The sequence below is a fragment of the Streptomyces sp. NPDC056734 genome, from assembly GCF_042790455.1.
Lineage (GTDB): Bacteria > Actinomycetota > Actinomycetes > Streptomycetales > Streptomycetaceae > Streptomyces.
In genome coordinates this window covers 47527-97751 of the sequence record NZ_JBHTZD010000027.1, presented here as the reverse complement: position 1 = coordinate 97751, position 50225 = coordinate 47527, and the positions used below count along the sequence as shown (strand labels likewise).

34 protein-coding genes are annotated in these 50225 nt (G+C 72.7%); 15 read left to right on the top strand and 19 right to left on the bottom strand.

From position 1 onward, the window contains the following. Positions 1–417: 417 nt before the first annotated feature. Together ACFRFC_RS32375 and ptsP are read left to right on the top strand one after the other, a co-directional pair. Positions 418–867, top strand: coding sequence for a PTS glucose transporter subunit IIA (locus ACFRFC_RS32375; protein WP_382693018.1), 450 nt, complete (start codon positions 418–420; stop codon positions 865–867). Between the two features lie 79 nt (positions 868–946). Continuing rightward, positions 947–2617 (top strand): phosphoenolpyruvate--protein phosphotransferase, encoded by a 1671-nt coding sequence (gene ptsP / locus ACFRFC_RS32370; RefSeq protein ID WP_382693020.1) that lies wholly within the window; start codon positions 947–949, stop codon positions 2615–2617. A 75-nt stretch (positions 2618–2692) separates the two neighbouring features. On the opposite strand, the gene ACFRFC_RS32365 is transcribed toward ptsP, so the two are convergent. Further along, positions 2693–3592, bottom strand: a complete 900-nt coding sequence (locus ACFRFC_RS32365; RefSeq protein ID WP_382693022.1) for a hypothetical protein — start codon at positions 3590–3592, stop codon at positions 2693–2695. A 177-nt stretch (positions 3593–3769) separates the two neighbouring features. Beyond that, positions 3770–5737, bottom strand: a complete 1968-nt coding sequence (locus tag ACFRFC_RS32360) for an acetoacetate--CoA ligase (RefSeq protein ID WP_382693024.1) — start codon at positions 5735–5737, stop codon at positions 3770–3772. A 212-nt stretch (positions 5738–5949) separates the two neighbouring features. On the opposite strand from ACFRFC_RS32360, the gene ACFRFC_RS32355 reads away from it, so the two are divergent. Beyond that, a complete protein-coding gene (locus ACFRFC_RS32355) occupies positions 5950–8328 on the top strand; it encodes a TIM-barrel domain-containing protein (protein WP_382693026.1) in 2379 nt (792 codons plus the stop codon). Here ACFRFC_RS32355 and ACFRFC_RS32350 read toward each other — a convergent pair. After that, positions 8319–8849: an NUDIX domain-containing protein gene (locus tag ACFRFC_RS32350; RefSeq protein ID WP_382693028.1), complete on the bottom strand. Its 531-nt coding sequence runs from the start codon at positions 8847–8849 to the stop codon at positions 8319–8321. The two genes, ACFRFC_RS32355 and ACFRFC_RS32350, sit on opposite strands and share 10 nt — an antisense overlap. A gap of 329 nt (positions 8850–9178) precedes the next feature. Here ACFRFC_RS32350 and ACFRFC_RS32345 point away from each other — a divergent pair, with 329 nt between their 5' ends. Then, positions 9179–10831, top strand: a complete 1653-nt coding sequence (locus ACFRFC_RS32345) for a GGDEF domain-containing protein (protein ID WP_382693029.1) — start codon at positions 9179–9181, stop codon at positions 10829–10831. A gap of 436 nt (positions 10832–11267) precedes the next feature. On the opposite strand, the gene ACFRFC_RS32340 is transcribed toward ACFRFC_RS32345, so the two are convergent. The 5 genes from ACFRFC_RS32340 to ACFRFC_RS32320 form a co-directional block, all read right to left on the bottom strand. Continuing rightward, the gene (locus tag ACFRFC_RS32340; RefSeq protein WP_382693031.1) at positions 11268–11870 is read right to left on the bottom strand and encodes an ATP/GTP-binding protein; all 603 of its coding nucleotides are present in this window, start codon (positions 11868–11870) and stop codon (positions 11268–11270) included. Next, positions 11851–15507 (bottom strand): hydantoinase B/oxoprolinase family protein, encoded by a 3657-nt coding sequence (locus tag ACFRFC_RS32335; RefSeq protein WP_382693032.1) that lies wholly within the window; start codon positions 15505–15507, stop codon positions 11851–11853. Before ACFRFC_RS32335 ends, ACFRFC_RS32340 begins: the two co-directional genes overlap by 20 nt. Positions 15508–15921: 414 nt before the next feature. Continuing rightward, entirely contained in the window at positions 15922–16317 is a 396-nt protein-coding gene (locus ACFRFC_RS32330) for a DUF742 domain-containing protein (protein ID WP_382693033.1), read from the bottom strand. A 9-nt stretch (positions 16318–16326) separates the two neighbouring features. Continuing rightward, the gene (locus ACFRFC_RS32325) at positions 16327–16764 is read right to left on the bottom strand and encodes a roadblock/LC7 domain-containing protein (protein ID WP_382693035.1); all 438 of its coding nucleotides are present in this window, start codon (positions 16762–16764) and stop codon (positions 16327–16329) included. After that, positions 16761–19751: a nitrate- and nitrite sensing domain-containing protein gene (locus ACFRFC_RS32320; RefSeq protein ID WP_382693037.1), complete on the bottom strand. Its 2991-nt coding sequence runs from the start codon at positions 19749–19751 to the stop codon at positions 16761–16763. The genes ACFRFC_RS32325 and ACFRFC_RS32320 overlap by 4 nt, the downstream gene beginning before the upstream one ends. 616 nt (positions 19752–20367) lie before the next feature. On the opposite strand from ACFRFC_RS32320, the gene ACFRFC_RS32315 reads away from it, so the two are divergent. Continuing rightward, positions 20368–20865 (top strand): hypothetical protein, encoded by a 498-nt coding sequence (locus ACFRFC_RS32315; protein ID WP_382693039.1) that lies wholly within the window; start codon positions 20368–20370, stop codon positions 20863–20865. Positions 20866–22429: 1564 nt separating this feature from the next. Next, positions 22430–23542 carry an N-methyl-L-tryptophan oxidase gene (gene solA / locus ACFRFC_RS32310; RefSeq protein WP_382693063.1) on the top strand — a complete coding sequence of 371 codons (1113 nt, stop codon included), beginning with the start codon at positions 22430–22432 and terminating at the stop codon, positions 23540–23542. 159 nt (positions 23543–23701) lie between these two features. On the opposite strand, the gene ACFRFC_RS32305 is transcribed toward solA, so the two are convergent. The 4 genes from ACFRFC_RS32305 to ACFRFC_RS32290 form a co-directional block, all read right to left on the bottom strand. Further along, entirely contained in the window at positions 23702–28537 is a 4836-nt protein-coding gene (locus ACFRFC_RS32305; RefSeq protein WP_382693040.1) for a hypothetical protein, read from the bottom strand. Positions 28538–28677: 140 nt separating this feature from the next. Next, complete coding sequence (locus tag ACFRFC_RS32300; RefSeq protein ID WP_382693041.1) at positions 28678–29559, bottom strand: hypothetical protein; 882 nt, start codon at positions 29557–29559, stop codon at positions 28678–28680. A 112-nt stretch (positions 29560–29671) separates the two neighbouring features. Beyond that, positions 29672–31198, bottom strand: a complete 1527-nt coding sequence (locus ACFRFC_RS32295) for a hypothetical protein (RefSeq protein WP_382693043.1) — start codon at positions 31196–31198, stop codon at positions 29672–29674. 519 nt (positions 31199–31717) lie between these two features. Beyond that, complete coding sequence (locus tag ACFRFC_RS32290; RefSeq protein ID WP_382693044.1) at positions 31718–32413, bottom strand: GntR family transcriptional regulator; 696 nt, start codon at positions 32411–32413, stop codon at positions 31718–31720. A 241-nt stretch (positions 32414–32654) separates the two neighbouring features. Here ACFRFC_RS32290 and ACFRFC_RS32285 point away from each other — a divergent pair, with 241 nt between their 5' ends. Genes ACFRFC_RS32285 through ACFRFC_RS32275 form a run of 3 tightly spaced genes read left to right on the top strand, consistent with a single transcriptional unit; the run spans position 32655 to position 34899 of the window. Continuing rightward, entirely contained in the window at positions 32655–33413 is a 759-nt protein-coding gene (locus ACFRFC_RS32285) for a LamB/YcsF family protein (RefSeq protein WP_382693065.1), read from the top strand. Next, positions 33410–34027, top strand: coding sequence for an allophanate hydrolase subunit 1 (locus tag ACFRFC_RS32280; RefSeq protein ID WP_382693046.1), 618 nt, complete (start codon positions 33410–33412; stop codon positions 34025–34027). Before ACFRFC_RS32285 ends, ACFRFC_RS32280 begins: the two co-directional genes overlap by 4 nt. Then, on the top strand, positions 34024–34899 hold the full coding sequence (locus ACFRFC_RS32275; RefSeq protein WP_382693047.1) for a biotin-dependent carboxyltransferase family protein: 876 nt from the start codon (positions 34024–34026) through the stop codon (positions 34897–34899). The genes ACFRFC_RS32280 and ACFRFC_RS32275 overlap by 4 nt, the downstream gene beginning before the upstream one ends. A gap of 132 nt (positions 34900–35031) precedes the next feature. On the opposite strand, the gene ACFRFC_RS32270 is transcribed toward ACFRFC_RS32275, so the two are convergent. The 5 genes from ACFRFC_RS32270 to ACFRFC_RS32250 all read right to left on the bottom strand — a co-directional run bounded on the left by ACFRFC_RS32270 (position 35032) and on the right by ACFRFC_RS32250 (position 41463). Next, positions 35032–36081, bottom strand: a complete 1050-nt coding sequence (locus tag ACFRFC_RS32270) for an SGNH/GDSL hydrolase family protein (RefSeq protein ID WP_382693048.1) — start codon at positions 36079–36081, stop codon at positions 35032–35034. Further along, positions 36078–37271 carry a glycosyltransferase gene (locus ACFRFC_RS32265; RefSeq protein ID WP_382693049.1) on the bottom strand — a complete coding sequence of 398 codons (1194 nt, stop codon included), beginning with the start codon at positions 37269–37271 and terminating at the stop codon, positions 36078–36080. Before ACFRFC_RS32265 ends, ACFRFC_RS32270 begins: the two co-directional genes overlap by 4 nt. A gap of 200 nt (positions 37272–37471) precedes the next feature. Next, positions 37472–38599, bottom strand: a complete 1128-nt coding sequence (locus ACFRFC_RS32260; RefSeq protein WP_382693051.1) for a glycosyltransferase family 4 protein — start codon at positions 38597–38599, stop codon at positions 37472–37474. A gap of 734 nt (positions 38600–39333) precedes the next feature. Then, on the bottom strand, positions 39334–40749 hold the full coding sequence (locus ACFRFC_RS32255) for a HEAT repeat domain-containing protein (protein ID WP_382693052.1): 1416 nt from the start codon (positions 40747–40749) through the stop codon (positions 39334–39336). Positions 40750–41070: 321 nt separating this feature from the next. Next, positions 41071–41463, bottom strand: a complete 393-nt coding sequence (locus tag ACFRFC_RS32250; RefSeq protein WP_382693053.1) for an ankyrin repeat domain-containing protein — start codon at positions 41461–41463, stop codon at positions 41071–41073. A gap of 383 nt (positions 41464–41846) precedes the next feature. Between ACFRFC_RS32250 and ACFRFC_RS32245 the strand changes: the two genes are divergently transcribed. Both ACFRFC_RS32245 and ACFRFC_RS32240 read left to right on the top strand, forming a co-directional pair. Beyond that, positions 41847–42041 carry a hypothetical protein gene (locus ACFRFC_RS32245; protein ID WP_382693055.1) on the top strand — a complete coding sequence of 65 codons (195 nt, stop codon included), beginning with the start codon at positions 41847–41849 and terminating at the stop codon, positions 42039–42041. 116 nt (positions 42042–42157) lie between these two features. Beyond that, positions 42158–43732 (top strand): hypothetical protein, encoded by a 1575-nt coding sequence (locus tag ACFRFC_RS32240; protein ID WP_382693057.1) that lies wholly within the window; start codon positions 42158–42160, stop codon positions 43730–43732. Positions 43733–44155: 423 nt separating this feature from the next. Here the strand turns inward: ACFRFC_RS32240 and ACFRFC_RS32235 are convergent, their stop codons facing one another. Further along, positions 44156–45655 (bottom strand): PLP-dependent aminotransferase family protein, encoded by a 1500-nt coding sequence (locus ACFRFC_RS32235; protein WP_382693058.1) that lies wholly within the window; start codon positions 45653–45655, stop codon positions 44156–44158. Positions 45656–45918: 263 nt separating this feature from the next. Here ACFRFC_RS32235 and ACFRFC_RS32230 point away from each other — a divergent pair, with 263 nt between their 5' ends. The 4 genes from ACFRFC_RS32230 (at position 45919) to ACFRFC_RS32215 (ending at position 49337) form a co-directional block, all read left to right on the top strand. Then, the gene (locus ACFRFC_RS32230; protein ID WP_382693067.1) at positions 45919–46515 is read left to right on the top strand and encodes a YitT family protein; all 597 of its coding nucleotides are present in this window, start codon (positions 45919–45921) and stop codon (positions 46513–46515) included. Then, positions 46512–47279, top strand: a complete 768-nt coding sequence (locus ACFRFC_RS32225) for a glycerophosphodiester phosphodiesterase (protein WP_382693060.1) — start codon at positions 46512–46514, stop codon at positions 47277–47279. Before ACFRFC_RS32230 ends, ACFRFC_RS32225 begins: the two co-directional genes overlap by 4 nt. Positions 47280–47333: 54 nt before the next feature. Next, positions 47334–48683, top strand: coding sequence for an MFS transporter (locus tag ACFRFC_RS32220; protein ID WP_382693061.1), 1350 nt, complete (start codon positions 47334–47336; stop codon positions 48681–48683). A 279-nt stretch (positions 48684–48962) separates the two neighbouring features. Next, on the top strand, positions 48963–49337 hold the full coding sequence (locus ACFRFC_RS32215; protein WP_046709182.1) for an RNA polymerase-binding protein RbpA: 375 nt from the start codon (positions 48963–48965) through the stop codon (positions 49335–49337). Positions 49338–49552: 215 nt separating this feature from the next. Here the strand turns inward: ACFRFC_RS32215 and fxsA are convergent, their stop codons facing one another. Next, the gene (gene fxsA / locus ACFRFC_RS32210) at positions 49553–50116 is read right to left on the bottom strand and encodes an FxsA family membrane protein (protein WP_382693136.1); all 564 of its coding nucleotides are present in this window, start codon (positions 50114–50116) and stop codon (positions 49553–49555) included. Positions 50117–50225: the final 109 nt, after the last annotated feature.

Genomic DNA, 50225 nt, shown 5'->3' with positions numbered 1-50225 from the left:
ATCTGGCGTTGATTTTTGGCACGCTGTTGAGTTCTCAAGGAACGGACGCTTCCTTCGTACTCACCCTCTCGGGCTTTCCTCCGGGCTTCCCTTCGGTGTTCCCAAACTCTATCAGTGTTTTTCCGTCCCCCTGACCACCGTCCTGCGGGCATGCAGAAGGCGACCCCGGGATAGGATCTGACAAGTTGGGTGCTGCTAGGCAGAGTCGCCTGGTGCGTTGCTCAGCCTGAAGCAGGAGTACGACTGTACAGGTGGCTCCGGAGCGGGCGCAAACCGATTGGTGCCCGCCCCTAGGGTCGCGTACCCGTCCCTCGAGTAGGGAACCGGCACTTCATATGACATACCCTGCTGAAACAGTGCGCCGTCCGGGACAGGCAGTGACGGCCCATATGAATCTCCACCCCTGGGAGGCTTCCCATGACCACCGTGTCGTCCCCGATCGCAGGACGCGCCATCGGACTGGCCGCAGTGCCGGATCCGGTTTTCTCCGGGGCCATGGTCGGCCCGGGTACCGCCATCGATCCCTTGCGTGAAGCCGGTGAGGCGGTTTCGCCTGTCGACGGCGTCATCGTCTCGCTTCACCCGCACGCGTTTGTCGTCGTGGACAGTGAAGGACACGGCGTGCTCACCCACCTCGGCATCGACACGGTGCAGCTCAACGGTGAGGGTTTCGAACTGCTGGTGAACAAGGGGGACACCGTCACGCGCGGCCAGGCCGTCGTGCGATGGAACCCGGCCGCGGTCGAGGCCGCCGGCAAGTCGCCCGTGTGCCCGATCGTGGCGCTGGAGGCGACCGCCGAGGCGCTCTCCGAGTTGCGTGAGGACGGCGACATCAAGGCGGGCGACAGTCTCTTCGTCTGGCAGTGACGTCGGCACCGTCCTCATGACGGCCAGTAGGGCAACCATCGCGGCGGCGGGACCCGCCGCACTATCGGAGACGGGTGAGATGGAGACAACGCTGCGAGGCGTCGGCGTGAGCCACGGTGTGGCGATCGGCGAGGTTCGGCACATGGGAACGGCGGTACTCGAACCGCCCGCCAAGCAGATCCCTGCGGAGGAGGCGGAGCGTGAACAGGGGCGCGCTCGCCAGGCCGTGGAGGCTGTGGCTGCGGACCTGATCGCGCGCGGCAATCTGGCGGGGGGCGAAGCCCAGGCGGTGCTTGAGGCGCAGGCCCTGATGGCGCAGGACCCCGAATTGATGGCCGACGTGGACCGGCGGGTGACGGCCGGCAGCACGGCCGAGCGTGCCGTGTACGACGCGTTCGCCGCGTACCGCGAGTTGCTGGCGGCTGCCGGTGAGTACCTCGCCGGGCGGGTCGCGGACCTCGATGATGTGCGGAACCGTATCGTCGCTCGGCTGCTCGGTGTGCCGATGCCCGGTGTGCCGGACAGCGACGAGCCCTATGTACTGGTCGCCCGTGATCTGGCGCCGGCCGATACGGCTCTGCTGGACCCGACTCTGGTGCTGGGCTTTGTCACCGAGGAGGGCGGGCCGACCAGCCACAGCGCGATCCTGGCGCGGGCGCTCGGAGTTCCGGCCGTGGTGGCGCTGCCCGGTGCGGGTGAGCTGGCCGAGGGCACAATGATCGCCGTGGACGGCTCGTCCGGCGAGATCTTCGTGAACCCCACCGAGGAGAAGAAAGGTCAGCTGGAGGCCGCGGCCGCCGAGCGCAGGGCGGCGCTGACCTCGGCGACGGGTCCTGGTGCCACGGCCGATGGTCACAAGGTGCCCTTGCTGGCCAATGTCGGCGGTCCGGCCGATGTGGCCGCTGCTGTCGAGGCGGGTGCCGAGGGTGTCGGTCTGTTCCGTACCGAGTTCCTGTTCCTGGACGACAGTAAGAACGCTCCGTCCGAGGAGAAGCAGGTCGAGGCGTACCGGAAGGTGCTGGAGGCGTTCCCCGAGAGCCGTGTGGTGGTGCGGGTGCTCGACGCGGGCGCCGACAAACCGCTGGATTTCCTGACGCCTGCCGACGAGCCCAATCCGGCGCTCGGAGTGCGGGGGCTGCGCTCGCTGCTCGATCATCCCGATGTGCTGCGCACGCAGCTGACCGCGCTGGCCAAGGCCGCGGAGGGGCTGCCGGTCTACCTTGAGGTCATGGCCCCGATGGTGGCCGACCGGTCGGACGCCAAGGCGTTCGCCGACGCGTGCCGGGCGGCCGGGCTTCAGGCGAAGTTCGGTGCCATGGTGGAGATTCCGTCGGCCGCTCTGCGGGCGCGGTCGGTGCTCCAGGAGGTGGAGTTCCTTTCGCTGGGGACCAATGATCTCGCGCAGTACACTTTCGCCGCCGACCGTCAGGTCGGTGCCGTCTCGCGGTTGCAGGATCCGTGGCAGCCCGCGCTGCTCGATCTGGTCGCGCTGTCCGCGGAGGCGGCGAAGGCCGAGGGCAAGAGCTGTGGGGTCTGCGGTGAGGCGGCGTCGGATCCGCTGCTGGCGTGTGTGCTGACCGGTCTGGGGGTCACCTCCCTCTCCATGGGTGCCGCGTCCATTCCTTATGTGCGGGCCACGCTCGCGAAGTTCACCCTGGCCCAGTGCGAGCGGGCCGCCGCTGCCGCGCGGGCTTCGGACAGTGCCGATGATGCGCGTGCGGCGGCGCAGGCGGTGCTGTCCGGCGAGTAGCCGCAAGGCAGCGGTTCCCGTGGCTGTTCCGTTTCGAGGGGCTCCTCACCGTGCGGTGGGGAGCCCCTCGCGCTGTCAGTGATGGTGCCCGGTCGTCTTGTCCTCACCATCGATTCCGAGGTCGGGCGGCACGGAGTAGTCGACGCCGGATTCCGGTGAGATGAGGTCGCCTGATTCGACGTCGGTGCAGTAGGCGTCGAAGACCTCGCCCGCGGTGAGGGGTGCGAGTCCTTCGCCGCGCAGCCGCCATCCGTAGATCCGGTCGGTGGTGTCCGGGGCGCTGGTGCGCATCACGAGTCCGCCGGGGCTGTGGGTCGCGATGCCGAGCGCGAGGACCGTGGTGAACTCCAGGGCTTCGGTCTCGTCGACTTGGGTGGTGCCGGTGTTGTCCTGGTCGGCGTGGAGTACGACGGCGAGCATCTCCGGTGTGCCGGAGACGGTGCAGACGAGGTGCCGGTCGCCGGGTGGTGCCGTGTCGAGGACGCGCATCAGGAGGGCGGACGCGCGGGCGAAGGCGGCACGGCCGATGTCCTCGCCGCAGGTGGCGCAGGCGCCCAGTCGGGCCAGGCACGCGGAGGCGTACTCCCAGGTCGCTTGGCGGACGGCTTCGTCGACGAGATCTGGGACGAGGTCGTCGAGCGGTTGGCCCTTGTAGGGGACGGCCGGTCCGGTGGCGGCGAGTTCCGCGGTGTAGCGGGTGCGGCTGGAGGGGGTGTCGGGGTCCAGGCCGGTGGCGGTGCAGAACTTGGCGTACTCCTCTGGGTCGAAGAGCGCGACCGTTGTGTGGCTGCCTTGGGAGGCGCGTGTCCTGAGCAGGGCTTCGATCTGCCGGAGATAGGTCTTGTGGTCGTCGAAGACGAAGCTGCGGTAGCGGCGCATGCTCCGGAAGTCGTGCTCGTCGGTGAGCAGGCCGATGGTGCCGGCGATTTCGCGGCGCAGGACGCGTCGCATGGTCTGGTGGTCGGTGTGTGCCATGGCTTCCCCCTGTGTGCAGTCGATCAATGCTCACTCACAGTAACTGGCGGCACTGACAATGGCTTCGGGGGAGCGTCCGAGCCGACCTGCCGGTGAGTTGTTTCGGCAGGTCAGGGTGGGTTTTTCCGCGGCGGCTCCGGGGCTGGGACGAGGCCGCCGACGGTGACTTCGTGGGGCTCAGGCGCGTTTGCGGGCCAGGTCCTCGTAGAAGGGGAGGAGGCCGAGGTTGTCGATGGAGCCGGGGTTGACCGCTTTTTCCAGTGGGGTGCCCTGGAGGAGGCGCTTGACCGGGACCTCGATGCGTTTGCCGGTGAGGGTGTGGGGGATGCCGGGGACCTCGATGACCTCGTCGGGGACGTGGCGGGGGGAGAGTTGCTCGCGGATGGTCTGTTTGATGCGGGTCAGAAGGGCCTCGTCTAGTTGTGCTCCGGGGGCCAGGTGGACGAAGAGGGGCATCCAGTAGCCGCCGTCGGGCTGTTCGATGCCGATGACGAGGGATTCCTTGATCTCGGGGAGGCGCTCGACGGCTTCGTAGATGTCCGCCGAGCCCATGCGTACGCCCTGGCGGTTGAGGGTGGAGTCGGAGCGGCCGTGGATGATCACGGAGCCGTGTGAGGTGACCGTGATCCAGTCGCCGTGGCGCCAGACGCCCGGGTAGGTGTCGAAGTAGCTGTCGTGGTAGCGGCTGCCGTCGGGGTCGTTCCAGAAGCGGATCGGCATCGAGGGCATGGGGTTGGTGACCACGAGTTCGCCGACCTCGTCGATCAGGGGGTTGCCGTTGGGGTCCCAGGACTGGAGGTCGGTGCCGAGGCAGGCGGCCTGGAGTTCGCCGATGTGGACGGGGAGGGTGGGGACGGCGCCGGCGAAACAGGAGCAGACGTCGGTGCCGCCGCTGACGGAGGCGATCCACAGGTTGTCGCCGACCTCGTCGTGGAGCCAGCGGAAGCCATCGGGCGGCAGGGGGGAGCCGGTGGTGGCCACGCAGCGCACCGAGGACAGGTCGTGGTCGCGCGCGGGGTGCGCCTCGGCCTTGCGGCAGGCCATGACGTACGCGGCGGAGGTGCCGTAGAGGGTGGCCCGGGTGCGTTCGGCGACGCGCCATTGGGCGGCGAGGTCGGGATAGCCGGGGCTGCCGTCGTGGAGGACGATCGTGGTGCCGGTGAGCAGGCCGGAGACGAGGAAGTTCCACATCATCCAGCCGGTGGACGTGTACCAGTAGAAGCGGTCCTCGGGGCCGAGATCGCAGTGCAGACCGAGTTGCTTGAGGTGTTCTACGAGGATGCCGCCCTGGGAGTGGACGATGGCCTTGGGCAGGCCGGTGGTGCCGGAGGAGTAGAGCACCCACAGGGGGTGGTCGAAGGGGACCTGTTCGTAGTCGGGGTCCACGTCCGCGGCGGTCAGGGACGACCAGTCGAGGGCGCCCTCTGGGGCCTCGGTGCCGAGCAGCGGGATGTGGACGACCGCGCGGAGGGTGGGCAGGTCGCGGCGGAGTTCAGCGACGGTGTCACGCCGGTCGTGTTCCTTGCCGCCGTAGCGGTAGCCGTCGACGGTGAACATGACGACGGGTTCGACCTGCTGGAAGCGGTCGAGGACGCTGCGGGCGCCGAAGTCGGGGGCGCAGGAGGTCCAGACGCCGCCCACGGCGGCGGTGGCGAGGAGGGCGGCCACGGCCTCGGGGATGTTCGGCAGATAGCCGCAGACGCGGTCTCCCGGGCGTACGCCGAGCGCGCGCAGCTCGGCGGCCAGGGAGCCGACCTGGCGGCGCAGTTCTCCCCACGTCACCGGCCGCGGTTCATGGGTTTCGTCGACGCACAGGAGGGCTGTTTCGTCCGCGCGGTCGTCGGCCGCGCGCAGGGCGTGTTCGGCGTAGTTGAGGGTCGCGCCGGGGAACCATTGGGCGCCGGGCATGGCGCGGTCGCCCAGCACGCGCGCGTAGGGGGTGGAGAAGCGTACGTCGAACCATTCCGTGACGGCCTTCCAGAAGGCTTCCAGGTCGGTCACGGACCAGTGGTGCAGGGCCGGGTAGCCGCCGGCGGCGGGGGCCCCGTGGTGTTCGGCCGCCCATGCCTGGAACCTGGTGATGCGCGCCTCGGCGACCCACTGCGGATCCGGCTGCCAGAGTGGCTGTGGGGTGGCGGTCGACATATGTGGCTCCCGGGACTCTGCGCGTCGTTGCGTCGCCCGCGCGCGGGCTGTGGTGGGCGCGCGACACGGCTGGTAGGGACGATGCCATTTGATCGACTCCGACACCAGGATCCGGCCCACATAGTCGGCGTGATGAATATGTGGTCCCAGCACGGGTGAACGGCAGTTGAACGATGCACACGGGTGGGCCTGTCGATGGCAGGCTGAGCAGCATGGATGGTCGTGACCTGGTGCGTTCGGTGAAGTCGGTCGGTGCTGTGGGGGCAGCCCACAGGTTGCGTACCGTACGGGCCGCTTGGCGCAGGAAGCGGGCGGATGCCGTCGGGCTGCCGCAGCGGGGGGCGGAACGCGCGCGCGTGCCGGGGCCGGTCGGGGAGGTGGAGCCGGGTCCTGGGGGCGGTCTGATCAGGTTCGCGCGCTCGGAGCTGCGGATCATGGTGGCGGTGAACGGGACGGTTTTCTGGGGCTGGGACGGGGCCGGTCCCGAGCCGTCGTACGCGTTGGCCGGCTCGTGTCCGGAGCCGGATCCGCGGGCGGTGCTGGAGCCGGACAAGGACGGCGGCTGGCGGGTGGTGGCGGAGCGGGTGACGCTGGTGATCTCGCGGCACGGGGCGGTCGAGGTGCTCACGCCGGGTGGGGTCACGCTGCGCCGGGAGCAGCCGCCGCGCTGGTGGGAGCCGGTGCAGGGGGGTGTGGCCCGCTGGATGCAGCGGTCGGAGGTGGCGGCGGACGCGCGGTTCTTCGGGCTGGGCGGGCGGGCGTCGGGGCCGCGGCTGCGGGACGGGACGTACCGTCTGTGGAACACGGATCCGGGGCGGGCTTTCGGGCCGGACGAGGATCCGCTGTATCTCACGATGCCGGTGCAGCTGGTGGTGGCGGACGCGTCCACGCACTTGATCTTCCACGACACGTCCTGGGACGGGTCGGTGACCCTGACGGAGGGCGAGGAGGGGGCCGGGTCGGGGCACGACCGGGCCGGGGGGAGCGAGCTGCGGATGGACGGCGGTCCGCTGCGTTGCTGGGTGATGGTGGGGACGCCCGCGCGCGTGCTGCTGTGCTGGGCGTCGCTCACCGGTGCGCCCGCGCTGCCGCCTGTGTGGGCGCTGGGGCACCATCACGCGCGGTGGGGGTTCGGCAGCGAGGAGGAAGTGCGCCGGATCGTGGCCGGGTACCGGGAGCACGGGCTGCCGCTGGACGCCGTGCATCTCGATATCGACCACTTCGACGGGCACCGGGTGTTCACGGTCGATCACGAGCGCTTTCCCAAGCTGGAGGGACTCGCAGAGGAACTGGGTCGGGACGGGATCCAGCTGGTGTCGATCGTGGACCCGGCGGTCAAGGCGGAGCCGGGGAACGCGGTGTACGACGGCGGGACGGCCGAGGACGCCTTCGTGCGGGACGCCTCGGGGCAGGTGGTGCGGGGGGTGGTGTGGCCCGGGGAGTCGGTCTTCCCGGATTTCACGCACCCGCGCGTGCGTGCGTGGTGGGGCCGGCTCTATGCGGAGCGTCTGGGACAGGGTTTCTCGGGCTTCTGGCACGACATGAACGAGCCGACGTCGTTCACCGCGTTCGGCGAGTCCACGCTGCCGAGGTCGGCGCGGCACGCGCTGGAGGGCCGTGGGGGCGACCACCGGGAGGCGCACAACGTGTACGCGTTGTGCATGGCGAGGGCGGCCTACGAGGGGCTGCGCGAGCTGTGCCCGCAGGAGCGGCCGTTCGTCTTCTCCCGCTCTGGCTGGGCCGGGATGCAGCGCTACGGCGGCACCTGGTCGGGGGATGTGGCGACGGGCTGGCCGGGACTGCGGGCCTCGTTGTCGCTGGTCATGGGGCTCGGGTTGTGCGGGGTGCCGTATTCGGGGCCGGATGTGGGCGGGTTCGACGGCTTTCCGTCGCCGGAGCTGTATCTGCGGTGGTTCCAGTTGGGGGCCTATCTGCCGCTGTTCCGTACGCACGCGGGTCTGCGGGCGGGGCGGCGCGAGCCGTGGGCGTTCGGGCCCGAGGTGCTCGGGCACGCGCGCGAGGCGCTTGTCGAGCGCAGGCGGCTGATGCCGTACTTCGTGACGCTGGCGCATCTGGCGCGGCGGACGGGTGCGCCCTATGTGCGGCCCTTGTGGTGGGGGGCGCCGGAGGACCGGGCGTTGCGCGACTGTGAGGATGCGTTTCTGCTGGGCGACGCGCTGTTGGTGGCTCCGGTGATGGACGCGGGCGCGGACCGGCGGGCGGTGCGGCTGCCGCGCGGTCGCTGGTACGACACGGCGACGGAGGTGTCGTACGAGGGGCCTGGGAGGGTGTTCGTGGATGCTCCCCTGGCGCGTATTCCGGTGCTGGCTCGCGCGGGTGCGGTTCTTCCGGTGCGGGGTGCGGACGGCGGGCTGGAGCTGGAGGTGTGGGCGCCCGCGCGCGGGCGTACCGGGAGCGGGCTGGTGGTGGCGGACAGCGGGGACGGGTGGGACGAGCCGGAGATCGAGCGGTACGTCACCCGCTGGCAGGGCTCGCGCGTGGTCGTCGAGCGGGAGCGGGAGGACGGCCCGGTCGAGCCGCCCCACCCGGTTCGGGTACGCGGGCTGCCGAAGGAGCGGGATCAGATGTAGCGGCCCTCGAACCAGGCCCTGGCGGCCAGGGTGTGCAGCGGGAAGGCCAGTTCGTCCGCCCTGCGCAGCAGGTGCCAGCCCTCGGTCTCGTCCGTGGCCGCCGACGGGGGCAGGCCCTCGGCGGGGCGTTCCGGAAGGAGACCGAACAGCAGCAGATGGCCGTCGGGCGAACTCATCGCATCGGCCAGGCGGACGTCGCGGGTGGCTGCGTCGATGCCCGTCTCCTCCTTCAGCTCCCGGACGACGGCGTGGCGCCAGTCCTCGCGGTCGTCGATGAAGCCGCCGGGAAGGGCGATGCCGCCCCGCGCGGGAGCGATGGTGCGGGTGATGACGACCAGGGCGGTGCCCTGCGTGTCGTACACGGGCTGGAGGGCCACCGCGACCGGCAGCGGGTTGCGGTAGGCAACGGTGCCGCACGACGCGCAGGTGCGGGGCCAGCCGGTCACGCCCTCTCCGTAGGGCGCTCCGCAGCGCGAACAGTGGGAATCGGGCGCGGAGTTGGGGTGTGGGTTCTCGGACACGTCGCGGACTGTATCCGATCACCTGGAAGGCGTTACTCCGGGCTGTGTCGTCGGCCGGGTGGTATCGGCCGCTGGTGAGGGACTTTCGCGACACGCGGAAATGAGGGAGGTGTACGAACTCCGGTGGTCGCCGGTTGGTTCAGCGGGGACGGGGACTGCTTCGGGCTCCTCGGTACGTGGTGCTCAGTCTTCGGTCGTGTGCACCGCGCCCGTGGTCCTCATCACCAGGACCGGCAGAGGATTCGCACGCTGTGCGATCTGCTCGGAATCCTGCGTGAACGTCTTATGAATTGCCCTTGGACGTACGCCTTTGGCGTCATCATGCTCGCGTGCGCTCCTGGACGGATTCTCTCCGCTTCGCGTTCCAGCCCGTGGTGAATCTGACCACCGGGGGGATCGTCGCACTGGAGATCCTGGCCCGCCCGGAGGCCGGCGACATCCTGGCCGAGGCACGACGGGACCCGGAACTCGACGGCACGCTCACGGTGTTGGCGCTGCGCGCGGCGGTGCGCAAGGAGACGATGCTGCCGCTGCATGTCAATGTGTTCGCGGGCACGCTCGCCGATCTCGGTGGGCTGACGCCGCTGCACGACGCGGTGCGGCGGGCCGGGCGGCTGCCGTGGGAGGTCACGCTGGATGTCAGCCCGCCCTACACGCACGTGCCGCAGCAGGCGCTGCTGGAGGCCGTGGGCGCGCTGCGGGAGCAGGGTTTCCGGATCAGCGCGGACGGGGTCGGGGACGGGGATGTGCCGCTGCGGCTGCTCACGGACCTGGCGCCGGACCTGGTGAAGCTCGACGCGTCGCTGCTGGCGCGTCGCCCGGCGGTGAAGTCGATGCGCACCCTGTGCGAGGAGATGGGCGCGCTGCTCGCCGTGGAGGGCGTGGAGACGGAACTCCAGTGCGCGGCGGCGCAGTCGGCGGGGGCGCAGCTGGCGCAGGGTGATCTGTTCGCGCCGCCGGCCCGGCTGCCGGTGGCGGAGGTGTACGTGCCGCAGGGCTCCCCCGCGCCCGGCGTGGCGCCACGGTCAGGGCCGTCGGTACAGGAGTTCGTACGGCCCGCGGCGCTGCTGCCGGACGCCGCGTCCGCCGGGCGGGTGCGGGCACTGCTGACCGGGTCGCCGGACATCTCCGGGGTGCTGCTGGTGGACCGGGACGGGGTGCCGGTGCGGTCGGTGCACCGCTCGCGGTTCCTGCTGTCGATGTCGGGGCGCTACGGGCACGCCCTGTACGCGGACCGGCCCGCCGCCAAGCTGGGTGATCCGCCGCGGACGGTGGGGGTGCACGCCACCGCGTGGGAGGTGCTGGACGTGGTGGCCGACGGGGACCGCGCGCGTACGTCCGACGATGTGGCTGTTGTCGACGACCACGGGCGGTGCGTGGGGGTCGTGCGGCTCGCCGATCTCGTACGGGCGCTGTCCGAGACGCGGGTGGAGGAGGCGGCCGGGCTCAATCCGCTGACGCGGCTGCCGGGGTCCGACGCGATCACGGGTGAGGTGGACCGGCGGATCGCGGAAGGCTGGACGTTCACCCTGAGCTGGCTCGATGTCGATCACTTCAAGCAGGTGAACGACGGGGCGGGGTTCGCGGCCGGGGACGAGCTGATCCGGTCGGTGGGACAGGCGGTGCAGCGGGTGGCGTCCGGGAGTATGCGCGTGGGGCACATCGGCGGGGACGACTTCCTGGTCCTCGCTGATCCGGAGGGGTTGGATCCGCTGGCTGCCTCGGTGCTGGACGTGCCCTGGTCGGCGGGTGGGCTGACGGTGACGTTATCGCTGGCCACGGTGGTGTGCGGGCCGGGGAGTGTGACCGATCACCGGGAGGCGGCGGCGTGTCTCGCGCCGTTGAAGAAGGCCGCCAAGGCGCTCGACGGGGCGAGCTGGGTGCTGGGGCGGGCCGGGCTGCCGGGGTACGAGATCCGGCGGGGGGCGGGGCCTGGGCCGGGGCGGGCGGGGTGTGCGGTGGCGGAACCGGGGAGGGGCTGAGGGGCGAGGGAGGCCCTGTCGGCGGGAAATGTGTCACACGCGTGCGGGCTTCTGCCCTGAGGGCGGCATAGGGGGTGTCTTTGTGCCGTGGGGAGGGTGGCGGGGCGTCCGCAAGGGGCGTCGGTGGGGCATCCCAGGCGCGTAGGTGGGGGCATGATCGGCAGCCCTGAATCCGGCCGTAAAGGCCCTGGGACAGCCCCTGTTGGGTCGGGACACCGTGAATGGCACCCGAGGGGCCCGGCGTCCCTCCGAGGCGGTGTGCGGGCCCTCTGGGGCCATCCGTCACGGATAGCGGCGGGGCCTTGGCGGTCTGAGGCCCGGCGGACGCCTCCGGTGTCAGGAGGAGGGCCAGGGAGGGTGAGGCAGTGGCCTGTGCTCCGGTCGGCGGGGGTACGGATCGCGCGCGTTGTGGCCATTGCCGACGGTGGAGATGGGTTCAGGTGGTTGCCTTCTGGCGGCGCTCCGCCGCGGATGTCATGGCGTGTTGGACGACGCCCACGAGGACCTCCTTGACGGATTCCCGGTCGCGCGCGTCGCACAGGACGAGCGGGACGTGGTCGTCCAGGTCGATTGCCTGGCGGACGGCGTCGTCCGGGTAACGGGAGGCGCCCTCGAAGCAGTTGACGCCGACGACGAACGGGATGGAGCGGCGTTCGAAGTAGTCGACGGCGGCGAAGCAGTCATCCAGGCGGCGCGTGTCGGCCAGGACGACCGCGCCGAGCGCCCCCTCGGACAGTTCGTCCCACATGAACCAGAACCGCTCCTGGCCGGGTGTGCCGAAGAGGTACAGCACGAGGTCCTCGCGCAGGGTGATGCGCCCGAAGTCCATGGCGACGGTCGTGGTGTGCTTGCCCTCGACGCCGCTGAGGTCGTCGACCGGGCGGCCCGCCTCGGTGAGCAGTTCCTCGGTACGCAGCGGCCTGATCTCGCTGACCGCGCCGACCAGGGTGGTCTTGCCCACGCCGAAGCCGCCGGCCACGAGGATCTTGAGCGTGACGGGCCCGACCGGCTTGCCGCGCTCAGATCGCCCGAACTCCATCGGTCTCTTCTCCTGCTCGAAGGGGGTCGGTCGGCGGTGGCCCGTAGCCTCCGCCGCCGGGGGTTTCGATGACGAGTACGTCGCCGGGACCGACGTCCGTGGCGTCGCTGGCGCCGAGTGCGGTGACGGTGCCGTCCGCGCGCTCCACGCGGTTGGCGCCCAGTCTGCCGGGCGCGCCGCCGTTCATGCCGTACGGGGGCACCCTGCGGTGCTGGGACAGGGTGGAGACGGTCATGGGCTCACGGAAGCGGATCCGGCGTACGGCACCGTCCCCGCCACGCCAGCGGCCGGCCCCGCCGCTGCCCCGGCGCACCGTGAACTCGTCCAGGAGCACGGGAAGCCGCCATTCCAGGATTTCCGGGTCGGTGAGCCGTGAGTTGGTCATATGGGTCTGTACGACGTCGGCGCCGCGGAAGCCGTCGCCGGCGCCGGATCCGGAGGCGACGGTCTCGTAGTACTGGTGGCGCGCGTTGCCGAAGGTGACGTTGTTCATGGTGCCGGAGCCCTCCGCCTGGACGCCGAGGGCAGCATAGAGGGCGCCCGTGATCGATTGGGAGGTCTCGACGTTGCCCGCGACGACGGCGGCGGGCGGCGCGGGTGCGAGCAGGGAGCCCGGCGGCACGATGATCCTGAGGGGGCGCAGACAGCCGTCGTTGAGCGGGATGTCGTCGGCGACGAGGGTGCGGAAGACGTAGAGAACGGCCGCGTTGACGACCGCATAGGGGGCGTTGAAGTTCGTGGCCAGCTGTGCGGAGGTGCCGCTGAAGTCGATGGTCGCGGAGCGGTTCTCCCGGTCGACGCGGACCTGGACGCGGATGATCGCGCCGGAGTCGGTCTCGTACGCGTACGCGCCTTCGGCAAGGGTGTCGATGACGCGGCGCACGGCGTCCTCGGCGTTGTCCTGGACGTGCCGCATGTATGCCTGGACGACGTCGAGGCCGAAGTCGTCGATCATGCGGGCGACTTCGTCGACGCCTCTGCGGTTGGCGGCGATCTGGGCGCGCAGGTCGGCGAGGTTGGTCGCGGGGTTGCGGGACGGGTAGGGGCCCTGGGTGAGCAGGCGGAGGGTCTCCTGCTCGCGGAAGCGGCCGTTCTCGGCGAGCAGCCAGTTGTCGAAGAGGACGCCTTCTTCGTCGATGGTGGTGCTGCCGGCCGGCATGGAGCCGGGGGCGATGCCACCGATCTCGGCGTGGTGGCCGCGGGAGGCGACGTAGAAGAGAATCCGGTCACTGTGCGTGGCGTCCGTCCCGGTGGGGCCGAAGACCGGGGTGATCACGGTGACGTCGGGCAGGTGGGTGCCGCCGTGGTACGGGTCATTGACCGCGTAGGTGTCGCCGGGCCGCATGCCGGAGCCGCGGCGGTGGATGACCTCTTTGACGCTGGTGCCCATGGAGCCCAGGTGGACGGGGATGTGGGGGGCGTTGGCCACCAGGTTCCCGTCGGGGTCGAAGAGGGCGCAGGAGAAGTCCAGCCGTTCCTTGATGTTGACGGACTGGGCCGTGGACTCCAGCCGGGCGCCCATCTGTTCGGCGATGGACATGAAGAGATTGTTGAAGACCTCCAGCAGAACCGGGTCGGCTTCTGTGTCGAGAGCGGAACTCTGTGTGATCGCCGCGCGTTCCATGACCAGATGCCCGTCGTGGCGCGCCGCGGCCCGCCAGCCGTCGTCCACGACGGTCGTCGCGCCGGACTCGGTGATGATCGCCGGGCCGGTGACGGTCTCGCCGGGAGGCAGTGCCTCGCGGCGGTACAGGGGTACGTCGCGCCAGGCGCCGCCGGTGTGGAGGCGGACGGTGTCGGGTGGGGCGCGGTGGCCTTCGTACGGGGCGAGGGCCGAGAGATCGGGGGGTTCGGTGATTCCGGTGGCTTCGACGGAGAGTGCTTCGACGACGATCGGGCGGTCGAGCGTGAAGGAGTACGTGGCGCGATGACGTTCTTCGAACGCCTGCCGCATGGTGGTGGGCTCGGTGAGCGGGACGGTGAGGGTGGTGTCGGTGCCGTCGTAGCGGAGCTGGGCGCGGCGGACGGCCTCGATGCGGTCCTCGGGGACGTCCTCCGCGCGGAGTTCGGCGCGGGCCACCTGCTCCAGGTTGTCGGCCGTCTCGCGGATGCCGGGCATGGCGGCGGGTTCCAGGGGCGCTTCGACGGACCGCTCGCGCATGGCGGTGGTGTCGGCGAGTCCGATGCCCAGCGCGGACAGCACTCCGGCCATGGGAGGGACCAGGACGGTACGGATGCCGAGCGACTCGGCGACCCGGCAGGCGTGCTGACCGCCGGCGCCGCCAAAGGTGGTGAGCGCGTAGCGGGTGACGTCGTGGCCCTTCTGGACGGAGATCCGCTTCACCGCGTTGGCGATGTTGGCCACGGCGATCTGAAGGTAGCCCTCGGCAACCTGCTCGGGGGTGCGGGCGTCGCCGGTGGTCCCGCGGATCTCGCGGGCGAGGCCGGTGAAGCGTGCACGGACCAGGGCCTCGTCGAGGGGCTGGTCGCCGTCGGGGCCGAACACGCGCGGGAAGTGGGCGGGCTGGATCCGGCCGAGCATGACATTGGCGTCGGTGACGGTGAGCGGGCCGCCGCTCCGGTAGCAGGCGGGGCCCGGGTCCGCGCCCGCCGAGTCCGGCCCTACGCGGTAGCGGGAGCCGTCGAAGTGGAGGATCGAGCCACCGCCGGCGGCGACGGTGTGGATGTCGAGCATGGGTGCGCGCAGCCGGACGCCGGCGAGCTGTGTGGTGAAGACGCGTTCGTATGCGCCCGTGTGGTGCGAGACGTCGGTGGAGGTGCCCCCCATGTCGAAGCCGATCACCCGGTCGAACCCGGCGAGTCGCGACATGCGCGCCATGCCGACGATGCCCCCGGCGGGCCCGGACAGGATGGCGTCCTTGCCGCGGAACTGCCCGGCCTCGGCGAGGCCGCCGTTGGACTGCATGAACATCAGGCGTACGCCGTGGAGTTGGTCGGCGATCTGGCGGACGTAGCGGCGCAGTACGGGCGAGAGGTAGGCGTCGACGACGGTGGTGTCTCCGCGCGGGATCAGTTTCATCAGCGGGCTGACCTCGCTGGACAGCGAGATCTGCGGGAAGCCGATTCGGGCGGCCAGCTCGCCGATGGCCTGTTCGTGGGCGGGATGGAGGTGGCTGTGCAGACAGACCACGGCGATCGCCCGGATGCCGTCCTCGTGGGCCCGGCGCAGGGGCGCGGCCAGGGCCTCCAGGTCGGGGGCGCGCAGGACGGTGCCGTCGGCGGTGATGCGCTCGTCGACCTCGATGACGCGTTCGTGGAGCAGCTCGGGGAGTTCGATGCGGCGGGCGAAGATGCTGGGGCGGTTCTGGTAGGCGATGCGCAGGGCGTCGCGGAAGCCGCGGGTGATGACCAGCAGGGTGCGCTCGCCCTTGCGTTCGAGCAGGGCGTTGGTGGCGACGGTGGTGCCCATGCGGACGGACTCGATGGGGTCGTCGGAGCCGTCCAGCAGGGCCTGGACGCCCGCGACGGCGGCGTCCGCGTAGCGCGCCGGGTTGTCGGAGAGCAGCTTGTGCGTGAGGAGGCTGCCGTCGGGGCGGCGGGCGACGATGTCCGTGAAGGTGCCGCCCCGGTCGACCCAGAACTGCCAGCCCGTCGTCACCTTCGTCTCCCCGGTCACGCTGCTCGGCACCCTCCGTGCGGGCCGCAGGTCGCAGGGTTGCGGAGGATTGTCGACGATCGGTCGAATCTTATCGGCAGGGGTGGGAAGGTGCCTGTTTCACCGGACGTGGTGGCGGGTGCCGGGATTGCGCCGGGTGGGGGGAACGGGGGGCTGTGCCCGTGCGCGGGCGCGGGCCTTGCGGGAGGCGAGGGCCTGGCAGGGGGCGAGGGCCTGGCGGAGGGCCGTGGGGTCTGCCGGTGCCGGTACGGGCGCGTGGGGGGTGCGCCGGTCGGTGAGGGTGCGCTCGGTGGGCCGGTTCCGGCCGGTGGTAGTGGGCGTAGGTGCCGGTGGAGGCGGAACGGAGGGGCGGCGCACCGGGCGGGTTCCCGCCGCCGGGCGGGTGGGGGCGGGCGGAAACCTCGGGGTGGCCGGTCAGAGCGCCCGGAGGCCGTTGATCACGTCGCGCAGGACGCTTTCGTCGGGCAGTTCGGCCGGGGGCACAGGGCGGTTCACATGGACGAGGTCGCTGTCCACGAGGTCGCCGACGAGGACCCGTACGACCCCGATGGGCAGATCGAGTTCGGCGGCGAGTTCGGCGACCGACTGCGGGGCGTCGCGGCACAGGTCGACGATGTCCACGTGTTCCGGGGACAGCGAACCGTCGGTCTCCGCGTCGTCCGCCCGCGGTTCCGCGACGACCACCGCGATCAGATCGAGGCGGTGCTGGGCGGCGTGCCGGGTACGCCCGCGGGTCATCGCGTACGGGCGGACGACCGGTCCCGCCTCGTCGTCGAACCAGTGGCTTCTGGCCTCACCGTCTGCGCTCATGTCATCCCACTACCCGCCCGAGGGCGGATCGGTACGCGGAGCGGCGCCGAGATGTGCGCCGACCCGCTTGACCAGCAGCGTCATCTCGTAGGCGACCTGGCCGACGTCGGAGTCGGCGTCGGAGAGCACGGCCAGGCAGCTGCCGTCGCCGGCCGCGGTGACGAACAGGAAGGCGTCGTCCAGCTCGACGACCGTCTGCCGTACGCTGCCGGCGTCGAAGTGGCGGCCGACGCCCTTGGCGAGGCTGTGGAAGCCGGAGGCGACGGCCGCGAGGTGTTCGCCGTCCTCGCGGGTCAGGTCCTTGGACACGCCGGTCGCCAGGCCGTCCCCGGAGAGGACGACGGCCTTGTGGATGCTTGCGACGCGGTCCACCAGCTCGTCGAGGAGCCAGTTCAGCTCGCCCGACTTGTCGCTCGCGGAGTGGCCGGTCGCCTTCGGTGCGGTCATCGACCGTCCCCCTTTGTCGTTCCTTGTGGTGCGGTGCCGCTCTGGGTCTCGTCACCCGCGGCGTTCTCCTCACGGCCACGCTGCCAGCCGCGCTGGAGCGAGGCCATGCGGCTGCGGACCTCATCGGCGTCCCGCTCGTCAGGTGCGACGGGGGTCTCGGTACGCCGCGCGGGAGTGTTCTTCAGCTGCCGGGCCAGATTGGCCTGCCGGACGCGGCGGGGCAGGGCGCCCGTCGCGAGGCGGGAGCCGTCGGGGTCGTCGCCGGGTGCGCCGGTGACTTGGGGACGGTCCGTGCCGCGGGTGCGGTCCGTGCCGCGGAGTTCGTCGGGGCCGCGGCGTCCGTCCGGGGTGCCGGGTCCCCCGGGAGCCGTGCCGGAGGGTTTGGTCGTGCCTTGCGGGGCGGTGGCTTCTCGGGGGTGGCGGTGCAGGGTGGGGGCGCCGGACGGCGGCTCGGCATCGGGGCGGAAAGCACCCTCGCGCGGCTCGGCGGCACCGTCGAAGGAACCGTCGCGCTGGTCGGCGCCGCCGACGCCGCTCATGGATGCGGTAGGTCCCGTGGTGCGGCGGGCGGGGCCCGCGTCCCGGCGTCGGGTCGACAAAGGTGCGGTCGGGTCCTCGGGGCCGGGGCGGGCGGCGGGCGGGGAGGTGTCGTCCTCGGTCTGGCGGCGCTGGCGCTGGTCGGTGACCGGGCGACCGTGCGAGCTGACGAGCTTGGGGGTCTGGCGGCGAGGCAGCGGGACCGGGGCACCGGCGGTGTCGCCGGCGCCGTCCTGGTCCTTGGCACCGCGCGTGCCCGGCACCGTGCCGGACGCGCGGGCGGTGGCGTCGGTGATGCCGTCGTCGGTGAGGAAGCGGCGGGAGCGGAAGATGCCGCCGTGTTCGCCGTCCTCGTCGTCGAGCATGCCGGGGAAGTGTGCGATGGCATCGAGATCGACGGGGGCCTCCAGTTCGACAGGGCCGTCGAGGAGGGAGGCGGGCAGACCGGGGAGCTGGACCGGCATCGGGGACAGGGCGGTGTGATGGCCGCTCTCGGACCGGGTGTCCTTGGCGGGGCGGGGCCGGTCGAGACGGAAGCCGGTGCCGTTGGTGTCGGGCACATCGTCCGTGAGCAGGGCGTCGGGGATGAAGACGACGGCGGTGGTGCCACCGTAGGGGGAGGGTTGCAGGGAGACGCGTACGTTCTGGCGCTGCGCCAGCCGGCTGACGACGAACAGGCCGAGGCGGTCGGTGTCGGAGAGTTCGAACTCGGGGGTCTCCGCGAGCCGCAGATTGGCGTCCAGGAGTGCCTCGGCCGCCATGCCGAGCCCGCGGTCGTGGATCTCCAGGGTGAAGCCGTTGGCCACCCGTTCACCGACGACCTGGACAGCGGTGTGCGGCGGGGAGAACACCGTGGCGTTCTCCAGGAGTTCGGCGACCAGGTGGGTGAGGTCGGCGACGGTGGGGCCGGTGACGGCGGTGCGGGGCAGCCGGCGGACCTCGATGCGCTCGTAGTCCTCGACCTCGGCGACGGCCGCGCGGACCACGTCCATGAGCTGGATGGGTTTGCGCCACTGCCGGGAGGGCGCGGCACCGGAGAGGATGACGAGGCCCTCGGCGTGGCGGCGCATGCGGGTGGTGAGGTGGTCGAGGCGGAAGAGATCGGCGAGTTCCTCGGTGTCCTCGGTGCGGCGTTCCATGGTGTCGAGAAGGGTGAGCTGCTTGTGCAGCAGGACCTGGCTGCGGCGGGCGAGGTTGACGAAGACCTCGGAGACACCGGAGCGCAGTTCGGCCTGTTTCACGGCGGCCTCGACGGCGGCCCGCTGGAGGGTGTTGAGGGCCTGGCCGACCTCGCCCATCTCGTTGCGGTCGTACTCCAGGCGCGGGACCTCGGTCTCCACGTCGACCTGTTCGCCGGTGGACAGCCGGCGCATCACGCTGGGCAGCCGGACGCCGGACGCCTCGTGCGCGTCCAGGCGCAGCTGGCGCAGGTCGCGGATGAGGCCGCGACCGATCCGGACGGACACGATGAGGGAGAGCAGCAGCGCGGCCAGGCCGAGGGCGGCGGAGAAGACGACGCGGACGATGACGCCGGTGGCGATCGGGCGGACGCGGTCCTGGTAGCGGTCGGACGCCTGGTCGTTGAGAGTGCCGAGCTGGTCGAGGACCTTTCCGGCCGCCTCGTCCCAGTCGCTCGCGTCGACGTTGCGGGGGGTGCCGGAGCCGGAGGCGAGCGCGGACTCCTCGGCGACGCGCAGCGGGGCGGTGTCGGCGTTCTTCCAGAAGCGGTCGTAACGGTCGCGGTCGGCGGTGGGCAGCAGCGGGAGATTGACGTCGTACATCAGGTTCCGCTGGGCGACGAGGTCGGTGATGTCACGGATCTCGGCGTCCGAGAGGCTGCCGACGACGAGGGCGGAGCCGAGCAAGGCGTCTTCGCGGGCGAGGAGTTCGCGGGCGCGGGAGAGGCCGACGAGTGCGCGGTACTGCTTGTCGAGTTCGACGTCCTCGACCGTGTGGAGGTTGGTGAGCAGGGTGTAGCAGGGGTCGATCAGCCGGTTGTACAGGTCGAGGGCCTGGCTGCGGTTGACGGTGCCGTCCTCGACGCTGCGGCGCAGGGACCAGATGCCGTCGAAGGCTTCGAGGACGGCGGTGAGACGTTCGCCGGTGGCGGTACCCATGTCGTCGCGGTGGTCGGGGTCGCCGGCGTTCTTGCGCAGTTCCGCCACGGCCTCGTCGGTGGCGGCCTGGGTGCGGCGCAGGGCGGCGAGGCCGTCGGAGTCGCGGGGGTCGGCGAGGTGGACAAGGGTCTGGCGGCGCTCCTGTTGCAGGACGCGCACGGTGTCCTCGGTCGGATAGCCGACGTCCTCGACCACGGACGACGCGGTGAACAGGCCGCTCGCCTCCTGGCCCGTGAGCACCATGCCGAAGGCCCACAACGCGGTCATGGAGACCAAGGGCACGAGCAGCAGCGCCACGATCTTCCTGCGGATGGACTTCCCGCGAAAGCGCATGGCCTCCCCCAGCGACAACCCCCACCGGCAGGGGGTGCACAAGTACGTCTACAAACGGCGCGAGCCTACTACCGACACACAGGTAACTCGAAGAGCTGTCCGGAGGCCGAACGGCCGCCGTTGCGACAAGCCGGGACAAGACGGGGGGAGTTGTCCGGTCATTGCGGGAGATTGTGTCCAACTGGGCAGAGTTCACCGCAGGGATCGGGACGCCACTGTGACATCCGGTATTGGCCGGAAGTTTTCGATGCACGGGAATCTTCGGGGCGGCTCGTTCGTCCTTCTCTATGGGAAATGGGGGCGGAATCGGCCACACGAGCCGCATGCCGCACCCTGGCGGCGTAAATCAGCCCAAGCCGGGCAGCCACTGTGGGGGCGGGGTCTTCGGACCGGGCGGGCGGTCGGCGAGGCGGTGGGGAGTGACACGATGATGGGCACGGCGCAGCGGCACGAGGCGCCCCGGGAGGGCTCGGGGGAAACGGCCCGGAGTCCGCGCGGTGGGGTGCGGATTCCGGATCAGGGTATTCCGGTGGGGACGGGGGCGGACGTGATCTCGAGCGGATATGCGGAGACGATCACACGGGTCGGCACGGCCGACGCTGAGGCGAGCGCGGGTATGAGTGTGAGTGCGGGTGTGAATACGGGTGCGGGTGCGGGTGTGAACAGGGCGGTGAGTGCCGGTGAGCGAGCTGCCCCGCTCCCCGGGGTGGAGGCGCAGGTCGGCTACCGGCCGTTGTGGGTCGAGGAGCCCGCGAAGCGCCGCCGGCTGCCCGACCCGGTGCGGACCTCGGCCGTGCGGGCGGTGCTGATCATCTCGGTGACGCTGATACAGGCCATGGTGACCGTCCTGTCCACGCTGGCGGAGTCGTGGCTGGCGTTCCCGATGGTCATCAGCACCGTGGTCAGCACGGTCGTGGCGACCTGGAGCGTGCTGGACGTATGGGTGACCCGCCAGGTCTGGTACCAGCGCAACGGCGTGGTCTCCGCGCCCAGCAGCACCGCGCGCAGCCTGCGCCGGGAGCGGCGGCGGGCCCGCCGTCAGGCACGGGCGGCTGCGCGCTCACAGGAACGGATACGCAGGCCCGGGAATGCCGGGCGGCTGTCACATCCCTGAGCGAGTCCTTTCGCTTCGCGTCCTTCCAGTGCTCGACTCCGTTGGGGGTGCGCCCTTAGGCGGCCCCGGGGGGGGTCGGAGGGGCTGTGCTTTCGCATCGCCTTGGGTGGAGTCTCCGGGGGTACGGCGCGGCACGGCACGCTGCCTCGTCGACTGTGCGGAATCCGGGTCCGAGGGGGCCTTTCTCGACGGTGACCCGGTGGGTGCGGACGGGGTGGCGGAGGGGGAGGTACGGCAGTGCAGGGTCGTCTCCGGCGGGCGAGGTGCGGCCTCTGATCGACGGTCGGGCAGCGGGCGGGGGTCGTCGGATGTGGGCCTTGCAAGCTTGCAGATGTGCTGGCTACGCGGGGGGGGGTGCGGCCACGGCGCTTGAGAAGGGTCCGCTGGGGGCGCCCGGTGGGTCGAGGGCGCAGGCGCCGGGGTTGGTGATCCAGCTTCCACGCTCCCGGGGACGGGATCGCCCGTATCGCCCGTGCTCTGCTCGCTGGCGCGGGGGCAGCGGGGGCGGGCCGTGCGGAGGGGCCCGACCTGGTTTCGGAGAGGGACACGGTCACCGGGATCGGGCAGGAGGGCGGTCGTGTCGCCTGCCTCGTGACCGATCGTGGTGCATTTTCGGCCGATCATGTCGTCTCCGCTGCCGGTTTATGGGGGCCGGTGATCGGACGGATGGTGGGAGTGGACGTGGAGGAAGGGTTCAACGGCGTAGTTCCTTCACGCCGGACGGGGTGCCGGTGCTCGGGGAGTCGTGGGTGGGGTGGGGGTCTGGCTGGCGGAGGCGGTGTGGGTGACGCACTCCGCGAGGGTGGGCAGGGCGGTGGCCGAGTGGGTCGTGGGCGGGCGGCCGTCGAGGGGCGGTGCACGAGTGCGACTCATGCGGCTTGAGGAGGCGAAGCGTTTCCGGGCGTTTGTGCGGGAGTGAGGCGCTCGGCAGTTCGTGGAGGTGTACGACGTTCTCCTCAACAGCCTCCGGCCAGAAGCCCGGCGCGGTCACCTCCAGGCTGCCCCCGGACCACCGGCGGCATCCGTTCTGACCTCACCGGCGCCCGGCTCGGCGCCGACCGGTTCAGATCGGTGCCGACCCCCTCTCCGGTCTCGACCGGCTCCTGCGGCACGCCCGCGAGGATGTGGCGGGTCTCGGACGTCGCCGCCCTGCGGCTGTCGTACGTCGGTGAACCAGGCTGGGCGCTATGCATCGCTGCCGATCAGGGCGTCGTCCTCGGCAAGGAGCCGCGGTGCGTCGGCGGTGCCCCGGCCGGGTACGTGGCCAGCGCCTCGTACAGCTCATCACTCGGGCGCCTTCGCGTCTGTGCCTGGCTGCCCACTTTGCCCGCCGGGGCGTCCGTGCGCGTCGCGTACTTGGGTGAGAAGGCCCCGGTGACCGGCCCGAGGAGCCGCTGTTCGATCCTGGGATGACGCGCATCCGCCGCCGGCCGGTCCAGGCAGCGGGCGATGTGCCTCCGTGACCAAGCAAGGAGACCTCTTGATCCGCGCATACGCCCAGTCCCCTGCCTTCGGCCGCCGTCTCTCTCCGACCTATGACGTCATCGTCATCGGGCTCGGCGGTATGGGCAGTGCCGCCGCGCATCACCTCTCGGCGCGGGGCGCCCGGGTACTCGGGCTGGAGAAGTTCGGGCCGGTGCACCGGCGCGGCTCCAGTCATGGCGGTTCGCGCATCACCCGGCAGTCGTACTTCGAGGATCCGGCGTACGTGCCGCTGCTGCTGCGCGCGTACGAGCTGTACGAGGAGGTGGCTCGGGCGACCGGGCGGGAGATCGCGATCCTCGGTGGGGGTGTGATGATCGGGCGCCCGGAGTGTCGTACCGTCGCCGGGTCGTTGCGGTCGGCGCGGGAGTGGGGGCTGCCGCACGAGATGCTGGACGCGAAGGAGATCCGCCGCCGGTTTCCGACGCTCACGCCGCGGGACGACGAGGTGGCGCTGTTCGAGCGCCGGGCGGGGCTGCTGCGCCCCGAGAGCACCGTCGCCGCGCATCTCCAGCTCGCCACCCGGCAGGGTGCCGACCTGCACTTCGAGGAACCGGTGACGCGCTGGGAGCCGTACCGGGACGGCGTGCGGGTGCACACCGCCGAGAACACCTACACCGCGGGGCGCTTGGTGATCTGCCCCGGTGCTTGGGCGCCTCGGCTGCTCGCCGACCTCGGGGTGCCGATCACCGTGGAGCGGCAGGTCATGTACTGGTTCCAGCCCCGGCAGGGCATCGGGCCCTTCCTGCCCGAGCGGCATCCGATCTACATCTGGGAGGACCCGGCCGGCGCCCAGGCCTACGGCTTCCCTGCGATCGACGGCCCCCGCCTGGGCGCCAAGGTCGCCTTCTTCCGCAAGGGTGGGGTCACCACCCCCGAGACCATCGACCGGAATGTCCACGAGGACGAGATCCAGGCCATGGCCGACCATATGGCCGACCGGATCCCGGACCTCCCCGGCACCTTCCTCAAGGCCGCCACCTGCATGTACTCCACCACTCCCGATGAGCACTTCGTGATCGCCCAGCACCCCGCGCACCCGGAGTCGGTCACCGTGGCCTGCGGGTTCTCCGGGCATGGCTTCAAGTTCGTGCCGGTGGTCGGCGAGATCCTCGCCGATCTCGCGCTCGACGGCATCACCGAGCATCCGATCGGTCTCTTCGACCCCGCGCGTTTCGGTACCGCGCGCACCTGACGGCACCGGCGTCCGCCCTCGCCGTCCGGTCAACCCTGTCCCCGTCCAAGGGCCGACCCATGCCCCGTGATGTACGGCTTCGACACTGCCTCGTCGCTCGGCGAGGAGGCTGGCGGGCTGGCGCTGCTGCTCGCGCTGATGGGCAGTTCCCCGCGCCCCTTACGAGGCCGGCGCCGGGCGTTTGTACATTCTCGTTGCCGTGATCTCGCTGTGGACCGTGTCCCCCGCCTCCGGCCGCTGTGGCAGGCCCGGCCGCAAGTGCTCCTCCACGCTGATGTACTTCAGTCCCGCTCTGAGGTCGGCGTCATTGCGCAGGCGGATGACCAGGGGGAACTCGGCCAGCGCGGTGGTGTCGAAGAGCCCTGTCGTGTAGAGCAGCTGCACGCCCAGGGCGTCGGACACCGCGCGCTGAAGCTCCAGCAGATAGGTCGCGTTGGCGCGGCCGATCGGATTGTCCAGGAACAGCGTCCCGGCGTGGCGGTGCTTGTCGCGGCCCCGGTCGTTGCTGCGCAGCGCGGCCATGGTGCAGTACAGCGCGATGGCGGCGGTGAGGAGCTGGCCGCCCGAGAAGACGTCCCCCATCTGCCCCACGGGCACCCGCTCGGCGCGCAGCACGGCGTCCGGCTTGAGGATCTCGACGGCGATGTCCTTGGGCCGCAGGGCGGCGGCGACCCCTCTCAGCAGCAGGGACATGCCGTCCCTGCGCAGGTCGGAGTTCTTCCTCACCGCCGCGCGGGTCGCCTCGTCGATGACCTCGCCCAGGCGCTCGGTGAGGGTCGCCTGGTCCGGCTCCTCGAAGCGGATCCGCAGGAACTCCTGCCCGGACCACTCCCCCAGCCCCTCCGGCAGCCGGGACAGCCGCTGGGCCGAACGCAGGGTCGCCAGGGCGGACTCGACCAGCCCGCGCAGCCGGTCCACGATCGAGTCGCGGTTGCGCTCCAGCTGGGCGAGTTCGTCGGTGAGGACCCGCAGCCGGGGCGCGAACGCGTCCGCCCACTTCTGCGCGTGCTCCGGCAGCGCGGCGGCGGGCAACTCCCGGATCTGCTGGCGCGCGGGAGTGCGCACCTGCTCGTAGCGCGTGGAATTGGCGTGTCGTACGAGGATGTCGCTCGCCTCGCGCACGGCGGTCTCGGCGGCCGAGAGATCGGCGGCGCAGCCGCGCAGCGAGCGGCGGGCCTCGGTCGCGGAGTGCCGGGCCTCCTCCAGGCCGCCGGGGTAGGGCTCGGGCTCGTCCCGCTCCTCGTCGCCGGCGGGCTCGCGCAGCAGGTCGCGCAGCAGGGCCGCGGTCTCGTCGAAGCCGGCCGCCCCGTCCTCGGCGGCCCGGTGGGTGTCCAGCAGTTCGGCGTGCGCGGCGCGGGACTCGGTGAGCGCCCCGGTGCGCGCGGCGAGTTCGGCGCCGGCGGTACGCAGCAGCGCCTGGGCGTGCTCGGCGTCGCGCGGGAGCAGTTCCCCGGGCAGCTCGGTGTGCGCCTCGCCGTCCTCCGGGGCGTGGCGTTCGGCCTCGCCGCGCAGCCGTCCGAGCTGCTCGCTCGCGCTGGACACGCGGGTCTCCAGGAGCTGCACCAGCTCGTCCGCCCGTGCGACGGCGGCCTGCCGGGACGGTCCGTCGGAGCCGTCGGGCGACTTCAGGAGCTGCTCCGCGCGCGTGCGCACCTTGTTGCTGAGCCGGTCCAGGTCGCTGCGTGCCGCGCTCTCGTCGCTCTCCGCGCGGGCCTGCTCGGCCCGCAGGTCGGCGCCGACCCCGACCTTCTCGTACAGCTGTGACGCGGCCCGGTACGCCTCCCGCAGCGCGGGCAGCGCCGTCTCGGGCGGGTCGGTGTCGTCGTCCGGTACGTCGTCGGGGGCGCCCGCGATCTCCGAGCGCTCGGCGCGCAGGGTGCGGGCGGTACGGCGGGTGTCGTCGGCGGCGCGCTGGGCGGCGCGGCGGTCCTCGTCGGCGGCCCGCGCGCGTTCCAGACAGCTCTGGGCGCGGGCCTCGGACTCGGTGGCCTCGTCGGCGAGTTCGCGCAGCTTGACCTGCCAGCCGGCCCGTTCGCGCAGCCGGAAGGCGAGCCCGGCGAGGGCGTCGGCGGCGCGGCGTGCCTTCTGGGCGGTCTCCTGGCGCTCCTCGCGGACCTGGGCGGCCTCGGCGGCGGCCTCCTCGGCCTCCGCCCGCGCGGTACGGGCCTCGGCCAGCTCGGCCTCGGCCTCCTGGGCGAACGCCCGCGTGTCCACGGCGGCCCGCGCCAGCTCGGTGAGCCGTCCGGCGGGGCAGCCGGTGCGCCAGGACGCCAGGCGGGCGGCCAGTTCGCGGTCCTTGCCGAGCCGGGCGGCGAGGGCCCGGATCTCCTCGTCCCGCGTGGTGGCACGCGCGCGGAGTGTCTGCCGCTCCTCGTCGGCGGCGTGCTCGTCGTGCATGGCGGGGTTGGGCGGGACGAGGAAGACGGCGTCGTCCCCGTCGGCGTGCGGGGGCGGGGTCGGGGCGAGCAGGGCGGCGGCCGTGCCGACGGCGACCGTGGACCGGGGCAGCAGCGCGGCCTCGGCGAGCGTCTCGCGGGCGCGCGCGTGGGACGCCGGGTCGGTGATGATGACGCCGTCCACCAGCTCGGGCCGGGCGGCCAGCACGCGCGCGTGGTCGGCGGGGTCGACGGCCTGCGCGAGATAGCGCCAGCCGGGCAGCGCGGGGATGCCGTGCTCGCCCAGGTACTCGACGGTGGCCAGCACGTCGGGGCCGGGCGGCAGCAGTCCGCCGTCGCCGAGCGCGCCGAGGATGCGGGAGTCGTCGGCGGCGGCGGTCCGCAGCTCGAAGAGCTGCCGCTCGGCGGAGGAGACGGCGTCGTCCAGGAGGGTGCGCAGTTCGTCGGCGAAGCGGTCGAGTTCCTCGGCAGTGAGGGCGTCTGGGGGGAAGGGGCGGGTGGGGGTGACGGTCGAGGGGGTGACGCCGGTGCCCTTGGCGGTGTTGGGGGTGGTGGCGCTGGTGCCCGTGGCGGGGCCGGTGGTGGCTGCCTTCGTGCCCTGGGCGCGGCCGGCCGTGCCCGTCGCCGTGTCGCCACGGCCCGCGCCGCCGCGGCTCTCCGCCCCGGTACGCGGGCCGGGTACACCACCCGAACCCGAACCCCCTCCCGCGCCTCCGGTGCCGGCGCCTGTTCCCGGCCCGGCTGGCGCCCCGGACCCGGGCAGGCTCAGCAGCTCCGCCAGCCGCTCCTCGGCCGCCAGTGACTCGGCGAGGCGCCGCTCGGCCTCGTACGACCGTTCCGCCGCCGTCGCCGCGTCCGCCGCGCGGGCGGCGGTCAGTTCGGCGCGGGATTCGGCGGACGCCGTCTCGCGCGCGTGCTCGCTCGCCCGGCGGGACGCCTCGCGCGCGATGTCCCAGGCGGCGACCGCCGACTTCTCGGCGTCACTGGCGGCGAGCGCCGCGCGGGCCGGGTCGGCGTCGGGGGCGCTGTCGTCGAGCCAGCCCGCGCGGACGGCCTCGGCGGTCTCCTGCTCGACCTCGGTGAGCCGCTGCCGCAGATGCCCGACCTCGCTGCGGGCGCGCTGGGCGTCCGTCGCCGCGGCGGTGGAGTCCCGGTGGGCGGCCTCCCCGGCCTCCTGGAGGGCGGCGGACCGCTCCTCCTCCTCGTTGGCGAGCGTCTCGGCCCGCTCCGCCGCCGCGTGCAGGGCGCGTACGAGATCCACGGCGGCCCGGGTGCGGGCGGCGAGGGCGGGGGCGGCGTCGCGCTCGGCCTCCTGGATCGCGGCGGCGACGCGCGCGACGCGGTCGGCGGCGGCCCGGTGGCGCAGTACGGCCTCGGCGGCCTGCCAGGCGGAGTGCAGGGTGCGCGCGTCGGCCAGTTCGCGTTTCTGCGCGGCGGCGGACTTCTCGGCGGCGGCGAGCGCCAGGGAGGCGTGCCGGTAGGCGAGTTCGGCGGTGATCAGGGCGCTGCGCTCGCGGGCGCTCTCGGCGTGGGTGACGGCGTGGGCGGCGGCCGTGACCCGCTGGGCGAGATCGGCGGCCCTGGCCCGCTCCTGGCCGCCGCGCGCGGACAGGCGCCGGGCGAGCGTACGGGTGCGGCGCTCGGCCCCGGTGTGGATGTCCCGCGCGCGGGAACGGCTGTGGGCGGCCTCGACGATCCGTCCGAGCAGGTCGGCGGAACCGGCGGTGAAGTCCCGTTCGGCCATCAGTTCGGCGCGGCGGCCCAGTTTGTTGCCGAAGCCGCTGACCAGGTCGGCGAGTCCGTCGGTGTCGCGGGTGTCGGTGACCGCGCGCAGCAGCAGATCGGTGAAGTCGGAGTCCTTCTTGACGGCGAAGAGGCCGGCGGCCTCGCCCTCGTCGGCGTTCATCTCCCGTTGGTAGCGGAAGAGTTCGGGGTCGAGGCCGAGGTCGCCGAGGTGCTCGGTCCAGCGCTCGTGGATCTCCTCCCAGTGCGCCTCCAGGTGCGGGTACGCCCTCCCGGCCTCGGTGAACGCGTCGCGGAAGCCCTTCATGGTGCGGCGGCGGCCCTGTGCGCCCGAGGCGCCGTCGACGGGCGGGCGCACGGCGGTGGCCTCGGCGACCGGCAGATTGTCCAGGGTGAGCCCGGGTCCGGGCCGGAAGGAGTACCACGCCTCGGCGAACTTGCGCGGGTCGTTGGAGACCTGCCGGCCGCGCCATTCGCTGACCTTGCCGACGACCACGCATTCGCCGGTGAGTACGTGCTGCCACTCCAACGCCACGTGTCCGCAGTCGTCGGCGAGCAGGAACTTGCGCAGCACGCCGGAGCTGGCGCCGCCGAGGGTGTTGCGGTGGCCCGGCAGCATCACGGAGAAGATCAGCTTCAGCAGGACGGACTTGCCGCCGCCGTTCTCCAGGAAGAGCACCCCGGCGGGAGCGGGGCGGCGCGGGGGGCCGACCGGCTCCGCCTCGAAGAACTCCGCCTGTGTGGGCGCGGGGTCGGGCACGACGGCACCCACTCCGCGCAGGTCCAGCACGGTGTCGGCGTAGCGCGCACCGGCCGGCCCGATGGAGTAGAGGCGGACCCGGGACAGCTCGTACATGGCGGACTCTCGTAAGTCTTCGTCAGTTCGAGGACTGACGTCTGGATCAGCTGGATCAGGGGGTGTTCAGTGCTGGGTTGAGGGTTGGTCGCGGGGTTCGGGACTGGGCGCTGAGGGAGGCTTGAGAAGTGGCGCGGGGTTCAGGCGTGGAACGGCAGTCCGGCGTCGGCCACCAGTTCCAGGTCGTCGCCGTCCTCCCCGGGCAGCAGGGTCGCGGTGCCGTCGGTCACCGGGACCACGCCCAGGTCGAGCAGTTCGGCCATCGCCGCGCTGCCGGCCAGGTCGCGGACCTGCAATTGGTAGCGGGCGGTGGTGCGGTACGTGCCGCCGTGGTCGTCGCCGGTGCGCTGGAGGAAGCCGGAGTCGGTGAGGAAGGAGACGGCCTTGCCGATGATGCCGGTGGTGGAACCGGCGAGCCGGCGGGCGTCCTTGGTGGCGCCGGTGGCGCTGCGTCTCGCCCAGATCCGCCAGGCTGCCTCCAGGCCCGGCGCGTCCGTCTCCGGGTCGGTGTTCTCGCCCTGGTCCCCGGCCCGTTCCTCCAGTCTGCGGCACGCCTGGCGGACGAACGCGTCGACGCCGTTGACGGAGACCCGGCCGATGTAGCCGTCGTCGGCGAGGTCCTCGGGGCGCGGGAACGCCAGCGCGGCGACGGCGAGATGGGCCAGGCCGTGCAGGAAGCGGTCGCCGGAGTCGGCGGACGTGCGGCGCGCGTAGTCGCCCATGCGGACCGCGAAGAGCGAGTCCTCGGCGGCCGTCACCGCCATGCCCGCGCGCGGGGACACCTCCAGCACGATCAGCCCCAGGCCGGTGGCCACCGCGTCGGCGAGCCGGGCGAAGGGCGGGTCGTCGCGGTAGCGCCGCAGCAGTTCCGCGTACTCCTGGTCGCGCGCGGGCTGGGTCTTGGGCTGGAGCCCGAACGCCACGAGCCGTGCCGCGTCGGCGGCGTCGGCGGGCGTGACGGGCGCGGGAGCCTGCGTCACACCGCCGGTCTCCGGCTCGCTCCGGTCGGCGTACTCGCTCACGGTCGGGACTCCTTCGGCTTCTGATGGACAAGGGGCGGCACAACGCCCTCGGGGGCACGGGGAACCGCGCGATCGACCGCCCGCGACCCGCGCCCGCCCACCGGCGAAACCATTACGCGGCCTCCGTCCGGTCGGCGGCCATTCCGGCCGCGTCCAGCAGCGCGGTCCCCACGATGAGGTCCGCGCCCCCGAACTCGTGGTCGTCCAGCTCGGTTCCGTCGTCCACGGCGAACAGCAGCTTCTCCTCGCCCTGCCGGTAGGCGGTGCCCACGGCCGGGCTGGCCGCGTGGACCGCCATCAAAGCGACCAAGTAGGGCAGATCGGGGTCGACGCGCCGGGCCTCGGCCAGCAGCCCGGAAAGTCTGCGCGGTGCGTCGGCCGGGAGATCCAGCAGGGCGGTCGCCGCCACCAGTTGCTCCTCGCTGAACCGGCTGTCGTCCGGCGTGGCGATGAGATCCGGCTCGGGCATCTCGGCGCCGAGGTGCTCGCGCTCGACGGGCGGGGTGAACAGCAGGTCGACGAGGTCGGCCACCCGCACGGACACGGGCGTGCGCAGGCCGGTGCCGCGCCGGAAGAACGCGTCCGTGACCCGTACCGCGCTCTCCAGGGGCAGCGGCAGCACCGGGGCGACGAGTTGGCCGTACAGGTCCATTCCCGCGACCGAGGCCGACGGGGCGAACGCCTGCCGGTCCTGCTCGGCGCGGAACAGCGGGCCGGCCTCCAGCAGCCGGGACTGGAGCTGGGTGTGGCGGCGGATGCAGTCCTTGACGATGTCGACCAGCTCGGCCGCGCGGCGCTTCTGCTCGGGGTCCTCGGACTCGTCGCGGGCGCGGCGGATGTTGGTGAGGATCGCGTTCTCGTGGCGGTAGCGGTCGGCCACGTGGTCGAGGGCCTCGGCGATCATGTCGGGGACGGCGGAGAGCCAGTCCACCGCGCGGACGTTGCGCCGGGTGGCGTCCAGGGCGCGGCGCAGGGACTCGGAGTACTGCACGGTCCGGTAGCGGGCCTGTTCGGCGGCGAGCTGGGCGTCCGCGAGACGGCCCCGGTTGATCAGAACCTCCAGCTTGACCTCGGCGGCGATCTGGGCGCTGGTGACATCGGTGTCGAGGGCGCCGACCAGGACGTTGACCGCCTCGTCCGCCGTACGGAGGTAGACGCTGCCGCCGGGACCTGGCACCTCCTCGATCAGCTTGAAGTCGTAGTCCCGGCGGACATAGGTGCCGTCCGGGGCGAAGGTGCCGTACACCGCGCGGAATCCGCGGTCCACGCTGCCGACGTTGATCAGGTTCTCCAGGACCCAGCGGGCCACCCGCTCGTGCTCGGCGACCGGGCGGCGGGGGGCCTGGGCGGCGATGCGGGGGATCAGCCGGGCCACCACCTGGTCGTGGTCGGCGCCGGTGTCGAAGTCCATGGTGAGTGTGACGAGGTCGATGGCGGCGAGGGCGACCTCGGCCATGCCGTACACCGAGTACTCACCCGCGAGGTTGGCCTTGCGCGCGTCCAGGTCGTGCAGGGGGGCGGTGCAGGCGAGGGCGCGCAGGCGGCGGGCCAGGCCCTCGTCGGCCGCGGGGCCGACGGCGGGCCGCGGGCCCGTGCTGAGCTGGGGCGGAGCGGTGTCCGGTGATGCGGGTGAAGTCACGATGCACAGATTAGGTGGTGGGTCTGACAACGGGTGCGGTCCGCTGGGGGTGGCGGGGGGACGGGGGGTGGGGAGAGGGGTTCCGTTGCGTGCCGGGTGCGGGTTGTTGGGGGGTGTTCGCGCAGTTCCCCGCGCCCCTAAGGGGGGTGTCCGTGGGGCTGCGACGGGAGGTGCCGAAGGGGGGCCGTTGCATGTCGAGTGCGGGTTGTCGGGGGTTGCTCGCGCAGTTCCCCGCGCCCCTGAGGGGGTGTGCGTGGGCCTGCGACGGGAGGTGCCAAAAGGGGGGTTCCGTTGCATGTCGAGTGCGGGTTGTCGGGGGTTGCTCGCGCAGTTCCCCGCGCCCCTGAGGGGGTGTGCGTGGGCCTGCGACGGGAGGTGCCGAAAGGGGGCCGTTGCATGTCGAGTGCGGGTTTGTGGGGGGTGCTCGCGCAGTTCCCCGCGCCCCTGGGGGGAGTGGGCGGCGGGTCTCTCGTGTGGTTTTCGGTGTTTCTCAGGGGCTGCCTCGGTCGTCGGTGGTCCTCAGGGCGTGCCCGTTACTCTGCGTTCGTAGACCTTGACCACTCTGGTCAGGGAGTCCTCCAGGTAGGCGGCCAGGAGGCGTTCCGCCTTTGTCCGCTCGCCGGCCGTCAGGGTGCGCAGGATCTGTTCGTTCCTGGCCAGGTACGGCTCGTGCAGTGCGCGGGAGTCGTCCACCACGTGGAACGCCAGGCGCAGTTCGGCGAAGACGCTGCGCATCAGCTCATTCGTGCGTTCGCTGCCCGCGAGGGCGACCAGTTCGCGGTGGAAGTGGATGTTGGCCGTGCCCAGCTCTTTCCAGGCACCCTCGCGCGAGGCCCGCTGCCCCTCGGCGACCGCCTCGGCGAGCCCGGTCACGTCGTACGGCGGCTCCCCGAGGCCGCGCACTACGGCGCACTCGACGAGTCCGCGGGTGCGGTAGATGTCCTCGACGTCCTCGACCGTCAGGACCCGCACGAAGACGCCCCGGTTCAGCTCGTGGATCAGCAGGCGTTCATGCGTGAGCAGGCGGAACGCCTCGCGCAGGGTGTTGCGGGAGACGCCGAGCGCGCCGCCGATGCCGTCCTCGGACAGTCGCGTGCCGGGCGGGAAGAAGCCATCGGCGATGCGGCTTCTGAGGATGTCCGAGACCCGTTCCGCGGTGCTGGTGCGCCCGAGGAGCGCGCGGTCGTCGGCCAGTCCCGTCAGCTGCTCTGCCATGCCCGGAATTCAATCGCAGATACCAGAACGAGACAACGTGGGTATTGAGGGATCGTTCAACGATCCTCTATCTTGCTGCGGACGGCTCCGTCCCGTACCCGAGGCGGAGCACGACCCCGACGACCCCCACCGCCAGGCCCCGCCGACCCGCACCACCCGCCAGAGCGACCAGCACCACCACGCCCGACAAGGAGTTGTGCGCGCACATGACCCCGAGCCACACGAGTACGCGATGACCGCCATGACCGCGATAGATCTCAACGCCGATCTCGGCGAGGGCTTCGGCCGCTGGCGGCTGACCGAGGACGAACAGCTGCTGTCCGTCGTCACCAGCGCCAACGTGGCCTGTGGCTTCCACGCCGGGGACGCGGTGACCATGCGCCGGGTGTGCGAGCAGGCCGCCGCGCGCGGGGTGGTGATCGGCGCCCAGGTCTCCTACCGGGACCTCGCCGGGTTCGGGAGGCGCGCGATGGACGTGCCGCCCGCCGAGCTGGCCGCCGAGGTGGCCTACCAGATCGGCGCCCTGGAGGTGTTCGCGCGGGCCGCGGGCGCCCGCGTGGCGTACGTCAAACCGCACGGCGCGCTCTACAACCGCGTAGTGCACGACGAGGAGCAGGCCGCCGCCGTGGTGGACGGCGTGCTCCTCGCCGACCCCGCGCTGCCCGTCCTGGGGCTGCCCGGCTCGCGCCTCCTGGAGCTGGCCGCGAAGGCGGGGCTGCCGGCCGTCACGGAGGCGTTCGCCGACCGCGCGTACACCGAGCGGGGCACGCTCGTCCCGCGCGGGCAGGAGGGCGCGGTGGTCACCGACCCGGAGGCCGTGGTGGAGCGCTCGCTGGGCCTGGCCCGCACGGGCACGGTCGTCGCGCTCACCGGCGTACCCATCGGCGTGCGCGCACGCTCGCTGTGCCTGCACGGCGACACGCCCGGTGCGGTGGACCTGGCCCGGCGGGTGAGGCGACGCCTGGAGGAGTCCGGCGTGCGGGTGGAGGCGTTCATATGAGGGTGCTCCCGGTCGGCTCGGACGCGCTGCTCGTCGAGGTCGGCTCGGACGAGGAGGCGCAGTCGCTCCACGCCGAACTGCTGCGCCGCCGCGCGGAGGGCGCACTGGCGGTGCGCGAGATCGTGCCCGCCGCGCGGACGGTCCTCCTGGACGGCCTCGCCGACCCGTCCCGTCTGGCCGCCGAGCTGAGCGGCACCGCCCTGCCGCCGACTCCTCCACGCGCGCGGGTGACCGTCGAACTCCCCGTGCGCTACGACGGCCCCGACCTCGCCGAGGTCGCCGCGCGCTGGGGAGTCCCCGCGCGCGAGGTGGCCCGTATCCACGCGGCGACCGAGTTCCGCGTCGCCTTCTGCGGGTTCGCCCCCGGCTTCGGCTATCTGACCGGGCTGCCGGCCCGCTACGGCACGCCGCGCCGGGACACGCCCCGTACGGCCGTCCCGGCGGGGTCGGTGGGCCTGGCGGGGCCGTACACGGGCGTGTACCCGCGTTCCTCGCCGGGCGGCTGGCAACTCATCGGGACGACCGATGCCGTGCTGTGGGACCACGCGCGCGTGCCTGCCGCCCTGTTGTCGCCGGGCACGCGCGTGCGGTTCGTTCCGGTGGCCGCACCATGACGGACCGCGCGCTCTCCGTCGTACGGGCCGGGGCGCTCACCACCGTGCAGGACCTGGGCCGTCCGGGTCACGCGCACCTGGGCGTGCCGCGCTCGGGCGCCCTCGACCCGCCGGCGGCGGCCCTCGTCAACCGCCTGGTCGGCAACCCCGTCGACGCGGCGGTCCTGGAGACCACGCTCAACGGCTGCGCCCTGCGCCCGCGTCGCCCGCTCACCGTCGCGGTCGGCGGTGCCCCCTGCCCCGTATCGGTGGACGGCCGTCCGGCGGCCTGGGGAGCGCCCGTACGGGTCCCCGCCGGGGCGCTCCTGGAGGTCGGCCCGGCCGTCGCGGGCGTCCGCGGTTACGTCGGGGTCGCCGGCGGCATCGCCGTGGAACCGGTCCTCGGCAGCCGCTCGACGGACCTGCTCTCCGGCCTCGGGCCACCGCCCCTGACGGACGGCACGGTCCTCCCCCTGGGCGCGGTGACCGCCCCTTACGCGCGCGTGGACGTTGCCCCCCAGCCGCGGCCCCCCGCCGAACTGGTCCTGCGTCTCACCCTCGGCCCCCGCCACGACTGGTTCACCCCCGAGGCCCTGCGCACCCTCACCACGCGCGCGTACCGCGTGTCCCCCGCGAGCAACCGCATAGGGCTGCGCACGGAAGGCCCCGCCCTGGAGCGCGCGATCCCCGGCGAACTCCCCAGCGAGGGCCTGGTCCTGGGCTCGGTCCAGGTCCCCCCGGACGGCCGCCCGGTGATCTTCCTCGCCGACCACCCGACCACGGGCGGCTACCCCGTGATCGCGGTGGTCGCCAGCGCGGATCTCCCGGCGACGGCCCAGGCCCGCCCTGGAACCCCGATCCACTTCACCCTGACGACACGCCGATGTCCTTAGGAGGCCGGGAAACGTCGAAAGGAGCTTCGGAAAGAGCGGGGACCTTCAGTCCGACCTCACAGCAACACCCTCACAGGTGCGGGGAACCGCGCGACCGGCCACCCCCGACCCGCAACCCGGCCGGTCACCCCCTCAAGCCGCCTCCGCCTCCGGCGACTCCGCGACCAACGGCAGAGCGGCCACTGGCGGGACAGGCAGAGCTGCCAACGCCGCCGAGCACGCCTGAGCAGCCCTCAGGTCCAGCCGCGCTCCGGTCCCCCGGGCCCGGTGCCGCAGCTCGTCCACAGCGAGCCGCAGCAACTGCGGGAGCAGATCCCCGCACCGCCGCACCACCCACGCGGTCCCGGCCGTGGCCAGCCACCGCACACTGGCCGACCGCGTGGGCACCGGGAACTCCGGCTCGGCGGAGGGCGCCGGGCCGGTCCGCACGCCCGCCGCCGTCAGCAGCGCGTGCGAGCGCAGCGCGAGCTGCCGGTGCCCCCGCTCGCTGGGATGCAGCCGGTCGGCGCTCCACATGGCGCGGTCGGTGGTCCAGGCGCCCTCGGCGGCGTGCAGATGCACCGCCCCGTACCGCTCGGACAGCACATGGACGACGGTGTTCACCGCCCGCTGGCGACGGGCGAGCGGGTCGGCGAGCGCGCCCGGCAGTCCGAGCATGGTGCCCGGGTCGGGCAGACACACGGTGAGCAGGGTGGTGCCGCGCTCGGTGAACGCGGCGTACACCTCGTCCAGCCGCGCCGCGACGGCCCGGATGTCGAAGGTCGCGCGCAGGGTGTCGTTGACGCCTATGACGACGGCCGCCACGTCCGGCTCAAGGGCGAGGGCGGCGGGAAGCTGGGTCTCCAGGAGGTCCCGGGTCTGCGCCCCGCTGGCGGCGAGATTGGTGAAGCCGGCGGGCCGGTCCACGAGTCCCCCGGCGAGCAGCGCGGCCCACCCGCGCCACCCATGTCCGACGGCATGCCCAGGGGAATGCCCCGTGGCACGCCCGGCCGAACGCCCGATGGACCGTCCTGCGGAAAGCCCGCCCGAACGCCCCGTGGAGCGCCCGACGGAATCCCCGACGCGACCCTCCCCACAACCCCCGGTGTGATCCCTGACGTGACCCCCGGCGCGATCCCTGACCGGGTCTCCCACCCCCTCCGTCAGCGAATCGCCGAGCGCGACGAACCGTACGGGTCTCATGCCACGCCTCCCGGCAGACGGGACCCGCGCGGTGCGCGTACGGCGGCGTCGTGGACGGCGAGGAACGCCTCCACGGCCGTGCCCCAGCCGAAACACTCGGCACGCGCGCGTGCCGCCTCGCGCCGCTCCGCCTCGCAGCGCTCCAGGAGCAGTTCGACGGCGTCGGCGAACGCCTCGCCCGTGTCGGCGGCGGCGACCCCCGCCGAGCCGACCACCTCGGGCAGCGCGGAGGAGGCGCTGACCGCGACCGGCGTCCCGCAGGCCAGGGCCTCCAGCGCGGCCAGCCCGAAGGTCTCGGCGGGCCCCGGCGCCAGGCACACATCGGCGGTGGCCTGGAGCGCGCCGAGCAGCGGGCGGTCGGAGAGGTGCCCGAGGAAGGTGACCGGCAGGGACCGTTCGGCGGCCCGCTGTTCGAGCCGGGCGCGCAGGGGGCCGTCCCCGGCGATCACGAGCACCGCCCGCACCCCGCGCCGCCGCAGCGCCTCCAGGGCGTCCAGGGCCGTGCCGGGCCGCTTCTCGACCGACAGGCGGGAGCACATCGCCAGCAGAATCCCGCCCTCGCGCGCGTAGCGGGTGCGCAGGGCGGGCGCGCGCAGGGCGGGGTGGCGCTCCATGAGATCGACGCCGAGGGGGGCGCGTACGACATTGCGGGCGCCGATCCGGACGAACTCGCGCTCGGCGAACTCGGTCGTGCACACGACGCGCGCGTACGTGTGGGCGGTGCGGACGTTGAGCGCGTCGGCGGTGCGCCGGGACAGGTCCTCGGGCAGGCCCCAGGTGCGCAGCACGCCGTCGGCCGTCTCGTGGGAGACCATCACGGCGGGCACACGCGCGCGTCGCGCCCATTTGCCGGTCCAGCGCAGGGTCGTACGGTCGGACACCTCCAGGCGGTCCGGTCCGAGGTCCGCCAGGAGGCGAGCGACCCGCCGTTTGTCGACCAGGACCCGATAGCCGCCGGTGCCGGGCAGCACCGGGCCGGGCAGGGTGATCACCCGGCCCTGTTCGGTCTCCCGGTCGGAGTGCCGCTCGCCGGGCACGATGAGCACCGGCTCGTGCCCTGCGGCCTTGAAGCCCCGGCCGAGTTCGCGCAGGGCGGTGCGCAGCCCGCCGGAGGCGGGGGCGACGAAGTTCGCCAGCCGCACGATCCTCAGGGACTCCCCGGCCGCTCCACCGGGTCCGCCGACGGACACACCGGCAGACGCCTCGATAGACGCATCGATAGACGCATCGGCAGACGCGTCGCCGGACCCACGCACGGACCCGCCCCTGGAGGCGCCTCCAGGGACGCCCATGGAGGCGCCTCCGGACCCGCCACGGGCGCCACCGGCACGCTCCTCGTCACCGGCCCCACCGCCGCGCCTCTCCTCGCCGATGCCATAGGACTCGCCGATCATGCCGCCAGTACCGCCTTCCGCGCGGCGAGGACTTCCTCGTAGTGGCCGATGAGCTGGTCACCGATGGCCGCCCAGGTGCGGCCCTCGACGGTGGCCCGCGCGGCGGTGCCGAAGGCGGCGCGCAGTGCCGGGTCGGCGGCCAGCACCCGCACGGCGTCGCGTACGGCGTCGGCGTCGCGCGGCGGCACCAGGAAGCCGGTGCGGTCGTGCTCGACCAGGTCGAGCGGACCACCCGCGGCGGGCGCGACCACCGGGACCCCGCTGGCCATGGCCTCCTGCACGGTCTGGCAGAAGGTCTCGAACGGGCCGGTGTGGGCGAAGACGTCGAACGAGGCGAAGATCCGGGCGAGGTCGTCGCCGGTGCGGCGGCCGAGGAAGGCGGCGCCCGGCAGGGCCTGGGCCAGCTGCGGCGCGCTGGGCCCGTCGCCGACGACCACCAGGCGTACGCCGGGCAGGGCGCACACCCCGGACAGCAGTTCGACCTGCTTCTCCGGGGCGAGCCGGCCGACGTAGCCGACGATCAGTTCGCCGTCCGGGGCGAGTTCGCGGCGCAGCCGCTCGTCCCTCAGGTCGGGGCGGAAGCGGACGGTGTCGACGCCGCGCGCCCACAGCCGTACGCGCGGCACGCCGTGCGTCTCCAGGTCGTGCTGGGCGGCGCTGGAGGGCGCCAGGGTGCGGTCGGCGGCGGTGTGCACGGAGCGGATGCGGCGCCAGGCGGCGGACTCGCCCGCGTGGACGTAGGTGCGGGCGTAGCCGGCCAGGTCGGTCTGGTAGACGGCGACGGCGGGCAGGCCGAGGCGGGCGGCGGCGGACATGCCGCGCACGCCGAGGACGAAGGGGCTGGCCAGGTGGACGATCTCCGCGCGGTGTGCGGTGATCGCGGCCGTGACGCGTCGGCTGGGGAGGGCGACGCGGACCTGGGGGTAGCCCGGGAGCGGAAGGGACGGGACGCGGACGACCGGGCACGGCGCGTCAGCGTCGGGCCCGGCTCCGGCGGCGGTGGCCGGTGCGACGACGAGGGGAGCGTGACCGCGATCGACGAGGTGCCGGGCGGTCTGTAGCGCGCAATGGGCCACGCCGTTCACATCGGGGGGAAAGGATTCGGTCACGATGACGACACGCATACGGGTGTTGTCGCCGTACCGGACGTGGTCGCGTCAACGTGGATCTTTCCGGACGGGGAACGTCCCATGAGCGTTGCGCTGCGCACCCGAGCGGGCCAGGCGGTGGCCATGTGCGGCTGACCCGTCGGTCACCGGACATTCACCCGGCGGGCGCGAGCCGGCGCGGAACCGCGCGTAGGCCGCTCATGGGACGGTGGCCGCGACCGCCGTCCGGCGGGTACGGGGGGGATCGGTCGCCGTGTGCCGCCGGGCCGCCGGGCCGCTCATGGCGTCGGGCCGGGGCCGCGCACCGTATGCCCCGGGGCCGGTCGTGACATGCCCTCCGGGCCGGTCACGGCAGCCGTCCGAGCCGGTCGCGGCAGACCCTCCGGACCGGTCACGGCACGCCCTCCGGACCGGGTCGCAGCCCACCCTCCAGACCGGGTCGCAGCGGGCCATCCGAGCCGGCCGTGGCGTGCCCACCCCACCGGTCACAACCTCGTGTCGCGGCCGGTCACGGCATTGCGCCGCCGCCGCACACGACGGCCCGTGGAGACGGGCCACGGCGTGCCGCACAGGCCGACCGAGACCCGCCGCAGACGCCGCAGACGCCGCAGACGCCGACCAAGAGGTACCGCCAACGCGGACCAAGCCCTGCCCCCGCAGCCGCTCACGGCATGCTGCCGAGCCCGATCACAGCGAGCCGCGGAGCCCGCTCATGGAGCCTGGTATCGGGGCCTGGTATCGGAGCCCCGTCACGGCGCCCCCTCGGGCCCGATCCGGCTGCGTACCGCCGTCTGGACCTCGGCCTCCTCGGCGGGGTCGGCGGCGAGCCTGCGCAGTCGGTCCACGACGCGGTTGTCGCCGGTCTCGGCGTGCCGGGCGGCGACCTCGCGGGTGGTCTCCTCGCAGTCCCACAGGCACTCGACGGCGAATCCGGCGGCGAAGGACGGGTCGGTGGCGGCCAGGGCGCGAGCGGCCCGGCCGCGGAGATGGGACGACGCGGTCTCCCGGTAGACGTGGCGCAAAACCGGCGCCGCGCAGACGATTCCCAGCCGTCCGGCGCCGTCCACCAGGGTCCACAGGGTGGGGGCGTCGGGGCCTTCGCCGCGCACGGCCTCGCGCAGCGCGCCGAGCACGAGGTCGCGGTCGCGGGTGGCGCCCCGGCAGGCCAGCATCCGGCCGGCGGCGGCGCCGAGCGGATCGGGCCGCCGGGCCCAGCCGCGGGCCCGGTCGACCGCGGCGACACTGCGCATGCGTTCGAACGCGTCGACGGCGGCCTCCACGACGGCGGCCGTGCCGGTGATCACCGCCCCCTCGATCAGTTCGAGGGCCTCGGGGTCATTGCTGTCGGCGAGATAGCGCAGGGCCGTGCAGCGGGCGCCGTCGTCGCCGTCCCGAGCGGCGCGCACGATCTCCGGCCGGTCCTCGGGCCCGGCGACGGCGGCCAGGCAGCGGGCGGCGGGCACATGGAGCGCGGCGCCGCGCTCCATGCCTTGCTGGGCCCATTCGAAGACGGCCTGCACGCTCCAGCCGGGGCGCGGCCCGGACGGCCGCATCTGCCGCTGCCAGCGGTCGAAACAGCCGGTCTCCTGGGCGGCCCGCACGCGCGCGCCGATGGCTTCGCGCGGGTCCTCGGCCCACAGCCGCCACGGCCGCGGCTCGAAGGCGTCGCGTACGGCGGTGGCGAGCGCGGCGTCGCCCTCCGGGCCCGCGGGGAACCGGGCGAGCACGGGCTGGGCCAGGGCGCGCAGCCCGGCGTCGTCGTCGCGCAGGGCGAGTTCGTCCAGGGCCCAGGCCCAGCTGGCGCCCCCGGCGGCGTACCGGCGCAGCAGGTCGAGCGCGTCGCGGCGGCCGTAGGAGGCGAGGTGGCCGAGGACGGCGAGGGCGAGGCCGGTGCGGCACTCCTCGGTGTCGAGGGCGTCCTCGGGGTCGAAGAGATGGGCCTCGACGGCGTCGAGGTCTCCGCCCAGGTCGAGATAGAGCCGGGCGTAGTACAGGGAGCGGTTCTCCACCTGCCAGTCATGGCGGGGGTCGTGCAGCACGCAGTGGTTGAGTGCCGCCAGCGCCTCGGGGCGCGGTGCGGTGAGCGCGTGCAGTGTGCCGTCGCCGCGGCCCCGCTGGAGCAGGCCGAGCAGCGTCCCACTGGGCGCTATGACCGGATCGAACATGGGAAACAGCCTCACATCAAGCGTCGACGCAACCGGGGGTCTGGCACTACCTGGCCGCGTGACACGTCGGGGCGCCCGCCGTTTCCTGCTTGCTGCAAGCCATTTTCCTCTGCCTCTCGTTGGTGGCCCGAGCGGACCGCGTCACGGCCCGCGCGGTGCGGCAACACCTGCCCAGCCATCGCGTCCGTGAATCACGACGTCATGATGACCCGGCGCTTTGCGCTGCCGCGACCGATATTTCCGGCGGCCAGGTACCGCCTCCCCCGTTTTCCGTGTCCTGCCCGGCCAGGGAGCCTGTTCTCCCTGGTCAGGTGTGCGCGATCAGCGCGCGCCGAACAGCTCCAGCAGCTCGGCCCTGCCGAACATGCGGGCCGTGTCCACGGCCGAGGGAGTCCCGGCGGACGGGTCGGCCCCGGCCTCCAGCAGCGCCCGGATCACCTCTTCCTCGCCCTTGAAGACGGCCCCGGCGAGCGGGGTCTGGCCCCGGTCGTTCACCCGGTCGGCCTCGCCGCCCCGGGCGAGCAGGGCGCGGACCGTGCCGGCATGGCCGTGATAGGCGGCGAGCATCACGAGGGAGTCGCCTCGGTCATTGGTGAGGTTGACCGGAACTCCGGCGTCCACATAGGTCACCAGCGCCTCCGTCCCGCCCTGCCGGGCCAGGTCGAAGATCTTGGTGGCCAGCTCCACGACCTCGGGGTCGGGGGCTTCACTCATCGGCGGGACCGCCTCTCACTGCGAGCGTGGGGACTACGGGAACGACTACGGCCAAGGGGACTGCTGGGGAACGACCGGACGCCCGGTTCGGCCGCTGGGTGGGCGGCCGGGGCGTCCCGTAACCAAGCGTACGGCGGCGAGCGGTGCCGCCGTACGGGTGAATCGCCAGCGTACTGGCTGTGCAGGTACATGACCGCCAGGATCACGGGCCCCGATCGCCGGTCCCCGCGGGGGCGCAACAGTGCAGCTCAACGGGGTAGACAGGCCTGGCCGGACGGGTGAAATCGGTGACATTTCACTCAGTTGCACCTTTTGTCGTATGGATACATGCTGTGAGCCTGGAAGTACTCACGGTGACTGTCCCCTCGACACCAGGAGTCCTCATGATCTTCTCCATCTCGGGCGTCGTCCTGCTCGGCATCGTCGTGTTCATCTTCTTCCGCAAGGACGGACTGAAGGCGTCCCACGCGCTGATCGCGGCCCTGTTCGGCTTCTACCTCGCCAGCACGGCCATCGCGCCCAGCATCAAGGCGGGCGGCGAGAGCCTGGCGGGCCTCCTGGGCGGCATCAAGTTCTGACCCCGCCCCTGACCCCGATCCCGACCCCCACCCTGCCCCCCACATACACCCACCCACACACACAACCCACCACCTGGAACTCTCCCCCACTTCCGTTCGTACTTCAGGAGACAGCAGTGGCGCGGCGCCCCCTCCCCATGATTCTGAGCAACGGCAGCGCGCAACTGGCCCGGAGCCGGGAGCTGGCCCGGACGGCGGCCGACAGTGCCACCGATGTCCTCCATCCGCTGATCACCCTCACCCGCGGAATGCGCCGGCTGGCGGGAGCCGGGCGGCGCAAATGGGCCGCCACCCCCAAGGACAAGCGCGGGCCACTGCTGTTCATGGTGGCCTCCCTGGTCCTGGCGGTGGCGCTCGTCCCGTACGGCCCGCTGCTCGCCCTCATCACCCTGATGGCGGCGGCGGCCTGGCAGGGACGCGAACCGAAGGACGCCGCGCCCGACGGCCCGGACGCCACCCAGATCCAGCGCCTCCAGTCGCTGTACGAGGCCCTGGTCCCGTACTTCTCGGCCGCCGAGGACCCGGCGCCGGTGTACGCCCACGGCGGTGACTGGGAACAGGTGCTGACCGATCACGACTTCGACGACGCGGGCCGGATCACCCGCCTGGTGGTCCACTACCCGGCCTATTTCACGGACGGCGAACCGGCCGCCCGCGCCCGCATCGAACAGCTCCTCACGGCGAAATCGGGCCGGGGCCGTGAGTATCACTTCGGGTGGGACGAGGAGGGCAACCAGCTCACAGTCACCGTCCTCGCCCCGCTGCCCACCGACATCGCCGCCCAGCGGTTCGTCACCGCGCCGGGCGAGACGGTCCTCGGCTTCACCGACCCCGCCGACGTCCCGCGCACGCTCCCCCTCACCCACGGGGCGCAGCGGCGCGACGTCCCTCCGGTCGTCTGGCGTACGGGCGTCCGCTCGACGGAGCCGCACCTGCTGGCCGTCGGCCACCCCGGCAGCGGCACGTCCACCCTCCTGCGCTCGATCGCCCTCCAGGCCCTCCAGTACGGCGACGTCCTCATCGTCGAGGGGGGCAGCACCGGCGAGTACGCCTGCCTGACGGGGCGCGACGGCGTACTGACCGTCGAGTGCGCGCTCGCGGGGGCGCTGGCCGGCCTGGAATGGGCGGCGCACGAGACGGAGCGGCGCCTGATCGCCGTCAACCGCGCACGCCAGGCGGGGCACCCGCCCCCCGAGGACACCAAGCGTCCGCTGTGGATCCTGCTGGACCGTCCGTCGATGCTCGGCCATCTGGCCGCGGCGGACGGCGACAAGGACCCGCAGTCCCTCCTCCAGGTCCCCCTGCGGCACGGCCGCGCGGCGAACGTCACGGTGGTGGTGGCGGAACACGCCGACAGCGTGGATGCCCTGAGCGAGGCGGTACGGCAGCACACGCGCGCGCGTGTCGTGCTGGGGCCGGCCAGGGTCGATGACCTGGAGGCGATCCTGGGGGTGCCGCCCCACACCACCCCGCTCGCCGATGTCCCTCCGGGCCGGGGTTACGCCCGCCTCGGCACGGGGCCGGTTCTGCGCCTCCAGGTCCCGGCGACGCCGGACCCCTACGACGAGGCGACGCCGGACGCGCACCGGGAGGCGGTCCAGGCGCTGCTGCCGCCACGGACCATGCCGGTGGCTCCGCCGGTTGCTCCGCCGGTTGCTCCGCCGGAGACGGTGGGTGCGGAGACGCCGTAGGGGTGCCTGTTCGTCGCCGGGTGCGGGTGGGTGGGGGCTGGTCGCGCAGTTCCCCGCGCCCCTTCACCGGCACGGCAGTCACCCGCGTCACCATCAGCCGGCACGGCAGTCGCCCCCGACACCAGCCTCCGCCACCACCGGCGCCCCACCGCTATAGGCCCCCCGCCACAGGGTTGCGCGGAGACGCCGTAGGGGTGTCGGTCGTCGCGCGAGTGCGGGCCGGTGGGGGCTGATCGCGCAGTTCCCCGCGCCCCTTCAGCGGCACCGCAGTCACCCGCGTCACCAGCCACGGCCATCACCCACCGGCACCGCAGTCACCCGCGTCACCAGCCACGGCCGTCACCCACCGGCACGGCAATCGCCCACGACACCGCCCGCCGCCACCACGGGCCGCCGCCACGAGTCGCCGCCACGAGTCGCCCCTTACGCCACGAACGTGCGAGGTGCCTCGCCGCCAGCCAACCCCCCGTTCTCCACCAACCGTGCCGCCGCCGCCAAGCGGGTCGCCGCTTCCTCTGCCACCGCGCCGTTCACCGTGAACGGCAGTCGTACGTAGCCCTCGAAGGCGCCGTCGACGCCGAAGCGGGGGCCGGACGGGACCCGTACCCCCACCCGCTCCCCCACCTCGCCGAGCCTCGAACCGGACAGGCCGCCCGTCCGCACCCACAGGGTCAGGCCGCCCCTGGGCACCTCGAAGCTCCACTCGGGCAGCTCCCTGCGCAGGGCCGTGACCAGGGCGTCCCGGTTCTCCCGGGCCTGCTCCCGGCGGATCTCCACCGCCCGCTCCCAGCCGCCGGTGCTGAACAGCCAGTTCACCGCCAGCTGTTCCACCACGGGCGTGCCCAGATCCGCGTACGCCCGCGCGGCGACCAGGCTGCGGATCACGTCCGGTGCCGCCCGCACCCACCCGATCCGCATCCCCGCCCAGAACGCCTTGCTGGCCGAGCCGACCGTGATGACGGTCGACCCCGCCGGATCGAACCCGCACACCGGACGCGGCATCACCACGTCCTCGTCCAGCCACAGCTCGCTCATCGTCTCGTCGGCCACCAGCACCGTCCCGGCGGAGCGCGCCGCCTCCACCAGCCGCCGCCGCTGGTCGTCGTCGGCCAGCGCCCCGGTCGGATTGTGGAAGTCGGCCACGACGTACGCGAGCCGGGGCGCAGCCTCCCGCAGCACCTGCCGCCAGCGGTCCATGTCCCACCCGGTGAGCCCCTCGGCCATCGCCACCGGCACCAGCCGCGCCCCGGCCTCCCGCATCAGCTGAAGGATGTTCGCGTACGACGGTGACTCCACGGCGATCCGCTCGCCCCGTCCGCCGAAGAGATGGCAGATGGCGTCGATGGCCCCCATCGCCCCGGTCGTCACCATGATCTGCTCGGGCATCGTCGGGATGCCCCGCGCGGTGTACCGCTCGGCGATCATCGCGCGCAGCGCGGGCAGCCCGGCCGGGTAGTCGCCGTGCGTGTGGGCGTACGGCGGGAGGTCCTCCAGGGCGCCCTGCACCGCCCGGGTCAGCCAGGGCTCCGGTGCGGGCAGCGCGGCGCAGCCCAGGTCGATCACCGACCCCAGCGCCTCGGGGGGCAGCGGCTCCAGCCCGCGCGCGGGAAGGGGGTTACCCGCCGGTACGGCGGTCCAGCTCCCGGCGCCCCGCCGGGACTCCAGGAAGCCCTCCGCGCGCAGTGCCTCGTACGCCGCCGCCACCGTCGTACGGCTCACCGACAGCGCCACCGCCAGCTCGCGCTCGGCGGGCAGCCGCGCGGCCACCGGCACCCGGCCCTCCAGCACCAGCAGCCGGACGCCGTCGGCAAGCGCGCGATAGGCGGGCGGGCGGCGGCTGCCGGGGCCCGCGGGGCGGTCCTGCTGCGACTGAAGCAGCCGGGCGAGCTGGGCCGCCCCCACCGCGGAGGTCCACTGCGGCATGATGACCAGTCCACCTTTCCAGAATTGGCCATGGATGGCGTTTTCTCCCAAGCCACAGAGTGTCATGAAGCAAGCCACGATCACCACACCAGGAGCCAGTCTTGTCCACACCGCCACCCGAGCCGCCTGGGCCGCCTGGGCCGCCTGGGCCGCCCGGGCCGTCCCAGGCGACCGGGGCGTCTCCCGCGACCGGGCCGCCGGAGCCGCGCCAGCGCCCCCGCCGCCTCCCCCGCCGCCTCACCCAGCTCTACTCAGGACTCGCCCTGTACGGCGTCAGCTCCGCGCTGCTCGTGGAGGCGGGCCTCGGGCTCGAACCCTGGAACGTGCTCCACCAGGGACTCGCCGAGCTGACCGGCCTGACCATCGGGGTCGTGTCGATCGTCGTCGGGGCGCTGGTCCTGCTGCTCTGGATCCCGCTGCGCCAGCGGCCGGGGCTCGGCACCGTCTCCAATGTCTTCGTCGTCGGCCTCGCCATGGACGCCACGCTCGCCCTGGTGCCCACCCCCGGCACGCTCGCGATACGCGTGCCGCTGATGCTGGCCGGGATCGTCCTCAACGGGGCCGCCACCGGGCTGTACATCGCCGCCCGGTTCGGGCCGGGGCCGCGCGACGGGCTGATGACCGGGCTGCACCGGCGCACCGGGCGCTCGATCCGGCTGATGCGGACGGCCGTCGAGATCGCCGTGGTCGTCACCGGCTTCGCGCTCGGCGGGACCATCGGCGTCGGCACCCTGCTGTACGCGGTGTCGATCGGACCGCTCGCCCAGCTGTTCCTACGGGTGTTCGCCGTCCCGCGGGCATCCGCAGGCAGCACGGTCGTTGCCGAAGGGTCACCCGCGCGGGCGATACTGCGAGGGTGAGCGCGCCGATCCGTCACCCCTACCTCGACCACCCCGGCCCCATCCCCTTCGCCCATCGCGGCGGGTCGGCGGACGGGCTGGAGAACACCGTGGCGCAGTTCCGGCGCGCGGTGGAGGCCGGTTACCGGTACATCGAGACGGATGTCCATCTCACCCGCGACGGCAGGCTGGTCGCCTTCCACGACGCCACGCTGGACCGGGTGACCGACGGCGCGGGCCGGATCGCGGACCTGCCCTGGGACGACGTACGGCACGCGCGCGTGGCGGGCAAGGAGCCGGTGCCGCTGTTCGAGGAGCTACTGGAGACGTTCCCCGGCGTGCGGTGGAACGTCGACCTCAAGGCCGAGCCGGCCCTGCATCCGCTGCTGGACCTGATGGAGCGGACCGGCTGCTGGGACCGGGTCTGCGTCGGCTCCTTCTCCGAGGCCCGGGTGCTGCGCGCCCAGCGCCTCGCGGGCCCGCGCCTGGCCACCTCGTACGGCACCCGGGGCGTGCTGAATCTGCGGCTGCGTTCCTGGGGCGTGCCCGCCGCGCTGCGCTCCTCGGCCGTCGCCGCGCAGGTCCCGGAGACGCAGTCGGGCATCCCGGTGGTGGACCACCGCTTCGTGCGGACCGCCCACGCGCGCGGGTTGCAGGTACATGTGTGGACGATCAACGATCCGGAGCGGATGAACAGGCTTCTGGACCTGGGCGTCGATGGCATCATGACCGATCACATCGACACGCTGCGCAAGGTCATGGAGGACCGGGGCGTCTGGGTCTGACCGCCCGCCCGCGCGCGGTGGTGCCAGGGGACCACGGGGAAGGCGAGGACACGGGTGGGGACCGACACCGCGCGGGAGGGGCCGGCCGGTGAGGCGGCCGAGCGGCGGCGCGAGCAACGCGGCTGGTACGTGTACGACTGGGCGTGCTCGGTCTACTCGACCACTGTGCTCACCGTGTTCCTGGGGCCGTATCTGACCTCGGTCGCGGAGCGGGCCGCCGACGCCGACGGGTTCGTGCATCCGCTGGGCGTCCCGGTCCGCGCGGGCTCGTTCTTCGCCTACTCGGTGTCCCTGTCGGTGATCGTGGCGGTGGTGCTGATGCCGCTGGCCGGCTCGCTCGCCGACCGCACGGGGCGCAAGAAGCGGCTGCTGGGCGTGGCGGCGTACATCGGCGCGGGTGCCACGACGGCGATGTTCTTCCTCGGCGGGGACCGCTATCTGCTGGGCGGGCTGCTGCTGATCGTCGCCAACGCGGCGCAGTCGGTGGCGATGATGCTCTACAACTCCTATCTGCCGCAGATCGCCGCCCCAGAGGAGCGTGACGCCGTCTCCTCGCGCGGCTGGGCGCTCGGCTACGCCTCCGGGGCGCTGGTCCTGGTCGCGAATCTGGTGCTGTATCTGCGCCACGCCGACTTCGGTCTCACGGAGTCCGCGGCGGTGCGGATCTGCCTGGCCTCGGCGGGGCTGTGGTGGGGGGCGTTCGCGATCGTGCCGCTGCGGCGGCTGCGGGACCGGGCGCGCCCGGCGGGCGAGGCGCCGGCGGCCGGCGGACTGCGGCAGCTCGCGGCCACCGTGCGCCACATGCGCCGGCATCCGCTCACCCTCGCCTTCCTGCTCGCCTATCTCGTCTACAACGACGGCATCCAGACGGTGATCACCCAGGCGTCGGTCTACGGCTCGCAGGAACTGGGGCTCGGCCAGTCCACGCTGATCGTGGCGGTGCTGCTGGTGCAGGTGCTCGCGGTGGCGGGCGCGCTGGGCCTGGGCAGGCTGGCCAACCGCTACGGCGCCAAGCGCACGATCCTGGGCTCACTGGTCGCCTGGACCGTCACGCTCACCGCGGGCTACTTCCTCCCGGCCGGGCAGCCGGGGTGGTTCTTCGCGCTCGCCGCCGGGATCGGGCTGGTCCTGGGCGGCAGCCAGGCGCTGTCCCGCTCCCTGTTCTCGCATCTGGTGCCGCCCGGGAAGGAGGCCGAGTATTTCTCGGCGTACGAGCTGAGCGACCGCGGGATGAGCTGGCTGGGGCCGCTGCTGTTCGGTCTGACCTACCAGGTGACCGGGAGCTACCGGGATGCGATCATCTCGCTGGTGGCCTTCTTCGTCCTGGGTTTCGTGCTGCTCGCGCGGGTGCCGGTACGGCGGGCCATCGCGGACGCCGGGAATCCGGTTCCCGAACGGATTTAGCACTCAGGGCGAAAGGGCTGTAGTGTACGCGTTTGGCCTGCCAGGCGTACCGTTACTGCGCGTCAAAGATGCTAAAACGCTGGGTGACATCTCCTAGCACATGTGACAAACCGGGCGCCGGTGGGTACGAGATGGGTCAGCAAGACTGCGGCTACGACGGCGACGCACGACCCCGGAACGGGACTCGGAACGGGAATCTTTACCGCCGACCGGACGTTGACCGGATGACGACGACAGCGACACCTGTCCTGTGGGCGACAAGCCCGGGAGGCACGATTCATGAGTGAGCGAGCTCTTCGCGGCACGCGCCTTGTGGTGACCAGCTACGAGACGGACCGCGGTATCGACCTGGCCCCGCGCCAGGCCGTGGAGTACGCATGCGAGAAGGGGCACCGCTTCGAGATGCCCTTCTCGGTCGAGGCGGAGATCCCGCCGGAGTGGGAGTGCAAGGTCTGCGGTGTCCAGGCACTCCTGGTGGACGGCGACGGCCCTGAGGAAAAGAAGGCCAAGCCCGCGCGTACACACTGGGACATGCTGATGGAGCGGCGCACCCGCGAGGAACTCGAAGAGGTCCTTGAGGAGCGGCTGGCCGTTCTGCGCTCGGGGGCGATGAACATCGCGGTTCACCCCCGGGACAGCCGGAAGTCCGCCTAACGCAGTAGGCGGGGGAACACCGACGCACGCACATGACCGCGGGCGCCGTACGTCATTGCACGTACGGCGCCCGCGGTCATGTGCGCATTGCGTCGCGGTCGTGGTGTCCCGTGGAGTCGGTCATGTGCCCCATGGGACATCGCCGGTCCCGCCCAGGCGTGAGGGGCACGCCGCCGACACCCGGGTGCCGATGGCGTGCCCCTCACGCACGCGTGTCACCGGTTCAGCGGCGGGCGCGGCTGTCGCGGGTCCGGGTGGGCGTCCGTGGGCTCGTCCCGGATCACCTCGCCCTGCACGACCTTGCCGTCGGGGCGGTGCATGCGGGCCTGCTGGAAGGCGTCGCCGAGGGTGCCGGGAGCGGTCTGACGCAGCCGGCGCTCGAAAGCGCGCTCCGCGTATCCGCTGACGGCCTTCTGGACCACCGGGATCAGCAGCAGCAGCCCGACGACGTCCGAGATCAGCCCGGGGATCATCAGCAGCAGGCCGCCGAGCATCTTCAGCCCGTTGCCCCCGCCGCCGGTGGGGGCGGTGCCCTTCTGCATCGCCTCGTTGAGCGCCTGGAAGGCCCGCCGGCCCGCCAGCTTGATGACCGCGGCACCCGCCACGATCCCGGACAGCAGGATCAGGAACACGGTGAGCCCGCCCGCGCTGCTCGCGACCACGGTCAGCAGCCAGATCTCCAGCACCACCCACGCCGCGATGCCCAGCGGCAGGACGGTGCGCAGCCGCGAGCGCCGCGGCCGTGCGGGGGACGGAGGGGTAGGTGCGCCAGTCGTCATGCGTCCAGTGTGCCTGGGCCCGGCTCAGGGCGGGATAAGCCCGACGTCAACGGTGTCTGTGCGCCCTTACGACACCGCCGGAGCCGACCGCTCCGCGGGGCGACACGGC

Bases quoted from the DNA above. Each gene is read 5' to 3' on its own strand.
- ACFRFC_RS32375 (WP_382693018.1), top strand. From the start codon at position 418: ATGACCACCGTGTCGTCCCCGATCGCAGGACGCGCCATCGGACTGGCC.
- ptsP (WP_382693020.1), top strand. From the start codon at position 947: ATGGAGACAACGCTGCGAGGCGTCGGCGTGAGCCACGGTGTGGCGATC.
- ACFRFC_RS32365 (WP_382693022.1), bottom strand. From the start codon at position 3,592: ATGGCACACACCGACCACCAGACCATGCGACGCGTCCTGCGCCGCGAA.
- ACFRFC_RS32360 (WP_382693024.1), bottom strand. From the start codon at position 5,737: ATGTCGACCGCCACCCCACAGCCACTCTGGCAGCCGGATCCGCAGTGG.
- ACFRFC_RS32355 (WP_382693026.1), top strand. From the start codon at position 5,950: ATGGATGGTCGTGACCTGGTGCGTTCGGTGAAGTCGGTCGGTGCTGTG.
- ACFRFC_RS32340 (WP_382693031.1), bottom strand. From the start codon at position 11,870: ATGGAGTTCGGGCGATCTGAGCGCGGCAAGCCGGTCGGGCCCGTCACG.
- ACFRFC_RS32330 (WP_382693033.1), bottom strand. From the start codon at position 16,317: ATGAGCGCAGACGGTGAGGCCAGAAGCCACTGGTTCGACGACGAGGCG.
- ACFRFC_RS32325 (WP_382693035.1), bottom strand. From the start codon at position 16,764: ATGACCGCACCGAAGGCGACCGGCCACTCCGCGAGCGACAAGTCGGGC.
- ACFRFC_RS32320 (WP_382693037.1), bottom strand. From the start codon at position 19,751: ATGCGCTTTCGCGGGAAGTCCATCCGCAGGAAGATCGTGGCGCTGCTG.
- ACFRFC_RS32315 (WP_382693039.1), top strand. From the start codon at position 20,368: ATGAGTGTGAGTGCGGGTGTGAATACGGGTGCGGGTGCGGGTGTGAAC.
- solA (WP_382693063.1), top strand. From the start codon at position 22,430: ATGGGCAGTGCCGCCGCGCATCACCTCTCGGCGCGGGGCGCCCGGGTA.
- ACFRFC_RS32305 (WP_382693040.1), bottom strand. From the start codon at position 28,537: ATGTACGAGCTGTCCCGGGTCCGCCTCTACTCCATCGGGCCGGCCGGT.
- ACFRFC_RS32290 (WP_382693044.1), bottom strand. From the start codon at position 32,413: ATGGCAGAGCAGCTGACGGGACTGGCCGACGACCGCGCGCTCCTCGGG.
- ACFRFC_RS32285 (WP_382693065.1), top strand. From the start codon at position 32,655: ATGACCGCGATAGATCTCAACGCCGATCTCGGCGAGGGCTTCGGCCGC.
- ACFRFC_RS32280 (WP_382693046.1), top strand. From the start codon at position 33,410: ATGAGGGTGCTCCCGGTCGGCTCGGACGCGCTGCTCGTCGAGGTCGGC.
- ACFRFC_RS32275 (WP_382693047.1), top strand. From the start codon at position 34,024: ATGACGGACCGCGCGCTCTCCGTCGTACGGGCCGGGGCGCTCACCACC.
- ACFRFC_RS32270 (WP_382693048.1), bottom strand. From the start codon at position 36,081: ATGAGACCCGTACGGTTCGTCGCGCTCGGCGATTCGCTGACGGAGGGG.
- ACFRFC_RS32260 (WP_382693051.1), bottom strand. From the start codon at position 38,599: ATGCGTGTCGTCATCGTGACCGAATCCTTTCCCCCCGATGTGAACGGC.
- ACFRFC_RS32255 (WP_382693052.1), bottom strand. From the start codon at position 40,749: ATGTTCGATCCGGTCATAGCGCCCAGTGGGACGCTGCTCGGCCTGCTC.
- ACFRFC_RS32250 (WP_382693053.1), bottom strand. From the start codon at position 41,463: ATGAGTGAAGCCCCCGACCCCGAGGTCGTGGAGCTGGCCACCAAGATC.
- ACFRFC_RS32245 (WP_382693055.1), top strand. From the start codon at position 41,847: ATGATCTTCTCCATCTCGGGCGTCGTCCTGCTCGGCATCGTCGTGTTC.
- ACFRFC_RS32235 (WP_382693058.1), bottom strand. From the start codon at position 45,655: ATGCCGCAGTGGACCTCCGCGGTGGGGGCGGCCCAGCTCGCCCGGCTG.
- ACFRFC_RS32215 (WP_046709182.1), top strand. From the start codon at position 48,963: ATGAGTGAGCGAGCTCTTCGCGGCACGCGCCTTGTGGTGACCAGCTAC.
- fxsA (WP_382693136.1), bottom strand. From the start codon at position 50,116: ATGACGACTGGCGCACCTACCCCTCCGTCCCCCGCACGGCCGCGGCGC.